The sequence below is a fragment of the Robertkochia sediminum genome (assembly GCF_016786255.1).
Classification (GTDB): Bacteria; Bacteroidota; Bacteroidia; order Flavobacteriales; family Flavobacteriaceae; genus Robertkochia; species Robertkochia sediminum.
In genome coordinates, this window is the sequence record NZ_JADMKT010000079.1 from 1 (window position 1) to 57,671 (window position 57,671).

Here is a 57,671-nt window from a genome sequence, read left to right on the forward strand (position 1 = left end):
ACTGACTCCGCCTGATATAGGTTGCCTTTTTTCACAACCTTTTTAAACGATGAAAAAAGTAGCAACTAAGAGGACTTTTGATCTGGATCTGAAATTGGATCTGGTCAAGCAAATTGAATCTGGAAAAGTAGGCGTAAGTCAAGTGTCCAGGATTTATCAGGTAAGCCCTGCGGCCATTTATAAATGGTTACGGAAATATTCCGATCTTTATAAAAATCAAACCCGAGTCGTGGTGGAAAAGAAGAGTATTTCTCAAAAGAACAAAGAGCTTCAGCAGCGCATAGCGGAGTTGGAGCGTGCTTTAGGGCAAAAACAAATGCGGATCGACTACCTGGAGCAGGTGGTTGATGTGGCCTCTTCTGAACTAGGAGTGGATATTGAAAAAAAGTCCAAACGACGGTCATAGCGCGTTTTCGTGAGGACAAATCGTCGCATAGCTACAAGATGAACGATCTGTATGCTATGATAGGGATCACCAAACAGGCATTTTATAAGCGGTTAGCCCGTTCAAAAGCTCAGGAGGCTACCAAACGGTATGTCATAGCAATGGCTTCGGAGCTTCGAAAGGATCACACTAAAATGGGCTGTAGAAAGCTCTACGATGAGATCCGCCCCAAGGGAATGGGTAGAGATCGTGTGGAAGCATTGTTGCTTAATGAAGGCTTCAGGGTGCCCAGAAAACGCAGTTATCGCCGTACGACCTATGCTGGAGGATATCGATATGAAAATCTGTTATCGGGAAAGATGCTGAACGACAGACATCAGCTCTGGGTAAGCGATATCACTTATATCCCGGTAGGATATAAACAGTTTTACTATCTGACATTGATCCAGGATGTGTATTCAAAAGTGATCAAAGGCTGGTCCTTGTCCAAGACCATGGAGACGGAAGAAACGGTGCTTCCCAGCTTGAAAGATGCTTTAAAAGGTTTAAGTGAAAACGAGCGAAAGCAACTTGTTTTTCATTCTGATCGAGGCTCACAGTATGGAAGTAAGGAAATGAGAAGGCTATATGACATCTTTAAGATTAATCCGAGTATGGGAGGAAAAGCCTGGGAGAATGCTCATGCAGAATCTTTAAATGGTGTCTTAAAGAACGAGTACATCAACTTTGATAACATCAATATCAGTTTAACCCAGGCACGTTCATTAATGGATAAATGGATCTATCTTTACAATTATGAGCGCCCCCATGGTTCATTAAAAAACATGAAACCTATGGAATTTGAAAAACACCTTAAAAGCTTATCTGTAAAGCAAAGGGAAACATTAGAGATAAAATATTAACCCGAAATAGGGCAACCTTATTCAGGCATGCTCATACTCATTACTTGTTACTAGTTACTAGTTACCAGATACCTGTTACTTACACAATTTTCATCAAACACAAAGACCTTTCTCCGGTATGAACGGAATCAAAACAAACGATATCGCCTTTACGGTTCATCCTGGGGTGCAGGTCACAGGCCCAATGGGAATAAGGCACCGACTGAAATCTCTTGGGTGAATTCAGCGCGGCCAGTTTCGTGACGGTTCCCTTCTTCATATCCACCTTATAAAGGTTGGCAACCCTGAATTTATCGGGATAGGTATCTGTAATGAATTCATGGTCTGAGATAAAACTTTGATGCCCATCAGAATTCAGATCGGGGTAACCAACACGCCGGTAATTCTTAAAGGAAGGATCTTCAAACAAAACATGACTGTCAATATTCCCCAAACGGCAATATGCCACGATCTGATTCTTGTTATTCCATACATAGTGAGAAACCATTCCATTGGTAGGGGCTACATGGCATTCATCGGTTTTAAGGTTGAGTACGATCAAACTGGACCACCTTTTAGCGGTGTATTCGGGATCTACAGATCTGAACAAGAATGCCAGATAGGTCCCATTCGGAGAGAAAAGGGAATGCGTCACAAAAAAGGATTGCTCCCTGACACTTTCCGGCACGTGAGGTAGCTCGCTTAACGCTTTAATTGATCGATGCATACACACGGCTCCACTTTGAAGGTTCATGGTAAAGATGCCCGTCTTTTCAGGAGCATTTTCGTCAACATAAGCATAATGGTCCCGATACCGATAACCGTAACCCGGCATTAAGGCTTCGAGTCGGTCATAACTGAAAAAGGAAGCCAATGGGCCATCCGACATTACCGAATCTATGGGAAATGGAAAGCTTTTTTGTTCTAAAGAACGCGGACAATACATCCTGGAGACCACCCGCCCATCTTCCGCATCATTAAAAATGATCTTCTGATCTGAAGTCCACTGCGACCTGCATCCTTTATGATAATTCCATGCATAACTTTCGCCTATAACGTTAAATTCAGAAAAATCATTATCGCCATCAAAGAACCCTACCTGCAACGGGTCGTCGATCTCCGGCATACGCAGGGGGATCGTAAGTTTATTTGCTAAAAGCAACCGATCGTCTGGCGAAAAAGGAGACACATCATGGAAGCCGAAAAAGAATCCGGGTTTAACAGCTATTGAAGACCTTGACCAGTTACGCTTTCTGGGAAAAAGATCGAATAAGGATTGATATTGATTGCGGATAAAGATCTTTAGCCTTGGATCACTCTTTACAGCATCATAAACTACCTGTTCTAAAACATTCATGACACTAAAATTGGTTCTCGTTTTACGATCGAATTCCCTCCGTAATATTGAAATAATCGGTCTGACACTACTTCCCAGTCAAAAGATTCGATAAAATGTTTGCTAATACACATATCATCATAGCGTTTTACGAGCTCCAGTACCGCATGGCATAAGGCTTCAACATCAGGAGACGTTACGGATATACCTACCTGTTGATCCTTTACAAAACTGGCTATACCACAATCTGAAGCATAGATAATGGGCAACCCTTGAGACAAGGCTTCCAGGTAAGCGATCCCAAACAATTCGGCCTTGGATGGCAGTATAAAAGCATCGGCATTCCGATAGATATCAAGAAGCAGGTCCTTATCGTTTATTTGATCGAGGTAAGCTATGCACCTGTCCCCTTCGATCTTTCGCAAAAATCTTTTGTAATAGCTTTCATAGCCCACATTCATGCCACCAACGATCGTTAGATGCACATTAAGCAATCCTTTAGCCCTTAAGGTTTTGACCGCATCGATCACCAGGTTGATATTCTTTATGGGGACGATGCGCCCCACTAAGAGTAGACGGAAAGTAGCCCTTTTATTCAGGGTGCGTTTAGGCGTAATGCGGTGAATCCAATAATCATCCAGTCCGTTAGGAAGAATAATGCTCTTATCCCTTATTTGTTGGGCGATACGTTCCGGCAACATCGCAAACAAAGCATTCCTGCTTTGATGAGAAATAAAGATGACCTTCGTTGCCCGAAGTAGCACTTTGTGAATAAATGCCCTGCGCTGGATCATAAAACGATACTGTAAAGCGAAGTCGGTATGCCTCACAGAGACCACATAATCTACCCCGTATTTCTCATTGACCATATAGGCTAAAGCACCATCGCAAAACAAATTGTGTGCATGAATAAAATCTGTATTTTCCATGAGCTTCAGCCCTTCCAATTCCTTGAAACAACGTTGAAGCTTCTTCCGGTAATGGTATTTATGAAACCGGGAAATGATCTTTCTAAAATACAACGCCCCGCGCTGTAACAGCACCTCATTGCCGGGCTCCCGGTTATATTTTATGGGGATAAACACCGATTGATCGCATCGCTTATCCAATTTTTTGTAAAGCACACCATACAGCTTATTATCTATATAGTAGGAGTTCAGGTGAAGGATCTTCATATCATCCAATTATTATTTAGTTAGCGTTCAGGCCTGCAAAGCGATCAGGACAAGCTATGGAAACGCTGTTAACATGAAGAGTGTCAAAGCGTATGATCGCAAAAGGCCATGATGATTCAATTGCCAAAATTCAATAAAAGGGGGTTTAAAGCCTGTATGTAAAACGCCGGGGTTACGGCGTGGGGGAATAAAGGTGTTCATCAGCCCGGGGCGCACACCAAGAAACGAAACTCCCATCGATCATGAACATTGCCTTTTCGCCTTGGTTACATCAAAAATCCGCTTTCCGGAGATGATCTCATACACAACACCGGCCCATTTCTGTTTTGCTCCTGATCTATAAATAAATGGCTTATTTATATGATTTCTCTTATATAATAAGCTATTATTTATCTACTAATCAAGAAATTAAATCCTTACACGTACAGGAATATGCCAGTGTTTGTATGAATTTATAGCAAATAACGAATATTAATTAGTATGAGTAGCAGGTTATAGACCAAATCAACACCTAATTCGCTGATTTGCAATTTAGTAGTTTGACGCGGTGTTGTAACAAAAAAACCACCCTCCCGTTGCCGGAAGGATGGTTTCTATATATTAAGTTATAGTCTGTCTTACAGGTGGATCACCTCATCGTAAGCAGCAGCAACGGCTTCCATTACCGCCTCACTCATGGTTGGGTGAGGGTGAACCGCTTTCAGGATCTCATGTCCGGTAGTTTCCAGTTTTCTGGCCACTACGGCCTCAGCGATCATGTCGGTAACACCGGCACCGATCATATGACATCCGAGCCACTCACCGTATTTAGCGTCAAAGATCACTTTCACGAATCCATCAGCATTACCACCGGCTTTCGCCTTACCACTGGCAGAGAACGGGAACTTACCGATCTTAAGCTCATATCCGGCTTCTCTTGCCGCTTTCTCGGTATACCCTACAGAAGCGATCTCAGGCAAGGCATAGGTACATCCGGGGATGTTGTTATAGTCGATAGGCTCTACGTGCATACCTGCGATCTTCTCCACACAAAGGATCCCTTCGGCAGAAGCAACGTGCGCCAGCGCCTGACCAGGAGTTACATCACCGATAGCGTAGTATCCCGGGATGTTTGTCTGATAGTAATCGTTTACCAGGATCTTATCTCTGTCGGTAGCAATACCCACATCTTCGAGTCCGATACCTTCGATATTGGTCTTAATACCTACAGCACTAAGAACGATATCGGCTTCCAGTTCCTTTTCACCTTTAGGAGTTTTAACGGTAGCTTTTACTCCTGCTCCGGAGGTATCTACCTTAGTCACCTCAGAAGAGGTCATTACTTTGATCCCTGATTTCTTGAAGGAACGCTCCATTTGCTTAGAGATCTCCTCATCTTCAACAGGCACCACATTAGGCATGAATTCTACTACGGTTACTTCAGTCCCCATAGAGTTATAGAAGTAAGCGAACTCCATTCCGATGGCTCCACTACCTACTACGATCATTTTCTTTGGTTGCTCCGGAAGGGTCATCGCCTCTCGGTATCCGATCACCTTCTTACCATCTTGTGGAAGGCTTGGAAGTACGCGTGAACGTGCTCCGGTAGCGATCACGATATGATCGGCGCTGTACTCGGTAGTCTTTCCGTCTGCACCTTTTACGTCGATCTTCTTACCAGGCTTCAGTTTCCCGAATCCTTCAAGAACGTCGATCTTATTCTTTTTCATAAGGAATTTCACCCCGTTGCTCATGCCTTCAGCAACACCACGGCTACGCTTAACTACCTTACCGAAATCCTTATCATATTCCTTAACGCTAAGCCCGTAATCGTCGGCATGCTTAAGGTATTCAAATACCTGGGCCGATTTTAGCAGTGCTTTAGTGGGAATACATCCCCAGTTTAAACAAACGCCTCCGAGGCTTTCTTTCTCTACCACAGCGGTCTTGAATCCCAGTTGTGACGCCCTGATGGCAGTTACATATCCTCCGGGTCCACTTCCTAAAACGATTACGTCATATTTACTCATATCGCGAAATTTAATATCGGTTTTTTTGCGGGTACGAATTTAGTGATTATTTGGGGAAGATACTAAGGGAGGGGATTATGAATTGTGGATTGTGGATTGTGAATTGTGATTTATGAATTGTGAATTGTGAATTGTGGATTGTGGATTGTGGATTGTGGATTGTGAATTGTGGATTGTGAATTATGAATTGTGAATTGTGAATTGTGAATGGTTAATGCTGAATTGGGGATTGCATTTTCAGGGTGAAAGACTGAAGATGATGAAAGGGGATCATTCTCTGGCTAAAAATTCTTTTGATGTTAAAACAGGGATCATTGAACCTTTAAAATCCTTTTTATTTCGGGTTATGATCACTTCAATATCATTTTCTATGGCTGAATAGTATTGCAGGCCATCTTCGAAATCTTTAAAATTAGCATCACTTAAGGCCAGTTCAATTATTTTGTCATTAAGATCTAAGATCTCCACAAGAACTTTGAATTTCCTTAAGATCTGGCGTGATGACTTAACTGAAGTTAGTTTGGTCAGAATGTAATTCGTATTCGCAAAGGTCAAAGAAGAAATGGTGAGGGTTATCCTGTTTTCATCTGCCAGCGTAAATAAGGTTGCAGCATCTTTATAGTAAGGCTCTCTTTTTGCTAATAAGTCGATAATAATATTAGTATCGATCAGGATACGACTCATTTATATTTTTCTATTAGGTAATCAGTATACGCTTCATTCTCGTCAAAATCTTTATCCATGGTAATAACTCCACTCAAACTTTTAACCAAGGGCGATATCTCATCTTTGGGCGAAGATGGTTTGGTGAGCGATGCTAAATATGATTCGATCAGCTTAGAAAGACTTATGTTATTCGCTTTAGCATAAGACTTAGCCTTTTCTATTATTGATCTATCCAGACTTAATGTGAGTTTCTTATCCATATGTATTTTATACGTGTAAATATAAAATAATTATACGTAAAATAAAAGGGAGAGTTCTGGTATACTTCCTTTAAACTTTTTTCTTATTAATTATTATTCAACATCCCTATACCCCACAATATCGCGGCAGCATTCACATTTGGTGCATTCACATACGTCACACGGACAATCATATTTGCTGCAATCGCCACAGTTACACTTGGTGCAATCACAATCGGTACACATACACTGACTCATAATAACGGATTTTAAACAAAGCAGAACGCATGGCAGGGAAGATTAATAAAGATACGGATCTTGGAAAGATTAAGCAACGGAGGATGAATCAATTATAGATTATAAATGATAGATTATAGATGATAGATTATAAATGAGCTGGGAATGATGAATGATGAATGATGAATGATGAATGATGAATGATGAATGATGAATGATGAATGATGAATGATGAATGGTGAATGATGAATCGTAAAATCGTAAAATCGTAAAGTCGTAAAGTCGCGATATTGGGAAAAGCTAACCCACTTACAGGTCAAATTGCCTACCCGTTTACCGGGCTACCGGCCTACCTAATCCCCACAAAAACCTAGGGCACAAAGTCTTAGATGAAATTTTTCCTACAGAAATTCTTGTTTAATGTAGAATATATACTATTTTTAGTAGCTCGTTTAACCAATAATCCATCATATGGCAAACTTCAACAACTACAAAGAACTCCCCCTTTGGACTTCAAGTCTTGACCTGATGCAATCGGTTTACAGACTATTAGCCATACTCCCCTCCCCCGAAGAATTCCACCTGGCAGATCTCATCAAAAAAACGGTGGTAGAAGTCCCGGCACACATTGCCAAAGGCGCTAAAAAAGCTAAAAACGAAGCCGAATTCGCCGAATACCTCGATCAGGCCAATTCCTACCTCTTCGCGCTCAAAGCCCAACTCAACATCCTTTCTGACCTCGGACTCGAAACTCCTAAGAACATTATCAAAAACCAGATCAAACCACTGCGGCTCGAGCTGCTCCTCACCAAGCGTATGTTGGAGAAGACGAGGTTTAATGATATCAGTTAAGGTAATAGGTGACATGTAATATGTAACAAGGATGATTCATACAGAACTTAGGGTCTGGAATAGAAGTGTTGACCTGGTAGAGGTGATCTATCAGGTTAGCAATTCTTTTCCTAAATCAGAAGAATATGGATTAACCGCTCAGATGAGAAGGTGTGCAATATCAATTCCTTCAAACATTGCGGAAGGTGCAGGTCGAAACAGTACCAAAGAATTTATCAGGTTTTTAAATATCTCAAATGGATCTTTAAACGAACTGGAGACACAATTGGTAATTGCAAAAAGACTAAAACTTATCGATAGCGATACGATCCTAAAAGATCATATCAATCCTATAAGAGGTATGCTTTTTAGGCTAAAAGCGACACTGCAACAAAAGAGTTCCAACTCTTAATTTATCCATTATCACCTATCACCTATTACTCATTACATGTTACCTTAAAAACAAAACCGCCCCCAAAATGGGAGCGACTTAATATTATTTACAGGTTTCTAAAGAAATCCTAGATATGCAACGCTCTATCATCCGTGGCTGCCAATGCTGCTTCCTTCACGGCTTCGGCATAGGTAGGGTGGGCGTGACTCATTCTTGAGATATCCTCGGCACTTGCGCGGAACTCCATAGCGGTTACCGCTTCAGCGATCAGGTCGGCCGTACGGGCACCGATCATGTGCACTCCTAGTACCTCATCGGTCTCGGCATCGGCGAGGATCTTAACGAATCCGTCGGTATCCATAGAGGCTCTTGAACGTCCAAGGGCACGCATCGGGAATTGTCCGCTCTTGTACTTCACTCCTGCTTCCTTCAGCTCTTCTTCAGTCTTCCCAACAGAAGCAACCTCCGGCCAGGTATATACCACTCCGGGAATCAGGTTATAATCGATATGCGGCTTTTGACCGGCCATGATCTCAGCAACCATAGTACCTTCCTCTTCCGCCTTATGGGCCAGCATGGCACCTTTAACCACGTCTCCGATAGCATAGATATTTTCTACGTTGGTCTGTAGGTGGTCATTCGTCTCTACTTGTCCGCGATCATTCACCTTCACTCCTGCAGCCTCGAGGTTGAGTCCGTCGGTATACGGACGACGCCCAACAGAAACGAGAACATAGTCTCCTTCGAGCACTACTTCTTTCCCTTTCTTATCATCGGCTTTCACGGTAACGGTATTTCCGTTGCGGGTTACTTCTTTCACCTTGTGAGAGGTATAGAACTTCATTCCGGCCTTCTTGAATACTTTGGTAAGCTCTTTAGAAAGGGCAGCATCCATGGTTGGAATAATGCGGTCCATATATTCAACGACAGACACCTTAGCACCCAGGCGACTGTATACCTGCCCGAGTTCGAGTCCGATAACCCCACCGCCGATCACGATCATATGCTCAGGGATCTCTTTCAGGGAAAGGGCTTCGGTAGACGTAATCACACGCTCCTTATCCAGTTCGATGAATGGAAGAGTCGACGGCTTGGAACCGGTTGCGATAATGGTTTTCTTCGCTTCGATCTGTTCTTTTTCTCCGTCCTCCTTGGTGATATCGATATGAGTAGCATCGGCGAAGGATCCGAGTCCGTGATACACATCAATCTTATTCTTATCCATGAGGAAGTTGATCCCTTTAGTGGTTTGTTCTACCACCCCATTCTTACGGGCGATCATCTTTTCAAGATTCACCTTCACCTCTCCGGGAATTTCGATCCCGTGCTCTTCGAAGTGTTTGATGGCATCTTCGTAATGGTGCGAAGAGTCTAATAAAGCTTTAGAAGGTATACACCCTACATTGAGGCAGGTACCTCCAAGGGTGTTGTATTTTTCGATAATGGCAGTCTTCATGCCCAGCTGTGCACAGCGAATGGCTGCAACATATCCACCGGGTCCGGAGCCTATAACGGCTACATCGTAGGTTTTCATATCAGGTATTTGAATCGATTTTCATTAGTTGATCTCAAAAGTACGAAAAGTTGGGGATTGGGGAAATGGGGAGTAAGGGATTATCAATTATAGATGATAGATTATCAATGGTGAATTATGAATTATGAATTGTGAATTATGAATTATGAATTGTGAATTGCGAATTGTGAATGGGTGAAGCATGCTGAAGGCAATAAGCTATATGCTGAAGGCTGCAGGTTAATAATTGTTAGTGGTGGATGGTGGATGATAAAATCAGCTTTTCTTTTTATCAGGGTCTTGCCAAGTGTTAAAAACAGAATAGACCACTATCCTATTCTCTAATATTTCGTAAATAATGATGAAGGGAAATCGCTTTATAACTGCTTCTCTATAGGGTTTTCGTCTTGAAGGAAAGTGTTCGGGATTTGCCGTGATCCTGGAAAAGTAAGAGTCTAAATCATCCAGAAATTCTTCTCCTAAGCCTTCTCGTTTATTTTCATAATACACGAAGGCCTCAACCACTTCCCGATTCGCCTCTTCTTTGATCTCGAGAAGATAACCCATTACTTTTTAGCATTACGGGCATTCTTCCTGACCTGGTCCCAGGTTAAAGATTCACTCTCGCCGGCCATATGAGAGGCCCTGCGCTCATCCATCATCTGATAATGAACTTCACCTAAAGCGACATCTTTCTCATCCGTCTGATAACTTTCTGCCAAGGCTTTGATCATCCTTAACAGTCTAATATCTGCTGAATTCACATAATCGATAACAATATCTCTTAGATCCATGGTGGCCATTTCAAACATTTACGGGTTCAAGTAAATATACAATTTAAACAGCATACTTGTATATGATGCTAAGAATCGAATGATACAATAAAGGCAACTATTTTATATCCCTCTCTTTTCCCGGTAGCCCATTTACCCTTTACCTTTTTACCTTCTCCCTACTACCCTCCCCACAATACTAACAAACGTGATCGCTTTAAGCATCCTGAAAAACGAAGGCCGTGTTTGAGGGAATATGGATGACGCTAATACGGCAGACACTGCCTGTGAAATAAGTGTAGCCCAGGCAGCCCCCAAAATACCCATGGTAGGGATCAACACCAGGTTAAGGCCCACATTAACCAGCATGCCCAAGGATACGAACACCAGGTGATAGCGTTGTAAGTTTTCATTGATCAGCCACTTACCATTGGCTACCCCCAAAAAGACAAAGAGCCCCGACCAGATATGAATATCGAGCACAGCAGCCGAGGGCAAGAAAGCCTCCCCGTACAAGAATACGATCCCCCATTCACTAAGGGATACTACCGGTAATACCACGGCAAGCCCCATGATCACCATCAGGTCATAGAGACGCTGTAAACGGGAATGGTAGAGGGACTCACTTTTCTCCCGGGCATTGACCAATGCCGGAAACAAGGAAGCACAAACGATCATGGGAATAAAATACCAGGCTTCACTCAAACGTGCCGCAGCGGCATATTGCCCTACCGATGCATTATCCATAAGCTCTTTGATCATCACCTGGTCGACCTTCATATAAATGGAGATCATGATCCCACTAAGGATCACCGGCCATGATTCCTTTACCAGCTCAAGACCGAGGGTACGCGATAATCGCCATTGGGAAACAGCGTAACCGGTTTTATGATAAGCCACGATAAGTCCGATGGTTACCAATACCACCTCAAAGGCAATGGCATAGACAAACCAAAGGAGGGGCGCCTCATAATAAATAAGTAAAAGCTTGATCCCTGAAGAGATCAACAGGGCGACCAGGCTTGATACAGCCACGTATTTGCTTTGTACCCGGCTGACAAAAAAGGAGTTGATCACCCCAAAACTATGCAGAAAGGATACCAGCCCCAGAATAATGATGATCTTATTGGTGATGGCTTCGTTATCGTTCAGGAGGATGGCCACCAGCAAGATGCTCATGATGATCACAGAGCCCAGGGTCTGCAATCCAAAGGCAGTACCGAGCAGGAGGTCGTTCTTATCCTTAGATTTAACCAGCTCCCTTACCAGGATATCCTTAAGGCCAAAAGACGAAAAAGCCACGAAGAGGGCGACAAAACTCTGGGCATAGCTCAGGATCCCAAAATCTTCAGGCCCCAGGTAGCGAGTCACCCAGATCCCCACGAGTAAGGCTACCAGCAGGCGCACGACCTTTTCCCCTGCCAGCCAGGAGGTATTGCTCAGATACCGTATAAATCCGGATTTATTACTTAAAAAGTTCAAATGTCTCAAAGAGGTCTTCATTAGCGTTCATTACAATAGATCGGAGCCGTTAATTGCGATGTAATTCAAAGATCTTCCGTGTTCTGGCTTCAACTACTCTGACCAAATGACCGGGTAATAATTTCTTATAAGCCGGCACCCAACCAAATATGTTTTCGAACAAATTCACATCGTATCTCGAATCAGGCATGGGATTTATGGGATGTGTTAAGGGAAAATCAAGCGCAATTGTCGATATTACTTTTCTATTTTTTCCATCTTTGGTATGAGTGGCATCATTGTCGTAACCCACGTAGTCTATCAGGTTGTATTTCGGCACCACAGAGAGTGCGTTATTCATATACACTTGAAGTGACCAGATATAATCCCAGGCATCCAGCTCATCATTATAAGAAACCGCTGCCTGATTGATCCAGTTAGCCACCAAGGCTTTCTCATTAACGTTCACACGTTTAAGGTATTCTGATTCTTCAAGAAAATAGGGCATTTTGGAGAGATGCATTTTCCATCGGTCTGCCCAGGTAGCCCATCCCCATGTATAGGCAAATTTGGAAAACGTATACGACCTTGGGTCATCTGGTTCCTGGTCCTCACCCAAGTTCGTGCCTCCGATATTCCAAATACGAAGGTCCTTACGGTACTTTGCTAATAATTCTTCAACGAACGGATAAAAACTATCATTGGGCACCGTATCGTCTTCCAGGATAATACCGCTTTCTTCATGCTCAAAAAACCACGTAATAGCCGTTTGCGGCCCATACTTACATCCCAGGTTCTGCTCACTGAAATTGGTATAGACCTCACACTCCCAGTCGATCGCCCCCAGCACATATTCGCGTACCCGTTCTACCTGCCCGATCTCATCTTCATCTCTGCCACCATCAGAAAACAGGTAAAGCTTCTTAGGCCGATAACGGGATACACTTGCTAAAACTTCACGTAATCCTTGTAACCGTTTATAGGTAATTAGTAGTACAGGAGACTTCATGAGAACACAGATTAATCATTACATATGCTTTTCAAGGTATTACAAAACCTAAGAGTCGCACAGAAATAACGACTAAACACCAGATTTTTAGGTGGTGATTTGTAAATGATTAATTATGGATGGTAGATTATGAATGATGTGGGATGTGGGATGTGGGATAACGAATGATAAATAAATTCAGGAGCTTAGATTTTATGTTTTACTAAACTCCCTTTAACCTATCACCTGTTACCTATTACTTGTTACCCTTTACCCCTTTACCCCTTTACCCCTTTACCTATTACTTATTACCTGTTACCTGTTACCCATTACCTGTTACCCATTACCTGTTACCCATTACCCATTACCTGTTACCCATTACCTGTTACCCATTACCTGTTACCTTAATATCATCACCGTTTACCCCCATAAACAGGGTAACAAACTCATTTTTAACTATTTTTAAGGAAATCCCCCAAGGGTTATCTAAAAGAAACGATCTAAAATGAAGGCGATGAAATGGTATGTAAAGATCATGTTGGTAGTGCTTCTGATTGGAGCAACAGCGTGTAGTAAGGAAACTGAAGAGATAACAACAGAACAGGAAACCCCGATCACAAGAGACCTTCCTGCCCCGGTGAGTGAAGAGCAACCTGATGATGATGGCGATGGCGTTCCTAACGATATTGATCAATGCGCAAATACTCCTGCCGGGGAAACTCCCGATGATAACGGATGCGCACCCAGCCAGAAAGATAGTGATGCCGATGGGGTAACCGATGATATTGACCAATGTCCGGAAACCGCCCAGGGAGAAACCTCCGATGAGAACGGTTGCGCTTCTGCTCAGAAAGACAGTGATGCTGACGGCATTAATGACGCCATAGACGTTTGCCCGGAGACTCCCGAGGGGCGCACCGTGAACGACCAGGGGTGCCATACCCCCGATATCGGAGAGTTCTACGAGGGTGGTTATGTGTTCTATATTTTCGTAGAAGGTGATGACCGATATGTGGAAGGAGAAGTCCACGGACTCATAGCGGCACCCGAAGATTTTGAAGACTGGCTACCGTGGCTCCCAGAGGGCGCCGAATACTACCAGGTATTTGACGATGCCTCTGGAACGGCTAACGGACGAGAGAATACCGAAAAGATCGTAGAAACCTATGGGGAAGGGGTCTATGCCGCCAGGGCCTGTTATGACCTAGACCTAAATGGTTATGACGATTGGTACCTGCCCTCCGGACCGGAAGGAGCGGTGCTCTGTGCCAACCTCACCCATGGAGACAATCCTGATATCGCTGCAGAGTACCCCAGGAGTAATCAATACTGGGCCTCTAATGAGGTCGCAGCGTTTAAAATGATGCAACAGGTAATCTACGGTGTTGAATGGGCCAGATACAACGAAAAGCTCGAACAACTCTATATTCAAGGTAAGGTAGACTCCGGTGTCCAGGCACGGGTGATCTCCTTTGATATCTGCCAGGCAGACGACCTCTATTCCAAACAAGCTACCCAACCCGTGGTGGCGATAAGGGAGTTTTGAGTTATTAGTTTTGAGTTTTCGGTTTTCGGTTCTCAGTTAATAGTTGTACACCTTCGCTATAGCTTGGGTGCATGAAATTAGTTGTTAGTTGTATTTTAAAGGCGTGAAATCGAGGAACTGTAAAATCGCTGAATCGCAAAGGTGCGAACTATCTAATAGGTTATAATAATCAACTAATCAGTATCCATTTACAACTTACTACAGAAGTAGATTAAATACAGCTAATTAGTTGATTTTCTGCTTTTAACATCAATGTGTATTTTATAACTTTCCTATCCTCCCCCTCCTAAATTAACAACCAAAACCAATTCACATGAGAACGCTTAAGTGGCTTTTCGTCTTGTGCAGTATGCTTTTGATCACTGCCTGTGGGGGCGATAAGGATATCAATGAAAATGCCGGTGATCCCAGAGATACCCCGGGGCAGAATGACAACTCAAACACCGATACCGATAACGACGGAGTATACGATAGCGACGATCAGTGTCCGGATACCCCCAATGGCGAATCGGTTGATGCTTCAGGATGTAGTGATTCGCAAAAAGACAGCGATGGTGACGGCGTAAATGATAACGACGACCAGTGCCCGGATACCTCGGCCGATGCCACGGTCGACGAAAATGGTTGTGCCGAAGACCAAAAGGATAGTGATGGTGATGGGGTGACCGACGATATAGACCAATGTGCCGACACCCCTGCGGGAGAAGAGGTCGATGAATACGGCTGTTCCGGCAGCCAGACCGATGGCGATGGCGATGGGGTCGCAAATGAAGATGATGCATGCCCCAATACTCCGGAAGGGGAATCCGTTGATGAGAATGGTTGTTCTGACAGCCAGAAAGATACAGATGGCGACGGTGTCAATGATGACGAAGATGAATGCCCGGATACTCCTGAAGGGGAATCGGCAGATGAACAGGGGTGTTCAAATTCCCAAAAAGACAGCGACGGTGATGGTGTGACTGATGATGCAGATGCATGTCCTGACACCCCAGAGGGAGAAGAAGTAAACGAAGAAGGATGTTCTGAGACTCAAAAAGACTCCGACGGCGACGGAGTAAACGATGACCAGGACGAGTGCCCGGATACCCCTGAGGGCGAAGAAGTAGATGAACAAGGGTGTTCAGATTCCCAGAAAGACAGCGACGGTGATGGTGTAAATGACGATGCCGACACCTGTCCCGATACTCCGGAAGGCGAACAGGTAGATGAAAATGGATGTTCTGCGGCTCAATCCGACACTACCCCACCCCAGGTAACCAGCATCACTATTACCGAGATCGCAGAAACCTATTTCAAGGTCGACTGGCGTATTAATGAAGGGAGCAAAGGGTATATACGTTTTGGGACTTCTTCCGGAAGCTATCAGGATTCCACAGCCATTGAGCACCGCTATCTGGACAGACACCGACAAACCGTGGGAGGAGAAAACCCGGCACCCCTCACCCCCGGAACTACCTACTACTGGCAGATCTACACAGAAGATGAACAGGGAAACTCAGGGTATTGGGAAGAGCAAACTACGACGACCAGTCAAGAACAACAAAAAACCTTTATTCCCGATGATGCCTTTGAACAATACCTTATTGACAACGGGTATGATGATGTCCTTGATGATTATGTGATCACCGAACGGATCAAACCATTAACTGAGTTAGATATGGGAAATCAGGGGCCTTCTAATTACAGAATAATAGATTGGACCGGAATTCAAGATTTCCATAATCTAGAAACCATATTTATAGAGACTCCAAATATTGCATTAGACAAAATGGAAACTGCCCCTGCTCTAAGGCAATTAATAATATGGGGGACTGACATTGTTTCATTAACAATCAGGAACTTCCCGCAGTTAGAGGAATTTGCCTTTCTCTCTTTTTCTGATTATGCTAACCGTACAAACACCATTGATATCTCAGACAATCCTAAAATGAAAACAATCAAAATAGCTCATATGTCTTACATTGAAGATAGGAGTATTAGAATAGAGAATAACCCGGCATTGGAAACTGCGGAGGTGATAGGAACTTCGACCGATAATTTCGATGTCATTAATAATTCTGAGTTGCATGAATTAATAATTGGGGGACCGCAGTTTTATGAACCGTGTCAAACCAATAAACTTTCTCTTCAAAACAACAGCAATCTTAGGGAATTAAATATAAGACACCTATTCACTGAAGAGATGGATATTGTAAATAGTACGAATATTAGTGTATTATACGGCGGTGGAGATTCGGCAGATTCCGGTATCAACAGGATTGACTTCACACAAGTACCCAACATAGAAGAATTATACCTGGAGGATATCATTTCATTAGATATTTCACAAATTAAGGCCCTTAAAATTCTTGAAATATTTGACGAATACGAGGATCGATTAACAAAATTGGATGTATCAAATAACTATGATCTAACAATTCTTAAGATCAATAGACATAACCTAAACTGCATTAAAGTAAACCAAGCCCAACTGGACAATATCCCAACAACCTGGGAGGTAAGTCCGCCTGTACCGTATACCCTGGACTGTGAATAAGACTAACGATACCCTATCACCCTCTGGAGCTTTGGCAAAGGAGGGCTTTACCATTTCACCTCTTCACCTATTACTTATTACCTGTTACTTATTACCTCAAAAAAAAAGCCTCCAAAACAGGAAGCTTTTAAAGTAAATCATATCTTTTATTAGAGGAACGGAAAGCCCTTTTATAATCTTACATCCGCCCTATCTCCCAAAACACCCTTCACATCATACACCAGGGTGTTCGAATTCTTGATGGCATCGATATCCATTTCTAAAAATTCCTTATGGGCTACGGTGAGCACGATAGCATCAAAATGCTCCTCGGGGATCTCTGAGACAATATCCAGGCCATATTCTGCCTGTACCTCCTGAATACTTGCCCAGGGGTCGTATACGGTGATCTCAGTCTGGTATTCTTCAAGGGTGTGGATCACATCGATCACTCGGGTATTACGCACGTCCGGACAGTTCTCCTTAAAGGTAATTCCCAGAACGAGGATCTTGGCGCCCTTTACCTTAATATCTCTTAGGATCATATGGCGCACCACTTCCTGCCCTACGTAAGACCCCATGGAGTCATTAAGACGTCGTCCTGCAAGGATGATCTGCGGGTGGTACCCCACCTCCTGGGCCTTGGCTGCAAGGTAGAACGGATCCACCCCGATGCAATGTCCACCAACCAGTCCGGGTTTAAAGGGCAAAAAGTTCCACTTGGTACCTGCCGCTTCCAGTACCGCATGGGTATCGACATTCAGCAAATTAAAGATCTTGGCCAGTTCATTAACGAAAGCGATGTTGATATCCCGCTGACTATTTTCGATCACCTTAGAGGCTTCCGCCACCTTGATCGACGGAGCAAGGTGGGTACCTGCTTTGATCACACTTTTATACAGGTCGTCAACGATCTTGCCTACTTCCGGTGTTGACCCTGAGGTCACTTTTAAGATCTTTTCTACGGTGCGTTCCTTATCCCCCGGATTTATGCGCTCTGGAGAATACCCTGCATAGAAATCCTCATTGAATTTGAGTCCGCTAACGGCTTCCAGGACGGGCACACATTCCTCCTCGGTCACCCCCGGGTTCACAGTACTCTCATAGATGGCGATATTCCCTTTTTTAAGTACCTTCCCTACGGCCTCACTGGCTTTGATGAGTGGAGTAAGTACGGGCTGATTGTGTTTGTCTACCGGCGTGGGAACAGTGACGATATAAATAGTACAATGTTGGATATCACTGAGGTTTGAAGAGCAATAAAGCCCCGGCTTTTCCGGATCAGAAAGATCCTTAAGCAATACCGCTTGCAGAAGGTGATCATCTACCTCCAGCGTATGATCATGCCCGCCATTGAGCTCATCGACCCGCTGCTGATTGATATCGAATCCTACGGTAGGGTATTTGGTCGCAAACAGACGCGCCAGTGGTAAACCAACATAGCCAAGACCAATGATCGCAATCTTAATGTCTTTACTCAGGGGAACAGTATTAGGCATAGGTAACAATTATTTACTTAAAAGTATTAAATACCGAATATATGCACGTTCTTTTTATGGGATAATGGACAAAAAGAAATTCTCCACCGATTAGAAGCTTTTTCTGTCAGGGAAATATTTAAAATAGGACAGCATGAGATAACTCCATCATGATTCTATTAGTCAATAGTTTTCATTTACCCTATTACTTATTACCTATTACTTGTTACCTCAATAAAAAAAGCCTCCACAAGGGAAGCTTCTAAAGTAAGTTGTATGTTTTATTTAAGCAACGGTAAGTCTAATTCACAATTCATAATTCACCATTCACAATTTTTATGACGCTCGTTTCACCTTCGGAATCCAGATCAGCGGCGGTTGCTTACGGTTATTGGTCTTTAAGATCGACTTCAGGCGTTTACGCACCAACATACGCTTCTTAAGGTTTTTAAATCCTCTCGACAAGCGATAGGTAGTAAATAAGAGGACAAGTACCGATACAATAAAGATACCTCCAAGTACCAGGTAATTATCAAAGTTGGCCCCCAGGAACATCATCACTGCCACAAAGAAGCTGGAGAACAGTGCTATGATAAAACTGGCACGACGATGACTCAGATGCAGGTGATCGATAAGGAGGTGATGGATATGGTTACGATCCGGATCAAAAGGCGAACGCCCTTTCATGAGTCGTAATACGAAAACCCTTCCTGTATCGAACAACGGAATAATAAGGATACTCATGGCGATGATGGGAAGGATCTCGGGATTAAATGGTAATTGCAGGTCGTTATTCGTGCGTAGCGCCAACAATTTGATCGTAAAGGCCGCGATCACTAATCCAACGATCATAGATCCCGTATCGCCCATAAAGATCTTACGGGTATTTGAAAGGTTAAAGATCAGGAAGGCTGCCAGGGCACCTGCAAGCGACAAACTCATAAGCGTAAAGAAAGGCTGTCCCGAAATATGAAAGAGCACGGCAAACACGGAAAGGATCACAAAGCCGAGCATTCCGGCGAGTCCGTCGATCCCATCGATCAGATTATAGGCATTGATGATCGCGATCATGATGAATCCGCTCAAAAAATAATGCACAAAGACCGGTAAGGTCTCGATCCCCATAAATCCGTGAAGATCGGTGATCTCAAAGGTGGAATGTGCCAATAAAAAACCTACAGAAAGCACCTGTCCAATGAGTTTGGTCTTTGGAGACACTGCAAGGAGATCATCCTTCAGGCCGATCATAAAAAGCATGGTCAGGGCCGGAACAAAGTGAAAAGCCACATCACTAGCATCGAACTCATGAACAAAGAACAGGGAAAAACTAAGCACCAGGAAAAAGGCAATACCTCCCAATGTTGGAGTTACCTCTTTATGGGAAGAACGATCATTAGGATCGTCAAACAACTTTTTATACTGCACAATCCCGATGATCTTAGGTATAAGCAGGTAGGCCAGAAAAAAGCCTCCGATAAAGCTTAGACAAAGGTAGAGATATAACATAGCAGGTCGTTAGTTTCGAGGGTAAATGTAGTTAAATTATTGTGAAAATCATTTACGGGAATCCGTAAGTTAATGTTTTTTAATCAGACACTTATATAAGTATTAAAACTATAATGGTCGTTAAGAAGGAGATTTAATAATAAAAATAAAACTCATAAGAATATTGCCAATCTAAAACTCCGAATTAATCTGCTTTCTCCGTTCTTCCTCGATCAGTTGTTGGAACTTCTTGCTTTCATAAAGTACGGAATGTAAAATGTTGTAATCCTCACCGTATAGCTTTTGCTGGATGATCACATCCTCATTACTCCAAACATTATACAAAACCACGTCACCCTGGCTTAAGGCGTGACCAATAAATCCGGGATTGTCCTTCCAGTTGGTTACCTTCCATTCTTCTTCACTTTTCTCTGGTCTACCATATTTATCAGTGAGAATAGATTGAATGCGTTCATAATCTTCAACATACTCATTCTGATTTGTATGATCATTATTAAAGATATAGGACGCCTTACAAAGGGTATCCTTTATAAAAAAATAACCAACCATTGCCTCCATATAAGCCACAGTAGTTTTATAAAGCACCAATTGTTCCGTATTCATATCTGGCTCTCCTCCTTCTGCTTGAATAACTTCAGCTCTGCTCATACCCCATGTGGTATTTCGAAAGTCCTGTGCATTTACCAAAGTACTGCATAGTATAGTCATTGTTAAAACGAATATCTTCATGTCAACTGTAATTTATTATTCCTTCATTGTATCAATTTCATAGCCCTGTCTAAAAATGAGATCGAAAGTATTGACGAACATAAATCAAAGAGTACACCATTACTTCTTGTACAAATTATCACTAAAACAGGGTTGCATATTGCTCGGCGATCTTTACCCAGCGATATTGGCTATTTGCGATAGAGCCCATGTGAACTCCGACATCCCGGATATCGGCTATTGATATGGTATCTACCAATTCTTTGAGTTCTGCCGCATCTTTAAAGTATATTGCCTTATTTGAAGTGCTCTCCCGATTATAAGCTACATCAAATGCAATAATGGGCAATTCCAGGTACATGGCTTCAACAAGGCTCGGATTGGTACCACCGGCACTATGTCCGTGAATATAGGCATGGGCGTTCGAGCGAAGTACATCAAGCTTTTCCTGGTCGTAAATGGGATCTAAAAGCGTAATATTGGAAACAGTACCATAGGTAACTTTCAAATTCTTACCGTATTCACTATTATTCCAGTTTCCTACAATAACCAAAGGTTTATCTTCAAGCCCCTTAAATGCTTCTAAAACAATATGTATATTGTTTTCCGGTTCTATGCGGCAAACTTTAAAGAAATAAGGGGCCTGAAGAAAAGGGTATTCTTTCAAAGCCATAGCATTGACCTCCTGTCTTTTTACGTGATCTCCTCCATAGGCGATGAGCGCACTTTTCTTGCCGTATTGTTCCCATACATGGTCCTGGATCACCTTATTATCGGCAATGACCACATCAGAATATTTTACAGCCAGGCGTTCCGAAAATTTCAGGAACTTGCGTGCAAGGTTACCCCATTTGGCTCTTTTCCATTCCAAACCGTCAATATTGGTGACGATTCGTTTGCCTGAAATCATTTTGACCAGGGGTAATACTATACAACCGGAAACCCCCAATACCAACAGCGTGTCCGCAGTTCTGAAAGATCTTAAAAAGGCTATGATATCGTAGGGAATGCTTTGAATACCATTCGCTTTTAGTGGGATATAACTTAAGGCTGCATTATTATAAACATCTAACTGTTCTTGATAATCTACAGAGCTACAAAACACTCTTAAGCTAAACCGGTCGGAAAGATTTCGGGTGAGATGCTCTGTAAGGGTTTCAAAACCGCCATATTTGGCAGGGATTCCCTGGATACCGATAATTGCTATCCTTTTTTCACTCATCAGAGTCCACAATTAGTTTATATGCCTTTAGAGTTTCTCTTGCCGTATCCTTCCAACTATAATTGTTCAGGATCTTATTCCTTAATTCATGGTCGAAATCCTCCATAAATGCCTTTTGAATTGCACTTACCATTCCATCAATGTGATCAGGTTCGCAATAATAAGCGTAGTCTTCAAAGTAATCCCTTGTATCACCTTTTTCAGTTACAACAAGATTATTTTTCATAACACCTGCCTCAAGACTGGATAATCCAGGTGTTTCCATCCATGAAGGCAGAACATGTACTTTTGAAAGTTTATAAAATTGCGGAAGATCTTCATGCGGTATCACTCCTAAAAATGTGCAATTATCACCAGCTTCCTCCTTACACTGCTCGAAATATTTCTTAAAATTGGCTCCGGGCTTTCCTATAAATACGAAATGATAAGGAAGGTTTTTAGATGCTCGAACAAGATTTAGCTGATTTTTCCTTCCCTCAATCCTGGATACACAAAGCACACAGTCCCTGTAAATTTCATTCTTCTCGTCTATCTCTACAGTTTCATAATTGAAAGTGTCCAAATCTACCGCATTGGGTATATCTACAAATTGATATGATTTCAAATTGAAGTCCTTGGCAACACGATTCATTTCTGATACGGAATTCGGTAAGAATACATCGGTATTCGCAATTATTTTTCGTTGTAATCTCTTATGACCATTTAGTAAATAGACCAAGGTTCCTTTACTGACTTCCCTATTAAGTACAACTCTTGCGATCACCTTAAAATATTCAATAGTAGTGATTGGGAAAAACCTATTTAAAACCTGTAAAATTCCTCCTCGCGCCTTTTTTTCATATTCCGTATAAGGACCGTAAATAGTTGAGAGTGCTACTTTTTTTGATTGCTTTTTGGCATTTTGGACTTGTAAATAAATATCCTGAGGTCTCATGAGATTAAACACATGAACAATATCATACCCATTCAGGTCAGGAGTTAGCTCCATGGTAATATCAACCTGAACGCCTAATTTCTCCAGATACTCTTTTGTTTTTAAAAGCTGAGTGGTATCTCCTCCTGGAGCTGAAAATAAAGTCTTTCTAGATTGAAACAGGACTTTCATAAAGTGAGTTTAAAAAATTAAGGATTCGAAGGCATGCTTTTCCATCACCGTATGGATTCTGTAATTTACTCATAGAATCAAAATAATCCTGATCATCTAGCAGTCTTAATGTTTCTCGGACAATTAAGTTGATCTCAGTACCCACAAGTTTAACGGTGCCTGCATCAACAGCTTCAGGACGCTCGGTGGTGTCCCTCATTACTAAAACAGGTTTGCCCAAACTAGGCGCCTCTTCCTGCACACCTCCACTATCTGTAATGATCACTTTTGCCCTATTCATTAACCAAATAAAATCGGGGTATTCCATCGGATCGATCAATAAAATATTGCTTTGATCTTTTAAAATTCTATTTACCGGTCCCTGGACCTTTGGATTTAAATGCACCGGGTAAACAATTTGCACATCAGGCTTTTCGATAGCTATTTGCTTCAGAGCCTGACAGATTCTTTCAAATCCTTCTCCATGATTTTCTCTTCGATGCCCGGTGACAAGAATTACATCTCCAGAACCAATTTGATCCGAAAGTTGTTCAATATATGCGGATGGTTTTGCAGTTACCTTTTTAACGCTTTCCAACAAAGCATCAATAACCGTATTGCCGGTAACTACTATTTGATCTCTTGATATACCTTCTTCTAACAAATTTTCTTTGGAAGTTTCGGTAGGGGCAAAATGCCACTTGGTAATTCTGCCGGTTATCTGTCTGTTTGCCTCTTCTGGGAACGGAGAAGATAGATTTCTAGTCCTTAAACCAGCTTCTATATGACAAATTTGAGCACCAGCATAAAAGGCTGCTATACTACCAGCCATCGTTGTGGTTGTATCACCATGTACGAAAACATAGCTCGGTGCAAATTCCTCCAATACGGGCTTGAGACCGGAAATAATGTCCGCAGTTAGAAAATATAAATTCTGGCCAGGCTTCATCAGATCAAGATCAAAATCGGGTTGTATATCAAAAAAAGTCAACGCCTGATCTAACATCTCACGATGCTGTGCTGTAACGCAAAGTTTGGTAATATATTGACTGTTTTTCTTAAACTCTTTAATTAGAGGTGCCATCTTAATGGCCTCGGGCCTTGTACCTAGAATAAATAGTACGCGTATTTTTTCCATTTACTTGATAAGTTGTGTTTTTATAAGTCTTATTGTGCTATTAAAAATAAATCGAATTTTACGGAGGCTATTTTAAAGTGATACGCTCACTTTGTGCCATCATAGGCAGATAGAAATTCGAATAATTGTAACCATGGTGCTATGATCTCAATGGCCTCCTCCGCACTCAGTACCCTGTCTTCACGATCCAGGTAAAGGCTCATGATATCTAGTAAGTAATATTGATAAAGTCGATCAGGATCGGCAATATACTTTTTAAATGTAATGCGCTGCTTAACATAGCCTTTAAAAACCTTTTCCGGAGACCACTTCTTTACCAGCATGGCCGTTTGGGTATAAAAATGAAAAGCATCCAAATAGGCAGGGTAAGCAGTTTCTGCGTACTCCCAGTCAAAAACGAACAATTTCCCTTTTTCCACAAACATATTCCAGGGCGTGAAGTCGCGATGGTAAACCGACACCGGAAGTTTAGTGGATTCCAGTTCCTTTAAAACCGCCCGCAACCTTTCCTTTAAAATATCGAAATCCTTCAATTGAAAACCGGAGATCAAGTCCTGAAATTTCAGCAAGGAATTGTACAATCCTGACTCCTTACATTCAAAGACCTGGCCGGTCTTTTCCTTAACCGTTGATAAAAAATCCCAATGTAACGGTTTAAGGGTATGATGGGTGAATGATGACTTTGTTTTCCGAGTTGATTGGATGAACAACTGCTCTTCATTTGATAGAGTACCCAGGTACAAACATTGCGGAACATTATGGATTCCTGCCGAATGCAGTTTATTAAGGATTCGGGTTTCCAGATCAAAATTCGCTTTAATTCCCGGAACGGAAGATCGTTTTGCATATCCTAGGATGGAATTCTCCTTAAATATTTGAATCACCTGTTTTTGATGTACAGAAGGCGTTCCGTTAAAAAAAGCGTATTCTAATACCTCAGCATCAAAAACCTGGTGACAGATATCCTGGAAATCCTGAGGTATCGTGTACTCTTGTTTTTCAATATGAAATCGCTCCAAAACCACGTGTAGACCTTTGACATATGGCAGGTATTTTTTGAGGAGTTGACCTTTAAAACTACTTGGCTGGTACAATTGCAGGCCAGTAGCACACCCCTTTTCCGGCATAAACCATTCCTTACCTTCTGCATTTATGAGTTTTAGATATTTCAATGTCCAAAAAAGTTAATTCCTGAGATTTGCAGCTACGGCTCTAGAGATCAAGGCGGCTATCTCTTTACCTTTGTGGTCCCATGAATAATTCAGTCCTGCCTGGTAAGCATTCTCTCCAATTCCACACCTTAATTCCTCATCCAGTAGCTTGATCATGGAACTTGAAAAGTTTTTCACCAATTCATCTCGAGAGGACATGGAGAGAACAATCCCCTCTCCATTCTCAAAGTATCGGGTATACCCACCGGTATCTACACAAATCAGAGGTTTTTTAAAGGCCATGGAGTCAAAAGAAACGGTAACTGCACCTTCCTTCAGCGCAGGATTAAGGATAACATCACTCTCCGCGAGTTTCTGCTTATAAGCTTCCATAGCAACCTGACCAGTGAGTGTAACATGATCCTGAAGTCCATGCTTTGCGATTAAAGCTTCCAACCGCTGTTGGTCGGATCCCTTACCAAGAATTTCCAAATGAACATCAGAAGAATAGGCTACCACTTCCTTAAATGCCTCTATGATCAAATCAAAACCTCTCCAAGGGTCGAGCCTGCCAACCGCCAAATATTTCACCTTTTTATCAAAAGTTACTTTCCCGGATAGTGTGCATGCATCCTGAAGTTCAACTGCAACGTCTGTACAGACTTCAGCCTTACCTTGGTGCTTTGAAGGAATACTTTCTTTCGTGCGTCTTGTTTTACATAGAATAAGATCGGCGTGATGGCACCGATTCTTATATCCCAAGTTGTATTTTAAAGATTTCGCGAGACCTCTTCTGATCCTTTCTATTACTCTCCATTTACGGTCGTATTGGGAAGAAAAGTCCTTAGGTATCTGATCCCCCACCCCGGTCGGGCCCCAAATGAAAAATTGCTTTCTACCATAGGAACTTACCGGCCAAAGGGCATTCCCATAGGTAAGAAGATGATAGATCTCAATATCATTCTCTTTCATTGTTTTCTTAACCAGGGAATTCGTCAATTTTTGCCAAAGTACATAATAAGTGCGGACCCCTCTCAAACCTTTTTTCCAAAAACGTAGTGATTTTGGGAGATCATAATAAATAAATTGCGGCGGATTTTCTAAAGGATTCTCAAACAACCAGGTTTCAATAGTATCCTGATTACTTTTTCTGGTCAGCACCCAAAGATCAAAATACCTTGACATTTGCAACACCCAATTCCATCCCACTCCAATCTCGGATCCTAAGCCGGGTTCACAGGCATAGGCTGATATGAAAATCTTTGTTCGATTATTTTTCATCGGGTTGATAGCCTTTTAATATTTTTATGATGCTGACTTTCGAAAATTTCCTTTAATATTTCAGTCACTGCTTCATTGGCAGTTCCTTCATTAATCGTTAAAAAATATTCAGGTTTTTTCGAAAGAAAGTTCAATTTTGAGTTGATCGAATTAATCCCGGCATTGTCAAGCTCCCTTTTTCTAGCTAAAATGGTATCAGCATTGGCAGTTAACAAAATATTATAATCTAATTTTGGGATAAACAACTTACCAAATCTGTATAGAAATTTTGTTGGAAGATGAATACGACTCCGTCTACTGTCAGCAATAATGTCTGTATAATAACGATCAAAAATAACAATGCTACGATTACTTAAATACGGTCTGATTGTTTTAAAATATCCCAATATGTAATCCAAACTGTAGTATACAAGGCGGAGAAAAGAGTTTAGCCTTCCGGTCCTTTTACCCCTGTGAGGATTATGGTAATTTTTATCTACATCAGAAGTGATTTTTACCTTATGTGCCGCTTCTCCAATATTGGGTAATACCTTTGGACGAAAATGAAAATACCCCATACTAGAATAAACTCTAGATAACTCTTTACTAATTATGTCTATGATTGTTGTCTTTCCGGCTCCATCAGGGCCTGTAAACCCTATACTAAAGCCCCTATAAAAAATACTGTTATATATATAAAAAGATAAAAATTTAACGGTAAGCACTACCTGCTCTAAAGGTTTTTTTCTAAAGGAATTAATAACTATTCCTTTTCGGAATTTATTCAAGGAAAGCTCCTCTATACATGCAATATTTTCAAATCCAGTATTCTCTTTAATTAATTTAGGTAAAAGCACATTATCCTGCATATCAATTTTTAAATTTTCATACTTAATAGGATATGTTCTATTTAAGAATTTCAATTGTAAATATTTATCCAAGAATTCGAATTCTTTAGAAACATGATATATCTTACCATTAAATTGTCTTGAATTTAAAACAGATCTTTCGTTCAATAGTTTAAAACCATATATGGATGTATTAAAAAAGAAATCAAACTGAATTAAATCCACTTTATTACTAGAGGCATACCCTAGAACATATGTATAAATTTTCTCGCTCTTGTATAAGGTGACAATGTTAAAATCAAACTCAATAATTAAATTAATGATTTCAGATTCAAGATTAAGGAAATCCTTACGCTCTATTAAAATATCAATATCTCTACTCGTATTATTCTCAGGAAGCCCATCATAATTTCTTAGGACGGCATATTTCGAATTATTATTTAGAAACTCAAAAATACGAGACAATAGTTTTATCGAATTAATCATACTACTTTATGAATCCTGAATTGTTTTTAATTTTATCTAACAAGTATATGGGATCCGAAACAGAAACATGAAAAAGTGACTTGAGAAAACGAAAGTACTCCCTCTTTTTAAGAGCGTAAAAACTGTTTCTCACTAAATCCGCACTTAAAGCCTTTTTTTGCAGAACTTTTATTTCCTTTTCCTCAATATTCTTGTAAAATTCAATAAAAGTTAATTCAGTTTGTCCGGATCGCCTTCGCCTTAAGTTTGTCTTTATATGTCTCATGCGCAGCAGCATTCCAAAAGAATTTGCCGATAATGCCATTTCATGTTTTCTGTACTTACACAGAACTTGGGGAACAACAAGAATAGCCTTTCCTTCCTCATATAAATCGCTCATCCTAGTCCATAAGTCCAAGTCTTCGCATAGATCCTGATATCGAGGTTTTCCCTCTGGATAACCTTCTATACTTCTACCTCCAACAGAAAGAAGAGCTTCTCGATCGATAATTGCAGTTGGCTGCATGAATATTAACTTCTCTTTCCCAGCTTTTTTATAGAATTCCTCTTTTGTTTTGGCTCCAATGTAAATGCCTCCGGAAATTTCTGCTCCTTTTGAATCAATGAACTCATGATAACACCCAACAGCAATTATATCTTTATCTTCCGATATTTTGTTATATAACTTTTCTACTAAAGTAGGGTAAGGACAGTCATCTGCATCAATGAATAGGATATACTTTGTGTTAACTTTTTGTTCAATATATGCTCTGCCCGCAGCCAGACCCCTATTAATTTTAAAATTTACTAATTCATAATTAAAATTCTTTTCAGACAAAAAGTTGCGAATAACCTCTACAGAATTATCTGTGGAGCAATCATTTATAATTAACAAGTTAAACTTCTTATAAGTTTGATTAATCAAACAACTTAATGTCTCTTTTATATAGTTTTCACAATTATACGCGCAAATAGCTATGGTTAATTCGTTTTCCATTATGCATAAAATATTTTGAAGTAGTTAATAACATAAGTATGCCCCATACGTAAGCAAAGTTTCCAATTGTAGCACTCAATAGCACTAAAAATATAAGTTGTTCAATAGTCAAAATACCAGGTGCACAAAATGATATAAAAAAACCAACGAAAAGTAAAAATACTAATAGTCCATAATCATTAATTCCTCCTATCAGCTGATCTTCACCCAAATACTCCGAATTTATAGAGCTGTCAATCCCCTTACCTAACCAAGTGTCCATGTCATCTATATCCAAATCATTAATTGAATTTACCAAAGGAACAACCCTTGCTGCAGCACTATGGTCTGCCTCAATTACTGCCTGCCTATCTAAGGTAAGCGCGGCTTCAAAAGTATTTTTCAATCTTATTACAGGCTCATACTTTATACTTGGTGCTAATAAATAAATAGCTCCGACCATTATGAAGAAAAAAACTATATATTTTCTTTTTACAAAATAGATTAACAGAATTGCTAACCCTACAAAAGCAGTACCACTCCCCATACTTAACATAGACCAAAGGAAGGCAATTATGATCCATTTATTTTCCTTAAAGAACCGGCTTAAATTAAGTTGATTTTTACCCCATTTAACTTCAAACATACGCAACAAAACCAACATTACAACCGTTAGAATACGAGCAGTATGTGATGGTTCTAATGAAAGTGAATTACTACCTATACCTCTATCAATAAATTCAACAAAGTTAAATAATGGCACGTAGCGAAATCCAGTCAAGATTAATATTTGCTGAATAATCAAAACCATCGTGAACCATATGATTAGCCTTTTTAAAAACCTGATAAATACTTCTAAGTGTAAACTATGATGATAATAAACTAAGTCATAATACATAACAAACATAAAAACAAAAGAAAGTTTGTAAATAACTGTTGACAAGCGAAAGCTTTCACTATTGTAACCTATCGATATTAAAATAGCAAAAGCACAAAGTAAACCCCATTTGAATGCCTTACTAAAGCCTTTAAAATTATGCAACCAAATTAATGGAGTTAATAGCATACCTGCCACCTTAATAAAACTGACTCCATTACCTTCAATTGGAATGTATTGAATGCACATCAATACTAAAATGCTTAGAATTGTTCTTTCCAAAAGCCTCTTTGAGCTTTTCATTTATTATTTTTCTGCTTAATCAGTTGCAAAATCTTTTAACAGATCTTTGGTGAATAATTGTAATTATTTAATCATTTCAAGAATGGTAATGTTACAATTCCAGTAAACCTTTTCGCGAAATAGACTTTTAAAATATTTTCTAAAAAAAACACAATTGAAGTCGCTATAGCAGCACCTAAGGCTCCGTAATTGGAAATAAGAAAGTAATTAATCGACAAATTCAGCAAAATTGAACTAAAAGAAAGTTTAGCCTGAATTTTTTCATAACCGCACATTACAAGCATTAGTCCCGAAGTATTACCTAATACCTGGAACATTTGCCCTAATGCTAAAGTAACTAGAATCCAATATGCGGATCTAAAACCATCTCCCCAAAATTCTAAAATACCTTCACCCATTAAGATGAAAATTAATAGAGGACCTACAGAGGTTATTACAAGACCAATACTTATTTTTTTAATTAAACTATTCAATTCTGAATACTTCTCCTCATAATAAAATGCAGCAAATCTAGGGGCTAATGTAGTATTTACTATTTGCAACAATATTGTAGATACTAAAGCAACCCTCACACAAACTGAGTATAAACCAACTTGCGTCGAGGTGCTTAAAATACCTACCATTAAAGCATCTATATTTGCTCCAACAAACCCAGTTGCAGATACTAAAAGAAATGGAAAAGACGATTTAAAAAGAGATTTAAATTTAATACGACTTGAATTGAACCTAAAAGGAAAAACCTTTTTCCATACGAACCATGAGCTCAACATCGCTATAAGTCTACTGAAAAGGTAAAAAATACTAACATTTACAATCGTAAGATCTAATTGAAAAAATACAAAGCAACTTATAATACATAAGACCAAGAAGGTTGTAATAAGTTCATTGAAAAATGATGATTGCCATATCTTATCAAAACCATTAAGAGCTGATGAATAGATTCTGTTTACAACTTGAAACACCACTGACAAAGAAGCAATACACAATGGTATTTGCATTTTGTTTTCATCAAATAGTCCTGTAGCGATATACTCTGAACCTATTAAAAGGCATAAAGCACAAATCAATGAACCAATAAATAAATAGAGTAATGATGAATGCAAAATATTATATATTTTTTGCCATTGTTTTTTACCTTTTGCTATTGCAACTTCTTTGATTAAATATTGAGAAGACCCAAATAGAACAATTATAATTGCTAAAGATATAATTCGCTCAACTAGGTTTATTACTCCCAAACCACTAGGACCTAAATACCTACCAAGCATGATACTTACTACAAAGCTAAAAATCAGCAATAGTACCCTTACAACAAGCAGCTTGTATGACTTCCCTAGAAAATCTAAGGTATTTGGATCTATTAATTTATGAAGTGTGGTTCGCACTACGGACTAGATTAAGAGCATTTATAATGATTTAAAGAAACTAATCTTCGTCTACAGTCGAAGGTTTATTACCTTTTAAAAATTCACTTAGTCTTCTATCCTTTTCAGAAAGTATGAGCTCCTCCTCTATCAATTTCCAATCTATATTCAAGTGTCTATCATTCCAAATTATCCCATCATCATAATCCGGCGCATATTCATTATCCACCTTGTAGCTAAATACCGCTTCCTCACTGAGTACAACAAATCCATGCGCAAAGCCTTTAGGAATCAAAAACTGCTTTTTATTCTCCCCTGACAGGATCACCGAAACATGCTCACCATAGGTAGGAGAATCCTTTCTAAGATCAACTGCTACATCCAAAACCTCACCTTGAATAACCCGAACTAGTTTGGTCTGGGCAAAGGGTGGTTTCTGGTAATGCAGCCCCCTTAATACTCCATAGGATGAGCGGGATTCATTGTCTTGTATAAAATGAATATCCGGGAAATGCTCCTTAAACCAGGATTCTTTAAAACTCTCCATAAAGTATCCGCGGTCATCTCCGAACACCTTGGGCTCTATAATATACAAGTCTTTGATCTTAGTTTCTGTCAGTTTCATTTTTTGATCCTTTTCATTAGATATTGTCCATAGCCGGTTTTAAGCAAAGGCTCTGCCAATTGCTTCACACGTTCTGCATCAATAAACTTCTGTTCATAGGCGATCTCCTCCAGGCAGGCTACCTTGAGGCCCTGCCGCTTTTCAATGGCATGGATAAAACTTCCGGCCTCCAGCAAAGATTCATGGGTGCCGGTGTCCAACCAGGCATACCCTCGTCCCATAAGCTCCACCTTCAACTGGTTTCTATCGAGGTATTCCTGGTTCACTGAAGTGATCTCCAACTCTCCCCTATGGCTGGGTTTTACATTCTTGGCAATCTCCACCACTTCATTGGTATAGAAATACAAACCTACTACCGCGTAATTTGACTTTGGTTGTTCCGGTTTCTCTTCAATTGAGATCACATTACCCTCCTTATCAAATTCCGCCACGCCATAGCGCTCAGGATCATTGACATAATATCCAAACACCGTAGACTGTCCTTCAACCTCCACGTTCTTCCTGGCCTGCTTCAACAATTCTGTCAGCCCGTGTCCGTAAAATATATTATCTCCCAGGACCAGGGCTACATCCGAATCACCTATAAATTCTTCTCCTATAATAAATGCCTGGGCAAGTCCGTCGGGAGAAGGTTGCTCCTTGTAATGCAGTTCCATTCCCAACTCCGACCCGTCTCCCAATAGGTTCTGAAAACTTGGAAGGTCCTCAGGAGTTGAGATTATCAGAACCTCACGGATGCCTGCCAGCATCAATACCGACAAAGGGTAATAGATCATGGGTTTGTCGTATACCGCAAGTAGCTGTTTGGAAACGCCACGGGTAATGGGATATAATCGGGTGCCGGAACCTCCAGCGAGAATGATGCCCTTCATATTGATTATAGATTGTAAATGAATAAATTATAGATTCAAGTGCGTACTTCCGAACGTGATCAACTAAGCATTTTGGTATTGCTTATCATAGTATTCTTGGTAGGTTCCTGTGGTGACATTATGGAGCCATTCCTTGTTATCAAAATACCAGTCGATGGTCTTTGCAAGGCCTTCCTCAAAGGTCACAGAAGGCTTCCATCCAAGTTCTCTATTGATCTTGGAGGCATCTATGGCATAGCGCAGGTCATGACCCGGGCGGTCTTTTACATAGGTGATCAGCTTTTCCGAAGCCCCTTCTTCCCTGCCTAATTTGGCATCCATCAATTTGCAAAGCAACTTGACCAGGTCGATATTCTTCCATTCGTTAAATCCGCCGATATTGTAGGTCTCCCTGTTTTCACCCTTATGGAAAACCAGGTCGATAGCGCGGGCGTGATCGATCACATAGAGCCAGTCGCGGGTGTAGTTCCCGTCTCCATAAACCGGAAGCGGTTTTTCGTTAATGATGTTATTGATGAATAACGGGATCAGTTTTTCCGGGAAATGATTGGGCCCGTAGTTGTTCGAACAATTGGAGATCACGATGGGCATTCCATAGGTCTCCGCATAAGCCCTTACAAAATGGTCAGAGCTGGCCTTGGACGCCGAATATGGCGAGTTTGGGTCATACGACGTTTCCTCGGTAAACAATCCGGTCTCCCCGAGAGTACCATACACCTCGTCGGTACTTACATGGTAAAAGCGTTTGCCCTCCCAGTTGTCCTGCCATAGCTCTTTAAAAGCGTTAAGCAGGCTCATGGTGCCCAAAATATTGGTCTTAGCAAAGGCCAACGGATCGGTGATCGAACGATCGACATGCGACTCTGCAGCAAGATGGATCACCCCATCGAAACGATGTTCACAAAACAGGTTTTTGATAAAATCAATATCAGTAATATCCCCGTGCACAAAGGTGTAATTCGGTTTCTCCTGAATATCTTTTAGATTCTCCAGGTTTCCCGCATAGGTAAGGGCGTCCAAATTAAAAATACGGTATTCAGGGTAGGTATTTACAAATAGGCGTACTACATGGCTTCCAATAAAACCTGCTCCGCCGGTTATTAAAATATTCTTGCTATCCATAATTTGAATTTAAGGATGATAATTGTTGAAGAAATAAGTTTTTAGTCCTGACCGATCTTTAGTTGTACTAACATGGTTCGCAGGCTCTCCTTCCAGTCAGGGATGATTACACCGTAATCATTTTCGAGATCTTCCGTCGCCATAACGGAATAAGAAGGTCTGGGTGCCGGGGTGGGATATTCACTGGAAGGAACAGGTTGTACATCCACGTTCATTTCTTCCAGTTCAAAAATAGCCTTGGCAAAACCATACCAGCTTGTTATTCCTTTATTCGCATAGTGATACAAACGCACCCCTTCATGATTGAGTTTAGGCAGAATATCTAATATGACTTTTGCCAGGTCGGCTGCATTGGTTGGACTGCCGATCTGGTCATCCACTACCTTTAGCGCTTTACCGCTCCCACCAACTCGGAGCATGGTCTTTACAAAATTATGCCCATATACCGAATACAACCAGGACGTACGAATAATTACCGAATGGTCCGGAGCCGCGTTGATCATGGCCATTTCCCCATGACGCTTTGTGATCCCGTACATACTCTTCGGATAACAAAGAGCGTCAGTATGATAGGGTTCCTTCCCCTCCCCATCAAAAACATAATCGGTAGAGATATTCACCAGTTTTATGCCCCTTTTAGCAGCTTCCTCAGCAAGGGTTTTTACCGCCCCATGATTAATGGCCGTAGCCATATCAACCTCAGTTTCCGCCCTATCCACAGCGGTGTAGGCCGCAGCATTGATGATCACATCAGGTTGATGTTTTTCAAGGAAAGAAGTTATGGCATTAGAATTGGTTATATCCAGTACTTCGCGATCCGTAAAGAACCAAACATAAGGATAGCTTTTAGAAAGCACCCTTAATTCGCTACCCAGTTGTCCATTTCCACCGGTAACCAATACTTTTAATTTCAATTCTGACATCAGGTATGATAGTTGTAGGTAATTCTAGAATTTCTACGGCTCCGCCGCACTAACTCCCAATTCAGTTCTCGGTTATAGGTTTTCAGTTCGCAGTTAAATGCGTCATGATACCGGTGCGAGTTCACTGGCTTGGGGCAAGTGTGGCGGCGTAAACACCGCGTATTGATTATAGATTGTGAATTATAGATTATAAATTGTTAGTTCCAGAATCTAACTTCACGATTTCATGGTGATAAGAGCAGGTAAACTAAAGCTCGTTTAGTGTAGATCTAAAATCCTTAAACGCCTGTAAATACATGTTTTTAAGAGATCCCGGATCCCTGCACCAATCAGCCGACAAATATAGCAGAATATCTAGGTTTAGCCTTGTCTAAAAGAGGTAAGTTTTCCACGAAATAGATGATAACCGTTAATATGTAATGTCATTACGGAATTCCGTAAATGTGTAGGGAAATTGCGAAAACGTTGGAGGAGATTAAGCCACGTATAAATTTGACTTAGGTGGGCTTTAAGCTTTACGCTATACGCTGTAGGCTGTAGGCTGTAGGCTAGATATAGTTTAGGTTATTTTCTATAACTTTGTACCACAATACAAGAAGATGAGAAATTTCAGGAAATATGAAGTTTGGAAAAGGAGTCATGCATTGACGCTAAAAATATACCAACTCACTTCACTCCTGCCCAATTCCGAGAAATATCAACTTATATCCCAAATGCAACGTGCTGCCTATTCGATCCCTTCTAATTTTAGTGAAGGTTGTGGAAGGGCAAGCGACAAAGATTTTAATCGTTTCATCCATATAGCTCTGGGATCAGCGCACGAATTAGAATACTTCCTAATATTAACTACGGATCTAAAGTTCCTTGAATCCGCCCAGACTAATATCCTCTTAGATGAAGTTAACCACATCAAGAGTCAGCTATACAACCTAAGTAAAAAGCTTTAAAAACAAATAAAATAGGTGGAACACTATACTTTATTGCATATAGCGTACCGCCTAAAGCTTATTGCCTTTGATCTTTTTAAAACACTCTCTTCACCTTCACCCCAAACGCTGCATTCCTGTTCTCCTGGCTATAATCTCCGGCGGCGAATAGGGTGAATGGTAATACGTTGTTGTTGATGTATACTTCGAGTAATCCCGAAAGCACTACTTTAGGACCTGTATAAGGCACGTCTTTGAGTCCGTAGTTACGGCGGTAGCTGAGTTTACCTTTGTAAGGCACCGTGCCTACCATACCTTCGAGTCCGAAGTGGTGCACCAGGAAGCGGTTGGAGATGATCCCGTTCTCACCTTCAATAAAGAAAGGCACCCCGATCACACGGTTGTGGTAGGTCCATCCGGATTGGTATACGCCGTGATTGAAGTAGTTTTCATTCTCCCCCTTCCAGTCGCTTTGGTTGCGGGTGTAATAGAACTCATAGAGGAAGTTATCCCACATGGGCTCTTCCCGCTTGTTCTGCACATAGAACCCCCATTTCCCATCTGGGAAGTTGGCCATGCGCATCCCCGGGCCGAGTTCTGCCAGGTGATCCCAGAACAACTCAATATCAAAGGTCTTGTTGATACGGCGATATTTAAAACGGTAGGTAGCCATCTGATTCCAGTCGCCACCTACACCATTTACGGTACTCTTGCTCTTCTCGCGATCCATTGCCCCAAAGAAAATGGAAGCGTAATCGGTGATCCCGTCAACAAACACGCCCTTTACCGGCCAGGCTCCATCCCATAGAGCTACATGCTGGAATCCGGCCTGCACCTGGTTGCGTTCGTCGTGGTTGTAAATGAAGTTCACACTTTTGGTATGCACGCGGGCATTACCAATAGTGCGGTCGTCGTCGAGCACGTACTCCGCCCAATCGGCTTCCAGCTGCCATTTCTCTTTATTATCCAATAATAAAGGTCTTGGGGTATAGATACGCACCCCGGGCAGTGGTCTTGCATTGTTCGAGAATAAAAAGGAAGGATCGGAAGCTGAGAGTCCGTTGTATTTTAATTCAGGTTGTTCCTTTCCGGCAACCACCCCAAACCAGTAGTTTTCCCATTTCACATAATAGTGATCGGCACGAAGGTCAGGACTACCACCATTATTCAGGAGTACTCCGGCTCCGGCCTCGATAAAACCCCAACGTGCCAGGTCCTTTCGGGCAGCTGCCGTACCGAGCATATAAAAGTTACTCTCCTTTTCTACACGCCCAAAGGTATTGGAATAGGCCCAGAAAGGAAGTTCTTCATCGGTTCCGAAAACGCCGAGGCCTTCAAGGCTTCCCGACCAAAGGGTTTCTTGTGCATGTAGTAATGATCCGGCGAAGAGGCATACCGCCAGGATTCCGTAGAATTTTTTCATAGGTTAAGCAGGTCGCTGTTAATATCAATTTAAATGGTTACATTCACCGCAGTAAACGTCGAAATATGGGGTATATTTCACGCGTGAAGATATAATTTTAAGAAGAATTTACCTATGCTCTCTTTCTTTTCCTCTAAAATTTTATTTAAAGAACTCACGAACAATGCAGTAGACATCCATTGTCACCTGCTACCGGGGCTGGATGACGGCGCAAAAGACCTTGGTACTGCGCTTGACATGCTTAAAAACTACCGGCAACTGGGCTATCGCAAGGTGATCTGCACCCCGCACATTATGGAAGACTACTACAAGGTAGACGCCGAAAAGATCGCCACCACCCTGACCCAACTAAGAACTGCTGCTAAAAATGCGAATATCAATATCATCCTCGAAGCCGCAGCCGAGCATATGACCGACGGACAGTTTGAACGATTACTGCAGGAGAAGGCCCTACTTCCCCTATTTAATAATTTAGTCCTCATCGAAACCGGATTCCTGGCAGCCCCGCTTAACCTTCCAGACCTCATTTTTGAAATGACCAATGTAGGGTATACCCCGGTGATCGCCCATCCGGAGCGTTATGGATACCTTAAAAAACCGAAACATTTTCAACGCCTGAGAGATCAGGGGTGTTTATTGCAAGTCAATGCGCTTTCCCTTACCGGGTACTACGGGAAATCGATTCAGCAAAAAGCGGAGATGCTTCTTGAGAATGATCTTGTTGATGTTATTGGGACGGATGCACATCATGCACGTCACCTTCAACGATTGCTGGAGTTTAAGGTGAGTAAGAAAATGGCTGGGCAGTTGGAAGTTATCTTTGAGAGGACTAATCAATTGTTTGGATAGGGGCTAATAGGTAAATAGGCGAATAAGCTAACAAGTCCCTAATTTGAAGTTTCCAATCTAGCTATTAAAGCTGAGAGTTGCCTGGCGATTGATTCTGCCTCTTTTCTTAACCCTTCATAATTATTGTTATTCAAATAGCCCAGATCATTGCTTATTATTAAATGACTTATCGTTTCCCACAGAGAACTATAGGCCATGTTTATAAATCGAGCTTTTTCTTTATCTGTCTTTCTTGAAAAGCCTTCAGAAATATTCGCACATATACTTACCGATGACCTCCTAACCTGCGAAACCAAGCCATACTTTTCTTTGTCAGGAAAAGAATCTGAAACCTCATAGACCAATTTTATCAACTTCCTGGAATGCTGCCATACATCCAATCGTTCAAAATAAAAACTATACATGCAAACACTTTTTACAAATATAGATTATTTTCTATAAATATGATCAAGTGATAAGCCATAAACCTATTTGCCTATTAGCTTATTCGCTTATTTTTTAACCAAAAAAAGCCTCCCAAAAATGGAAGGCTTTTCAAAATATCTGAATATTTAATTAGCATCTCGTCTTATATGCCGAAAGCTTCTTTCTTACCTTGGTAAAGAACGTCTCCTTCTCCCCACCATAGTTATATCCATATTTATTACCATAACCAAAGTTGGCCATGCTTACATCGTTAAGAACGATGGCTACGTTGTTAAGCTTTTTGCGTTTTACGGCATCGGCGATAAATTCTGTAAAGCGCTCTTCGGTATATCCTGAACGGGTGAGGTAAAGGGTAACGTCGGCATATTTATTGATGAGGAGGGTATCGGTCACCAGGAGTAATGGCGCCGTATCGATCACTAAATAATCGTAACGGGCTTTCACCTCATTAAAGAAAGCTTCCACTCCTTTACTCATCAGCAGCTCTGCCGGGTTTGGCGGAATGGCTCCCGAAGACACCAGGTCAAGGTTATTATGCACCCCGGAGTTGTGAATAATGCTATCCACATTCACCTTATCGTCATACAGGTAGTTTGAAAGTCCCGCGCGATGTTTATTATGCTCCAGGTAAGCCGCTAATTGTGGATTTCTAAGATCCGCCCCAACAAGCAACACTTTACGGTCGGTACCCGCGAGGGAAATAGCGAGGTTCGCTGCCGTTAGCGACTTCCCTTCTCCCTTGGTGGTCGATGTCACCAAAATGGTCTTGGCGCCTTCCTCTTTACGATCCACGAACATATACTGTAAGTTGGTACGCATGATCCTAAAGGCTTCAGCCATCACCGAACGGTCGTCAAGGGCGATCAGTTTTTCTTCCTTATCTCCAATACGAGGCAACTCACCAACAATAGGCAGTTCCGGAAGACGGCGTTCGATATCCTTACGGCTAAGGATCTTATTATTCAATACTTCTCCAACGTAAATGAATAAGAAAGGGATGAGCAACCCTAAAAGGAATGCACCTCCTAATACGATATTCTTCTTTGGAGCCACTGGCAGATTAGAACTGCTTGCAAAGTCAACGATCTTCGCCTTGGGCGCTGTTACCGCCATAGAGATCGAAGCCTCTTCTCTTTTTTGCAAGAGGAATAAATAAAGGGCCTCCTTGATATTCTGCTGTCTTTCGATCCCGCGGAATTCCTTCTCTTTGGTAGGCACCTTAGCGATCTGCCTGTCCATCACCACCTCTCTTCGGCTCAGATCTTTAAAAGCGATCTCCAACGCTGTTCTCTGGGTTTCCAGACTTTTCAGCACCGTTTCACGAAGCCCGTCGATCTGACTATCAAGATTACGAACTACCGGGTTCTTTTCCGTAGAGTTCTTCAGCATATGCGAACGCTCGATCACCAGGGTATTGTATGTACCTACCAGGGTTGCGAGACCTTCACTTTCTGTTCCCAGATTGGTGGGTAACAGTTTACTATTGTCATTCTGACCGAGATACTCGATCATGGTTTTGGTGAGTTCCAACTGGGTAGCCAGGTCCAGCTGACGCTTACTGAACTCGTTTGCATTCTCCAGGAACAACTGAGCCTCAGAGGTAATATCGGTTAGTTTGTTTGCTGTTTTAAAGGTGACCTTATCGGTTTCCACCGAATCCAGCTCCCCACTAATGATCTCCAAACGCTCATCGATAAATTCAGCCGTATTTTTAGAGATCAGGTTGTTGTCGTTGATCGCATCCTTGTTATACTGATGTACCAGCTCATTGAGAATATCCTGGGCCTTGCTCTTGAGCGGATGCTCCAAGGCCAGGTTGATCACGGTAGCATTCTTATTGGAAAGATTCACCTGGATGGCACTCTTCAATCCTCCGGCAACACCTTCTACCCTATGAAAATACACTTCAACAGGTGTATTGGAAGTCATTTGCTGTACATCGGTTCGCGTATTGGGCAGCACCATGATCTCTGCAAAAGGCAGGGTGATCGTCTCCCCTAATTTATAGACCTGAGATTTTCCAAGATGTTGAATTCTTACCTGGTCTTCGCCGGTTAATTGAAATTCCAGGGATTCTTCCGGCATTCCTGCAAAGGGAACATAATTAAGAACCTTCACCACAAACGGACTGGCGGTATACACTTCATTCTGCTTCACCTCTCCCGCAACAAAGTAACTCACATTGATGCCCAACTCCTTAACGACTTTCTCCAGCAATCGTTTAGAACGAAGGATCTCGATCTCGTTCTCTACGCTATTGGAATTGAAAGACCCCAAAACTCCAAGATCCTGCAAGGCACTAAGTTCTGACGCTCCTCCACCATTCTTATCATCCTTAATGATGATGCTCGCCTGTGTTTTATATACATTGGTCGCATAGCGCAGGTAGATAAAAGCACCTGCCAAACAAACCACAGCACCCAAAACAAACCACCTCCAATGACGGAGGTATTTTTCCAACAACTCTCTTAAATGCAGCTCCTCTTCGTGCTGCTCTTCAATAAATACGTTCTCGTTCATGGGACTAATTGGTTATAACAACAATTACAGAAAGGATTATAGAAGCCACTGATACAAATAGCGGTATATTCCTATTATATGCAGCTGCCTGGGTTTGTGCCTTATTAGGCTCTATATAGATCACATCATTCTGCTGGAGGTAGTAAAAAGGAGAATCAATGAGATCGGCCTTGGTAAGGTCTACTGATCCGTAGGATTTAATTCCGTTTTGCTCACGGATCACCATCACATTATCACGACGGCCGTAGATCGTCATATCTCCCGCCATGGCCAAAGCTTCCGGTAACGTAATGCGCTCGTCCTGTATATTGTAGGTCCCCGGACGAGTTACCTCGCCGATCACAGACACCTTATAATTCACAATACGGATATTAATGATAGGATCTACTACATACTCACCAATCCTGTTTTCCAGGTCCTTGATCAATTCCTGCCGGGTCATTCCTGCCACCTTGAGTTCTCCAAGTACAGGGAATTGAATATTTCCATCACTATCTACCAAGTATGCCTGAAGCTGATTCTGCATACCCCCTCCCATGCCGGTAATACCCTGAGAATTCACCAAAGGTAAATTAAACGGCTGAACAGCTTTCAGGTCATAGGAAGAAACCGTGATCTGCAGCATGTCGTTGGCCTGGATCTGCGGGGTGTAGTTCACCTGCTTTGCAGCAGCCATAGCCTGATCAATATTCTGGAAATAAGCTACTTTCTTGCGGGAAACGCAGGAAGAAAGCATAAGGATAACGGCCATAGCTATGAAGGCCAGAGAAGATCCGGAGCGATGCATCATTGGTAAAATTTTGCTGCAAATATAATTAATGAGGGGGAGATTGTTTTAGGGTTGACCGTAATTAAATGGGGAGGTGGGGAAACAGGGAAAGCGGGAATGACACTTTATGCTGATTTACAGCAATTTAGATCTCATACCAAGGAGTGTTAAATTATGAAACTGAGTTATTAGTTGTTCGTTTTTAGTTAGGCTGTAAGCTGTATGCTATACACTGTAGGCTGTAGGCTGTAGGCTGTAGGCTGTAGGCTTTAAGCTATAAGCTATAAGCTATAAGCTGTAGGTACTGAATACAGGAATAGATTCAATAGCTTGAGTTATTAGTTGTTCACCTACGCCAAGGCTTCGGTGAATGAATTGAGTTGACTGTTGGTTAGCGGTTCACGGTGTTCGATAAATTGGCAGTATTGCTGAATTGCTAAGGTGCTAAACCAAAAAAAAGCCTTTCAGACATATGACATCCGGAAGGCCTTTTATCTATTATAAAATATATGTGCTACAACCCCCATAGGGAGTGCTCAAATCGCATTAAAGCTTTACCTCTTTAAATTGATCGATATTCTTCAAAAACCACTCGTAAGTAGATGCTACACCCTCATCTAATGCAATTGAAGCTTTCCAGCCCTGGGCGCTCATTTTGGATACATCCATCAACTTTCTGGGGGTACCATCCGGCTTTTCAGCATCCCAAATGATCTCTCCCTGGTGACCGGTTACTTTTTGGATCATCTCTGCAAGTGCCTTGATGGTCAGGTCGGTTCCCGTTCCCACATTGTACAAATGCTCTTCCAAAGTATGCTCCAAAGCGAAAACCACCGCCTGAGCCATATCTTCTACATGCAAGAATTCGCGCATCGGGCTACCTGACCCCCAAAGGGTTACAGGAGCATTCCCATTTTCCTTGGCCTCGTGAAACTTGCGGATCATCGCCGGAAGCACGTGAGATGTCTTCAGATCGAAATTATCGTAAGGGCCATAAAGGTTGGTAGGCATCAAACTCACATAATCCAAGCCAAACTGCTTGCGAATACTCTCACAAGCCTTAACTCCTGAGATCTTAGCAATAGCATACCATTCGTTGGTAGGCTCCAAAGGGCCGGTAAGTAAACAATCCTCAGTTAAGGGTTGTTTTGCCAGTTTTGGGTAGATACAACTACTCCCCAGAAAAACAAACTTCTCTACCCCGGCCTTTTTGGCCTCATCGATGAGGTTGTTCTGGATCTGCATGTTCTCCATTAAGAACTGATACGGATAATCCCTGTTGGCAAGGATACCTCCTACCCTTGCGGCTGCGTCGATAACAGCATCAGGTTTTTCTTCTGCGAAGAAGGATCTCACGGAATGTTGATCTCTAAGATCTAATTCACTACTAGACTTGTGAATTATATTCTCGTATCCTTTTGCCTTTAGTGCACGGATTATCGCGGATCCGACCATTCCGTTACCGCCGGCTACGTATATTTTTGAGTCTTTGTTTATTTCTACTTTTTTGATTTCCATTTTAGTTGATTTTTGGATTTCATGGATTGATCATGAATTTCGCGGATTCTCTAGTGATTTCGCGGATATAAGCGGATTACGCAGAGGTCTTCTAATTTACTGAATTGATAAATCTCTTCCATTTGAGGGAAGACTCCCCAAAATTAATCAATAATCCTACCTCGTGGTTGGTGGCCTTAAGGTAGTTGACTAACTGGTCAGAACCGGATTTATGGAGAAAATTAGAACTTTTGAGCTCAACAATGATCTTATCATAACATAAAAGATCAGCGACGAAATACTTACGGAGTTTTTTGCCTTTATACATGATCGGTAACCGAACCTGGGCTTCAAACGGGATGTTCTGTTCTTCGAGCTCCATCTCCAGGGCTTCCTGGTAGGCGCCCTCTGTAAAACCACTCCCAATTTCCTTATGAACGGTCATGCACGCCCCGATTATTTTATAGGTCTCCTTTTCGTACTTTAAACTCATCCCTATCCGTGTAATCCTCCTTTATCCGTGCAATCCTTTTTAAATCCGTGTAATCCGTGATTTACTCGTAGTAATTAAAGGTTTGATACCCTCCGTCTTTAAGGAATTGCTGCTTTTGCATGAGCTTAACGTCACTCTGCATCATATCTTTCACTAACGCAGGAAGGTCATACTCCGGTACCCATCCTAGTTTTTCTTTTGCTTTAGTGGCATCACCGATCAAAAGATCTACCTCTGTAGGACGGAAGTAACGTGGATCTACGTTCAATACCTCTTTACCAACAGGCAATTGGAAACGCTCGTCGTTGCATTTTACCACATAGGCTTTTTCATCAACACCTTCTCCTTTAAACTCTAACTCGATTCCTACCTCGTTAAAAGCCATTCGCACGAAGTCACGCACAGGGGTGGTCTTTCCGGTAGCGATCACCCAGTCTTCCGCTTCGTCGTGCTGAAGGATCATCCACATCATACGAACGTAGTCCTTGGCATGCCCCCAGTCTCTTTGTGCGTCCAGGTTTCCTAGATAGAACTTATCCTGAAGCCCCAAGGCAATTCTTGAAACCGCACGGGTGATCTTTCTGGTTACGAAAGTCTCCCCTCTGATCGGTGATTCGTGATTAAAGAGGATTCCGTTACACGCATAGATCCCGTAAGCCTCACGATAGTTTACCGTGATCCAGTAGGCATACATCTTAGCAACCGCATATGGTGATCTTGGGTAGAAAGGCGTGGTCTCGGTCTGAGGCACTTCCTGTACTTTACCATAGAGCTCTGAAGTAGAAGCCTGGTAAATACGTGTTTTCTTTTCTAAACCTAAAAGACGAACAGCATCAAGGATCCTAAGGGTACCGATACCATCAGCATTGGCGGTATATTCAGGGGTTTCAAAAGAAACCGCTACGTGACTCATGGCTGCCAGGTTATAGATCTCATCCGGCTGGATCTCCTGGATCAAACGAATAAGGTTGGTCGAATCGGTCATATCCCCGTAATGAAGGAAGAACTTGGCATCTTCCTCATGAGGATCCTGGTACAGGTGATCGATACGATCGGTATTAAAAAGGGAAGAACGACGCTTGAGTCCGTGTACTTCATACCCTTTTTTCAACAAAAATTCCGATAAATAGGCGCCATCTTGTCCGGTTACCCCGGTGATCAATGCTACTTTGCTCATGGTACTTTAGGTTTATTTTTTATTCGTTAGCCCTTAAAAAGCGCTACAAAGTTAATTTATTTTTAAAGATCGCTGCTCCCATTCTACTCCCGGAAGCAGACAAAACTCTATTTAAATTCCTGATATAATTCTTTTACTCGTTGCCCCTCTCCTTTAGGAAGCACGAGAATGGTGTCTTCGGTTTCAATGATGTTCATATCTTCAAGCCCCACCCCGAGTACCCGCTTCTTGCTAAAAGCATGGGTATTTTTTACTCCCGGCCCTGAAACGCTGGAAACACCGCTGGATTGCACCTGATCTTCCAGGTACCCGATAAGGGCATCATAACTCCCCAAGTCGGTCCACTCAAATTGCGCCGGTACAGTTCTGATCTTATCACTGCGCTCAAATACTGCATAATCCACACTGTCCGATGGAATAGCCCCCATGGTCTCTTCCGTGATGCCTTTCTCATGAGCCTCCACACATTTTTGATAGATCTGCGGACTCAACTTTGCGATCTCCTCCAGAAAAACGCCGGCCTTAAAACAGAACATCCCACTGTTCCAGTAAAAGTTCCCTGCCTCCAAAAATCGTTTTGCAGTGGCTTCATCAGGCTTTTCACGAAAACTCTTTACTTCCTCACCTGCAAATTCGATATATCCAAATCCGGTCTCCGGATACACAGGTTTTATTCCAAAGGTCACCAAAAACCCGTTTTCAGCCAGTTCAATAGCCCTGTTTACACTCTCACCATAACCGTCTTCTCCGATCATATGATCGCTCGGGGTAACAAAAAGAATATCCTCCTTATCTACGGCTAATGCTGCCAAACAGATCGCAGGAGCGGTATTTCGTGCCACGGGCTCCAATATCACGTGACCGAATTGCTCACCGAGCTCCTCCATCTGCGCATTCGCCTGGGTGATATGCCCTTCATTGGTGATGATCATTGTTGATCGCACCAATCGGCTGTTTCTCAATACCGTATGCTGAAATAGCGACTTATCGTTAAAGAGTTGCAAAAACTGCTTTGGCTTTTCCGGGGTGCTTAGCGGCCAGAGCCGGGTCCCGAATCCACCGGAGAGAATGGCGTTAATTACATTTCCTGAAGTCGTATCTGAATGTGAAGGCATTATCGGTTTATTTGTCATAAAACTAACCATTGACACCCGTTTTTATGGTCAAAAACAGATATGCAACAATTAAATTCTTCTACCGGCATGTTCTACATGTAAAAAAGGCATAAAGCCTATTGAATTTGTTCCCAGACCTTTACGCAAGGCCGCTGTTAGAACACTAAATCCCAGGCTACCGGATAGCATGATTTGAGGGCGCAAATATAATTAATGAGGGGGAGTTTATTTAAGGGATAACCGTAATAAAATGGGGGGTTAGGGAAGTGGGGGAAGAGGGAGTGGGGCTCGGTGTTGATTTACAGTGCTTTACGTGTACAGCCATGGTGTGTTAAAAATATCATTGTCGGGGATTGTGGATTGTGGATTGTGGATTGTGGATTGTGGATTGTTATTATGTAGTAAATAATCTATAAATTTACACTCAAATAATTACTTATGAATCTGATAAAAGACAAAAGTTTCAGTTTTGCCCTAGACATCATTAAGTGCTATAAGAGCCTCTTGACTGAGAAAAAAGAATATGTAATGAGCAAGCAACTATTAAGATCTGGGACAGCAATAGGAGCCCTTTACAGAGAAGCTGAACATGCAGAATCTAAAGCAGACTTCATACATAAAATGGCAATGGCTCAGAAAGAAAGTAATGAAACCCTTTATTGGATAGATCTCTTAAAAGCATCTGAATATATAGACAAGGATGTGTATTGCGCACTAAAAACAAAAAATGATTCGATAAATAAGATAATTTCAAGCATCATCTTAACCACCAAGTCCAGAAAAGGCTAACCATGAAATCCATAATTCATAATCCACAATTCATAATTGATCTGGTTATTCGGAATTCAGTAGATCGTTCGATTCTATTGAAGTTCAGACGGATGTAAGACCACCATACAATTAAGCTTCGGCAACCTGATCTTGACCTTATTGCTACCGGTTTCTTCTACGATGGCTTCCTGTCCTTTAAAAGTTCCGGAATTTACTTTGACTTCCTGCCCGGGAGTGAGTTCCACAAGCCTCGCTTCATCATAGACCTTGCCGTCCAGCCATTCTTTTAAAGCCAGTACTTCCTGCTCCTGGACCACGGCAGGTTTACCTAGCCAAAACAAAAAGCGCACTACCCCATCGGCTTCAAAGGCCAGATCGCGTTTATTCTCTTCCATCTTCACGAAAACATAGCCATTGAACAGCGGACGCTTGACCTTCTTCTTTCGGTCGCTCCATTGCCGTACTTCAGTAACTATCGGACAATACACCTCGATACCGAGCTCCTCCAATCGCTTGGCGACCTTTTTTTCCCATTTCGGGCGGGTGCAGATGACCATCCATTGCATTGATTGTCGGGTTTTTGGTTAGGGGGCAAAGATAATTAATTTAGAGGTACGTAGGTACGGAGGTACGGAGGTACGGAGGTACGGAGGTACGGAGGTACGGAGGTACGGAGGTACGGAGGTACGGAGGTACGGAGGTACGGAGGTACGGAGGTACGGAGGTACGGAGGTACGGAGGTTTAAGATTTTTTACTTTTTGAATTCCGCAAAATACTTTTCTGGAGATTTGTCAACATCACACGAATTATTTTAAGCTCATTTTCTACCAAAGATTCAGTATCACATTTATAAAGTTCTTTCATAATGATCAACTGGGTTTCCAATTCACTTAATGACCCCTTAGCAATATCCAGAAATCGAACATACTCTCCTGGTGTACTTCTCCCAGCGCCTTCTGCTATGTTAGAGGGGATTGAAATAGCTGATCTATTGGTCTGAGAAACTAAACCATATTTCTCAGAATCGGGAAGTTTCCTGGTTAATCGGTAAACATAGAGCACGAGGTCCATGCTCTTTTGCCATACTTTTAAATCTCTATGAGTCATGATTGATGTATTTAACGACTCATAAATATATAGAATATTTTCTATATCGTGATTAATCTAAGATCAACTTCGTAATTTCGTAACTACGTACCCTCGTAACTAATAAACGTCTTCTACCTTTTTAACATCCTCCGTTAAGTTCCCCAAAATACGTTTAGCACGGAAATAACGGTTACGATTAAACTCATCGTAGTTGGATGCTTCAGGATCCATGCTGGAAATATGCACATCTCCGGAAGAGTGAATGAACTCATTATTGCCGATCCACATACCTACGTGGGTGACTTTCTCTGATCCATCTTCCCTGTAGCGACCGAAGAACAAAAGATCTCCGGGTTGGAGTTTAGAGAAATCCCCTTCTTCGTCTACCAGCATCCCGCTATGTACCTGCTGAGACGCATCCCGCGGCAGGATGAGTCCGTTGAGGAAGTAAACAGTCTTGGTAAATCCGCTGCAATCCACCCCCTTGAATGAAGTCCCTCCCCACAAATACGGGAGACCCATCATCTCCTTCGCCATAGCAACCAGGCTCTCACCATCGGTTTCCAATAGTTCGATCCACAAGTCGTATGGAAAGGCGTCGTCTTTGGACACATAACCTTGCCTTCCGTCGGGATATTCGATCTTTAAAAAGTCACCTTCCTCTCCTATATAGGCAAAGATATCTCCGGCCACGAGGTCTGAAACGATCCCTGCCTTTTCAGAAGGCTCGGTTCTCGCATGGCCATAGGGCATGCTAAACACCAGCTTCTGCTTTTCCTGCCATCCTTTGAGTTCTTCAGCATTCATCAGGGTAATGGCCCCATCATCGGCCCAGGCGATGTATCCGTCCGGCGTTTGTACCAAATGCCAGTTCCCTTCTGCTGCTGCCAATACCTTGACCACGGTTCCCATGGTAGCCTGTGAGGCTAGCTCCTCCGACTGCCCTTTGTTTGAGCGTAAATTGGCAACGGAAAGGCGTACCACCGCCAGGGTATCGGCTCCAAGTCCGCTCTCCGGCAGTTGCTGTACGCTGTCTATGTACTTCAACCTTAAACCACTCAAACTATCCTTTAAGGCCGCATATGCCTCCTTTTGATCACTTTGGCCCTTAAGCACCCATTGTGCTCCCTGCTTTTCCAGGTCCAGGTGAAAACGGGCCACCCGCTTATCGGGAGCATAGGTCTTTTGCATGTTTTCCAGTAATTGATCGACTTCTGCATTAGAAGCGCTTTCGGGCTGACAAGACGTGAAGAATATCGTTAATGAAAGTACAAGAACAAGTGAAGGTACGGAGGTACGGAGGTACGAGGGTACGGAGAATGTATGAGACCCAAAGATGAGGGTGCGTTTAGAGCGATTTAATCTTATCATATCAGGATTAAGCTTTTTCGTAATAACTATTCAGGTGTTCGGCGAGCTGCAAGATATCATTTTCCTCGTGAAAAGCCGAGATCACGATCTTACACATCAGAGGTGAATCGGCATTGGGGTAATGGAAATTGGTGACCACCATACTTCTTTCTTCCAGAAAATCTGATAGGTGATCATCGGTCACCGTAAAGCAGGGATAGCCTTCACTCCAGGCAAAGCGATGCAGGGTATTGCAATGGGTGGTAAACAGTTTGATATTGCGATGCAGCTTTTTGCGCTGCGCTTTCAGTAAGGCTTCAGCGCCTATAAGCGTTTGCAGTCCAGCCATAGTTCCGGGGCCACTGCCTCCAAACCAAGGGTCGCCTCCTATGGCTTTCAGCACACTCTTTTCTCCCAGGAGGAATCCGCCGGTGATCGCAAATCCTTTACCCATAGATCCGCACACCAATAATCCTTCAGGATCCATAGCTTTCAGGATGTTAAAACTCCCCCCGCCTTGTTCTCCGGTGATCCCTATGGCATGGGAATCATCGGCCACCAGGATCAGGTCCTGCAATGGCAGGGTCTTTAACCATTCGAAATCCAAAGGAGCTCCTCCAGTAAAATCAACAGTATCAAAGATGAGTACCGGCGGTAGGGACGGATGTGAATCCAGGTAGGCTAAAATATCGCGTCTTAGGGCTTCCAGCGAAGCGTAATTGCGGTCACCGGGAAATAACAAGGCCGCATGGGTATGGGGTGCAAAGAAGAGTTTATGTCCGCTACAGGCTAGGTATTTGCGCACCAGCTGACAGGCAGCAAAGCCTGATGAAACATAAAGTGCATCTTCCGCCCCGGTAAGGTTCGCCAACCAGCGCTCGCCTTCATGAAAAGGCCGCAGTTGCACATTGGCATTTCGGGATGCCGCATAGGTGGTTCCTGCAGTAGCCAGGTACTCCCGAAAGCGGTCTAAGAATTCAGGGTGGGTTTGCAATCCAAGGTAGGCCGTACCCCCAAAATAGGTATACTCCCCATTTTCTGTGCACAGGGTTCGTCCCGGAAAGTGATCTATGGTGATAGCCATGGTCTATAAAAGGGTTACTCCGCTTCCGGCTAGTTCGGGAAAAACTACAGATGCATCGGGGTTGATATGTACGCCCTTGGCTATATCCTTCTTGAGCAATAAGGCACCGTCCATATCCACATAATCCAGTTGGGGTAATAGCTGCGCAATGGCCGAGATCCCCACGGTAGATTCGGTCATACAACCTACCATCACCTTCATGCCTAAGGCCTTCGCTTTTTTTATCATTCGCCTCGCCGGGGTGAGTCCGCCACACTTGGTGAGCTTAATATTGATCCCGTGAAAATGGCCGGCACATTTTTCTACGTCGCTCTCTACGATACAACTCTCATCGGCGATCACGGGAAGCACACTGTGCTCCATCAACTTCTTATAGCCTTCCAGGTCGTCGGCCTTTAAAGGTTGTTCGAGAAATTCCACACCCAGCGCTTTTAACTGAGGCGCATATGCAATAGCCTGGTCGGCCGTCCACGCACAATTGGCATCGATACGAAAAATTGCATCGGTATGTTTTCTCAGCTCGCGAACGATCTCTACATCCTTATCGGTTCCCAGCTTGATCTTGTAGAGCGGCCAAGGTTTACTTTTCATCTTCGCCACCATCTTTTCAACGGTATCGATCCCAATGGTGTAATTGGTCTTTGGATAGGCGTCATTCGTTGTCCCCCATAGCTCATACAGGGGTTTCCCCTGTAGTTTACCCCACAGATCATTGGCGGCCAGGTCAAGGGCACAGATCGCAAAATTAGAGAGTCCGCTATCGGTCAAAAAAGCGTGAAAAGCTTCAGGAGTGGTGAGTTCCATCCCTTCGATCTGCGGACGAATACCTTCGATCTCGGCTATCATGCTTTCTACCGTGATGTTGTAATACGGATTGGAAGTAGATTCCCCATATCCCGTTATGCCGCCCTGTGAAAGGCTTACGATCAGGGAGTCCTGAAAGTCATGAGATTCCCTGGAAATGCTGAAGGTGAATTCGAGCTCCAGCACGTGTTTGGTTAAGGTTAGGTGCATAGGTTGGTTTTATAAGGGTGAAAATAATGATAAATTATAGATTATAGGTTATTGATTTTTTGGATTTCTAAGAGTTATTAGTTGTTAGTTTTCTGTGGTTAGTTGTGAGTTCGGTTTTCTGTTTTCAGTTCTCAGTTTACTGTTTCTCATGATGGCGTACCCTTCGCTTACCTACCTACCTTTTCCCTCCCCTCTCGATACAATTGCTTCGCAATCACTCGAGGTGACAAATCCCGCCTACCTGTATACCCGATTACCTACCTTTTCCCACCCCTCTCGATACAATTGCTTCGCAATCACTCGAGGTGACAAATCCCGCCTACCTGTATACCCGATTACCTACCTACCTTTTCCCACCCCTCTCGATACAATTGCTTCGCAATCACTCGAGGTGACAAATCCTGCCTACCTGTATACCCAATTACCTACCTTTTCCCACCCCTCTCGATACAATTGCTTCGCAATCACTCGAGGTGACAAATCCTACCTACCTGTATACCCGATTACCTACCTTTTCCCACCCCTCTCGATACAATTGCTTCGCAATCACTCGAGGTGACAAATCCCGCCTACCTGTATACCCGATTACCTACCTTTTCCCATCCCTCTCGATACAATTGCTTCGCAATCACTCGAGGTGACAAATCCCGCCTACCTGTATACCCGATTACCTACCTTTTCCCACCCCTCTCGATACAATTGCTTCGCAATCACTCGAGGTGACAAATCCCGCCTACCTACCTACCTACCTACCTACCTACCTACCTACCTACCTACCTATCTCCCCATTTCCCCATTTCCCATTTCCCATTTCCCATTTCCCTCCTTCCCTTAATTTATAATTCACCATTCATAATTTATAATTACAAAAAACTATATTTGCGCCCGTTCTAAAACGTTTTCGCAAATGGAATGTATCAGTGTTTTCGACATGCTGAAGATCGGGATCGGCCCCAGTAGTTCTCATACCCTCGGGCCATGGCGCGCTGCCGAAAGATGGATCGCCGAACTGAAGGAAGAAAAGGTATTTGCAGATCTTATCGATGTTAAGGTGCATGTGTACGGATCCTTGTCCCTTACCGGAAAAGGGCACGCTACCGATCTGGCTATTCTCCTCGGACTCTCCGGGTGTGACCCGGAATTCTTTCCCGTGGAAGATATCGCTCCCCTGATCGATAAGGTGAAAACCACCCATCAGCTAACCCTGAACGGAGAGCTCATTCTCCCCTTTCAATTCAGCGAAAACATCGTATTCCACAGAACCTTTCTGCCTTTTCATGCCAACGGACTCACCTTTGAAGGGACGCTGGCCGATGGTCGTGTGGTCAGTGAAACCTACTATTCTATAGGAGGCGGATTCGTTGTAAAAGAAGAACGGGAACACGCCAAGGAGAACAAGGAGATCTTCAGAACCTTCCCCTTCCCGATCCAGAAGGGTGATGAGCTTTTGGCCTGCTGTCAGAAAACCGGAAAGAGCATTTCAGAGATCGTACTGGAAAACGAGCAGTCACTGCGCAGCGATGAGGAGATCGATAAGGAATTGGAACGCATCTGGAACACCATGCTGGAATCCATGTATACCGGGTGTCATACCCAGGGGATCCTTCCCGGCGGACTCAATGTGCGCCGACGTGCCTTTGAAATGCACCAACGCCTCAAAGGTGACGTGATCTATAGCAATCCGCATGACTGGATCGCTGCTATCAGAAAAACCGAAGTGAAGTTCCGCCAGATCCTCAAATGGGTATCCTGCTTTGCGTTAAGTGTGAATGAGGTGAACGCCTCCCTGGGACGCGTCGTTACCGCACCTACCAACGGAAGCGCCGGAGTGATCCCGGCCGTACTCATGTACTACCTCGTTATTGAGAACCACGAGGCCGGAAGGGAAGAGATCAAGAAATTCCTCCTGGTGGCCAGTGAGATCGGAAGTATCTTCAAGAAAGGAGCTACCATCTCTGCGGCTATGGGCGGATGCCAGGCAGAGATCGGCGTTTCATCGGCTATGGCAGCCGGTGCCCTTTGTGAGCTGCTAGGCGGCACCCCGGAACAAGCACTTATGGCTGCCGAGATCGCCATGGAGCACCACCTCGGACTCACCTGCGACCCGATCGGCGGACTCGTACAGATCCCTTGTATCGAACGAAATTCCATGGGAGCCATCAAGGCTATCAATGCCGCAGAACTTGCATTAGAATCAGATCCTAAAGATGCTAAGGTACCACTGGATAAAGTAGTGAATACCATGTGGGAAACTGCTAAGGATATGAATTCGAAGTATAAAGAGACTTCGGAAGGCGGATTGGCTGTGGGGGTTTATTTATCAGATTGCTAATCTGATAAATAATTGTGAATTGTAAATGGTGAATTATGAATGAATAGGCTTATCTCCTTTTAGCTTTTGAGGTAATGATGATGCTTGAGATCAATTTATTTAATTCAATATTCCTACTGGATAGCTCTGTGTGGAGTTCATTATCAATATAATTTGAGGAAGCTAACAGATCGATCCAATACAAGGTCTCGCTACTTTCCTTTTGTGCTATCGCCATCTTATGTATAAAGTCTGCTCTGGACTCCGCATGTTCTGCTTCGCGATAAATAGCACCAATTGCAGTCCCCGATCTAAGCAACTGCTTACTCATTACATATTCATTCCTTTCTGAAGTTAAATATTTATAGCAACTGATGATCTTCAACGCGAATGAAAAACTTTTTTCTTTAATGGGATTCATGATGATGTAATTGAAGTTTAAATGTATGGAATATTTTCTATATAAACTTCTAACACCCCATTCACAATTCATCATTCACAATTCATCATTCACAATTCATCATTCACAATTTTTACGTCTTGTATCGACAACAAAGAAAATTTTCCAGGAACCATTATGTTTCATGAGCTGAAACGAATTCACCCCGCAATGGGAAACCTCGCCGTTTACCCAAAAGGTGTAAGGCGTCCAGGCATTGGCCATAGCGCCATCTATGCGGATATCATACCCCTTGATCTCCTCTTTGAACTCCAGGTCGGTTGGCATGGTAGCCATACGCTCTAAAAAGGTGTCATAGGTGCTTTTGACCAAAACGTCCTGCCCTTCCTTATTCTTTGTAATGGTCTGCATGGGGGTTTCAGGCAATGCCATGGTTCGTAAGGCCGCGGTGTCCTTTTGGTGAAAGGCGTCAAAGAAATCAATAATCACTTGTTTTACGGCAGCTTCTTCGGATGTTTGGGCGTTGGCGTTCATAGCGGAAAGAAGTACTAGCGTTAAAAGAATTGCTTTTTTCATGTTTGCGGTTACGGGTTATGAGTTGTGAGTTGTGAGTTACGGGTAATAAAAAACTAATTTATCATTTATAATCTATAATTCAATATTCCCTTTACCCTTTCACCTTTTTACGCTCCGAAGCTCTAGCGCTGGAGGGCTTTACCTTCTTTCATGAGATTGCCGCGTCGCTACACTCCTCGCAAAGACAGGGAGCCACTTATTCTTTCCTCATACCCCCTTACCTGTTACCTTTTACTTATTCCCTGTTACCGCTTTCCCCTTCCACCTTTTTCCCTCCTTGTTATGCATTTAACGGGGAAAGCTTTACTTTTACATTCCTAAAAATTCAACGCATGTCTGTTGCTAAAAAAGAATACAAAAGAGTGACCGTAAAATCGGTTCAGGAAATGAAGGAAAACGGAGAGAAGATCTCCATGCTCACCGCCTATGATTACACCATGGCCCGCATTGTTGACGGTGCCGGGGTCGATGTGATCCTCGTCGGGGATTCGGCCAGTAATGTGATGGCCGGACACGAAACGACCCTGCCTATTACCCTGGACCAGATGATCTATCACGCCTCTTCTGTGGTTCGCGGAATCGACCGCGCCCTGGTGGTGGTAGACCTTCCTTTTGGTAGCTACCAGAGTGACCCCAAGGAAGCGTTGCGCTCTGCGATCCGTATCATGAAAGAAAGCGGCGGCCATGCGGTAAAGCTTGAAGGCGGAAAGGAGATCAAAGACTCCATCAAACGTATTCTCAATGCGGGTATTCCTGTGATGGGACACCTCGGACTCACCCCGCAGGCCATTTACAAGTTCGGAACCTATACCGTTCGCGCCAAAGAAGAAGCCGAGGCTGAAAAACTAAAAGCCGATGCCAAGATGCTCGAGAAATGCGGATGTTTTGCCATTGTTCTCGAAAAGATCCCTGCCCACCTGGCGAAAGAAGTTGCCGAAAGCGTGAGCATTCCCGTGATCGGGATCGGTGCCGGAAGCGGGGTCGACGGACAAGTACTCGTGCTGCATGATCTACTAGGAATGACCCATGAATTCAATCCGCGGTTCCTGCGCAGGTATATGCACCTCTATGAAGATATGACCAAAGCCATCGGACAATATGTTGACGATGTGAAATCGGTTGATTTCCCTAATGCCGAGGAATCGTATTAAATCAGCATTTTGAAAAAGGAGGTTTCTACCAAGGATAATCTGGATGTGCTCTATGAGGACAACCATATTATTGTGGTGAACAAGCGTCCCGGAGATATCGTTCAGGGGGATAAGACCGGCGATAAGCCCCTCTCTGAGGTGGTCAAGGAATACATCAAGGAGAAATACAACAAACCCGGGAACGTCTATTTGGGAGTCGTACATCGCCTGGACCGCCCTACAAGCGGAGTGGTACTCTTTGCGAAAACCTCCAAGGCCCTGCCTCGCCTCAATAAACTCTTTAAGGAAAAGGAAACCCAAAAAACCTATTGGGCCGTGGTACAAGAAGCTCCTCCCAAGGAAGCCGACCGCCTCGTGCACTGGATGAAGCGGAATCCCAAGCAGAATAAGTCGTACGCCCATATCAAGGAGGTGCCCGATAGTAAGAAGGCTATCCTCAACTATAAGCTCATTAAGAAGCTGGATCGCTATTACCTTCTGGAGATCGACCTGGAAACGGGACGCCATCACCAGATCCGCTCCCAACTATCATCTATAGGATGTGTTATCAAAGGCGACCTGAAATACGGCGCCTCCCGAAGCAATAAGGACGGAAGCATTCACCTCCACGCCCGCAAGCTGGAATTCGTTCATCCAGTGAAAAAGAGCCCGATAAGTATTGTGGCCCCTGTACCGGAAAATGATTCCATATGGAAGGCATGTGATCAATTGTAAATTTTGGATTATAGATTATAGATTGGGGTTTTCGGTTCTCAGTTTTCAGGTTTCAGTTGTTAGTGTTTAGTTGTGGAAATGCGGAATTGCTGAATTGCGAAAAGGCAGTAGGCTATATGCTGTAAGCGATACGCAGGTGGTGATTCAACCATAGCTATTAGTTTTAGTGTTGTGAGTTTTTAGTTAGCTTTTCGGTGTAGTCGTGATAGCGTGATGTCGTTTTTTACTCCCTACTCCCCATTAACCATTCACAATTCACCATTCACAATTCACTATTCACAATTCACCATTCATAATTCACCATTCATAATTCACCATTCATAATTCACCATTCACAATTCACAATTTTTCACCTCCCTAATCCCCTATTTCCCCATCTAAGAATTCAACCTCGAATCGAAATGAAAATCCCTGTGGTCGAGCAGCTTGACGGTGTCATAATCTTTATGCCTGCAGTTGAGGATGTAGTTATTGGCACTGTGAATAATACAACTGGGGACTTTCAGAGCTATGGTCTCTCCCTTTCTTATCCAGTCTTCCCCAATTTGAGCCAGGATGGAAGGTGCCGGATAGTCTATCCAATTTTTGGGGAGTTCATGTATGCTTATTTCTGTTATGGATTGGTCCGGGATCTCCAGAGTTAGAATATCCAGGTCCGGCACCAACATGGGCGGCGTATGTACAATGGTTTCAAGAAGTGCAATCTCCTTAGATTCGCCGGTATAGATCACTGCAGATCCCTTTTTGTTCCAACGACCACCGTGAATGGCAGCCCCTGTTCCTGACAGATCTGCGGCATGCTTCTTTCCTGTGATTCTGTAAACGATCATCTAGCTGTATACCCCGTGTTCAATTCGACCCAGAATATCTCTGACCTTAGACACACCCTCAGGGATCTCAATGAGTTCACTGGGCTGCATACCTCCTAATGCGGTATTGGGAAGATTAAGCCATTTGAAGAAGTTCTCCTTACTGCCGAAGATCTCAGTTCCTGTCAGAAAGAGTTCGGATATCTCAAAGAGTTTGATCGATACATTTCTTTCCAGTTTTTTATTCGCCTTAGTCCATCGGTATATGGAGGGTTCAGAAACATTAAGCATATGGGCTGTAGCCCCCAATGAGAGATCAAAGTATTCACGGA

55 protein-coding genes (1 of these 55 running past the window's edge) are annotated in these 57,671 nt (G+C 42.7%); 12 read left to right on the forward strand and 43 right to left on the reverse strand.

The window, feature by feature from the left end; translation table 11 throughout:
* Window positions 1-49: 49 nt before the first annotated feature.
* A complete protein-coding gene (locus tag IS446_RS12980; RefSeq protein WP_203057171.1) occupies window positions 50-406 on the forward strand; it encodes a transposase in 357 nt (118 codons plus the stop codon).
* Entirely contained in the window at window positions 403-1,287 is an 885-nt protein-coding gene (locus tag IS446_RS12985; protein ID WP_317192146.1) for an IS3 family transposase, read from the forward strand. The genes IS446_RS12980 and IS446_RS12985 overlap by 4 nt, the downstream gene beginning before the upstream one ends.
* 79 nt (window positions 1,288-1,366) lie before the next feature.
* On the opposite strand, the gene IS446_RS12990 is transcribed toward IS446_RS12985, so the two are convergent.
* From IS446_RS12990 to IS446_RS13010, 5 genes are all read right to left on the reverse strand, one after another.
* Complete coding sequence (locus IS446_RS12990; protein WP_203061187.1) at window positions 1,367-2,623, reverse strand: hypothetical protein; 1,257 nt, start codon at window positions 2,621-2,623, stop codon at window positions 1,367-1,369.
* Window positions 2,620-3,777, reverse strand: a complete 1,158-nt coding sequence (locus IS446_RS12995) for a glycosyltransferase (RefSeq protein ID WP_203061188.1) — start codon at window positions 3,775-3,777, stop codon at window positions 2,620-2,622. Before IS446_RS12995 ends, IS446_RS12990 begins: the two co-directional genes overlap by 4 nt.
* Window positions 3,778-4,394: 617 nt before the next feature.
* A complete protein-coding gene (gene lpdA, locus IS446_RS13000) occupies window positions 4,395-5,786 on the reverse strand; it encodes a dihydrolipoyl dehydrogenase (RefSeq protein WP_203061189.1) in 1,392 nt (463 codons plus the stop codon).
* A 270-nt stretch (window positions 5,787-6,056) separates the two neighbouring features.
* Complete coding sequence (locus IS446_RS13005) at window positions 6,057-6,470, reverse strand: type II toxin-antitoxin system VapC family toxin (RefSeq protein ID WP_203061190.1); 414 nt, start codon at window positions 6,468-6,470, stop codon at window positions 6,057-6,059.
* Entirely contained in the window at window positions 6,467-6,712 is a 246-nt protein-coding gene (locus IS446_RS13010; protein ID WP_203061191.1) for a DUF6364 family protein, read from the reverse strand. Before IS446_RS13010 ends, IS446_RS13005 begins: the two co-directional genes overlap by 4 nt.
* Before the next feature lie 687 nt (window positions 6,713-7,399).
* Here IS446_RS13010 and IS446_RS13015 point away from each other — a divergent pair.
* Together IS446_RS13015 and IS446_RS13020 are read left to right on the forward strand one after the other, a co-directional pair.
* Window positions 7,400-7,780 (forward strand): four helix bundle protein, encoded by a 381-nt coding sequence (locus IS446_RS13015; RefSeq protein WP_203061192.1) that lies wholly within the window; start codon window positions 7,400-7,402, stop codon window positions 7,778-7,780.
* A 31-nt stretch (window positions 7,781-7,811) separates the two neighbouring features.
* Window positions 7,812-8,171: a four helix bundle protein gene (locus IS446_RS13020; protein WP_203061193.1), complete on the forward strand. Its 360-nt coding sequence runs from the start codon at window positions 7,812-7,814 to the stop codon at window positions 8,169-8,171.
* A gap of 109 nt (window positions 8,172-8,280) precedes the next feature.
* On the opposite strand, the gene lpdA (IS446_RS13025) is transcribed toward IS446_RS13020, so the two are convergent.
* The 5 genes from lpdA (IS446_RS13025) to IS446_RS13045 all read right to left on the reverse strand — a co-directional run bounded on the left by lpdA (IS446_RS13025) (window position 8,281) and on the right by IS446_RS13045 (window position 12,909).
* A complete protein-coding gene (gene lpdA / locus IS446_RS13025) occupies window positions 8,281-9,687 on the reverse strand; it encodes a dihydrolipoyl dehydrogenase (protein ID WP_203061194.1) in 1,407 nt (468 codons plus the stop codon).
* Between the two features lie 255 nt (window positions 9,688-9,942).
* Window positions 9,943-10,233, reverse strand: coding sequence for a type II toxin-antitoxin system RelE/ParE family toxin (locus IS446_RS13030; protein WP_203061195.1), 291 nt, complete (start codon window positions 10,231-10,233; stop codon window positions 9,943-9,945).
* Window positions 10,233-10,469: a hypothetical protein gene (locus IS446_RS13035; RefSeq protein WP_235996502.1), complete on the reverse strand. Its 237-nt coding sequence runs from the start codon at window positions 10,467-10,469 to the stop codon at window positions 10,233-10,235. The genes IS446_RS13030 and IS446_RS13035 overlap by 1 nt, the downstream gene beginning before the upstream one ends.
* A gap of 138 nt (window positions 10,470-10,607) precedes the next feature.
* Window positions 10,608-11,942 carry a flippase gene (locus IS446_RS13040; protein ID WP_203061197.1) on the reverse strand — a complete coding sequence of 445 codons (1,335 nt, stop codon included), beginning with the start codon at window positions 11,940-11,942 and terminating at the stop codon, window positions 10,608-10,610.
* A gap of 28 nt (window positions 11,943-11,970) precedes the next feature.
* Window positions 11,971-12,909 (reverse strand): nucleotide-diphospho-sugar transferase, encoded by a 939-nt coding sequence (locus IS446_RS13045; RefSeq protein WP_203061198.1) that lies wholly within the window; start codon window positions 12,907-12,909, stop codon window positions 11,971-11,973.
* Between the two features lie 493 nt (window positions 12,910-13,402).
* Here IS446_RS13045 and IS446_RS13050 point away from each other — a divergent pair, with 493 nt between their 5' ends.
* Entirely contained in the window at window positions 13,403-14,434 is a 1,032-nt protein-coding gene (locus IS446_RS13050) for a thrombospondin type 3 repeat-containing protein (RefSeq protein WP_203061199.1), read from the forward strand.
* Between the two features lie 313 nt (window positions 14,435-14,747).
* Entirely contained in the window at window positions 14,748-16,973 is a 2,226-nt protein-coding gene (locus IS446_RS13055; RefSeq protein ID WP_203061200.1) for a thrombospondin type 3 repeat-containing protein, read from the forward strand.
* A gap of 170 nt (window positions 16,974-17,143) precedes the next feature.
* Here the strand turns inward: IS446_RS13055 and IS446_RS13060 are convergent, their stop codons facing one another.
* The 16 genes from IS446_RS13060 to rfbD form a co-directional block, all read right to left on the reverse strand.
* Entirely contained in the window at window positions 17,144-18,451 is a 1,308-nt protein-coding gene (locus tag IS446_RS13060) for a nucleotide sugar dehydrogenase (RefSeq protein WP_203061201.1), read from the reverse strand.
* A 315-nt stretch (window positions 18,452-18,766) separates the two neighbouring features.
* Window positions 18,767-19,936, reverse strand: a complete 1,170-nt coding sequence (locus IS446_RS13065) for a glycosyltransferase family 4 protein (protein ID WP_203061202.1) — start codon at window positions 19,934-19,936, stop codon at window positions 18,767-18,769.
* A 171-nt stretch (window positions 19,937-20,107) separates the two neighbouring features.
* Window positions 20,108-20,665: a hypothetical protein gene (locus tag IS446_RS13070; protein ID WP_203061203.1), complete on the reverse strand. Its 558-nt coding sequence runs from the start codon at window positions 20,663-20,665 to the stop codon at window positions 20,108-20,110.
* A 121-nt stretch (window positions 20,666-20,786) separates the two neighbouring features.
* A complete protein-coding gene (locus IS446_RS13075; RefSeq protein WP_235996503.1) occupies window positions 20,787-21,866 on the reverse strand; it encodes a DUF1972 domain-containing protein in 1,080 nt (359 codons plus the stop codon).
* On the reverse strand, window positions 21,859-22,971 hold the full coding sequence (locus IS446_RS13080) for a glycosyltransferase family 4 protein (RefSeq protein WP_203061204.1): 1,113 nt from the start codon (window positions 22,969-22,971) through the stop codon (window positions 21,859-21,861). Before IS446_RS13080 ends, IS446_RS13075 begins: the two co-directional genes overlap by 8 nt.
* A complete protein-coding gene (gene wecB, locus IS446_RS13085; RefSeq protein ID WP_203061205.1) occupies window positions 22,949-24,088 on the reverse strand; it encodes a non-hydrolyzing UDP-N-acetylglucosamine 2-epimerase in 1,140 nt (379 codons plus the stop codon). The genes IS446_RS13080 and wecB overlap by 23 nt, the downstream gene beginning before the upstream one ends.
* A gap of 86 nt (window positions 24,089-24,174) precedes the next feature.
* Window positions 24,175-25,260 carry a phosphotransferase gene (locus IS446_RS13090; protein ID WP_203061206.1) on the reverse strand — a complete coding sequence of 362 codons (1,086 nt, stop codon included), beginning with the start codon at window positions 25,258-25,260 and terminating at the stop codon, window positions 24,175-24,177.
* Window positions 25,261-25,272: 12 nt separating this feature from the next.
* Window positions 25,273-26,520 (reverse strand): glycosyltransferase family 4 protein, encoded by a 1,248-nt coding sequence (locus tag IS446_RS13095; protein ID WP_203061207.1) that lies wholly within the window; start codon window positions 26,518-26,520, stop codon window positions 25,273-25,275.
* Window positions 26,517-27,812 (reverse strand): hypothetical protein, encoded by a 1,296-nt coding sequence (locus IS446_RS13100; RefSeq protein WP_203061208.1) that lies wholly within the window; start codon window positions 27,810-27,812, stop codon window positions 26,517-26,519. The genes IS446_RS13095 and IS446_RS13100 overlap by 4 nt, the downstream gene beginning before the upstream one ends.
* 22 nt (window positions 27,813-27,834) lie before the next feature.
* Window positions 27,835-28,809, reverse strand: a complete 975-nt coding sequence (locus IS446_RS13105) for a glycosyltransferase family 2 protein (RefSeq protein WP_203061209.1) — start codon at window positions 28,807-28,809, stop codon at window positions 27,835-27,837.
* Window positions 28,772-29,968, reverse strand: a complete 1,197-nt coding sequence (locus IS446_RS13110) for a hypothetical protein (protein WP_203061210.1) — start codon at window positions 29,966-29,968, stop codon at window positions 28,772-28,774. The genes IS446_RS13105 and IS446_RS13110 overlap by 38 nt, the downstream gene beginning before the upstream one ends.
* 71 nt (window positions 29,969-30,039) lie before the next feature.
* Entirely contained in the window at window positions 30,040-31,353 is a 1,314-nt protein-coding gene (locus tag IS446_RS13115) for a flippase (protein WP_203061211.1), read from the reverse strand.
* Window positions 31,354-31,393: 40 nt separating this feature from the next.
* Window positions 31,394-31,957, reverse strand: a complete 564-nt coding sequence (gene rfbC, locus IS446_RS13120) for a dTDP-4-dehydrorhamnose 3,5-epimerase (protein WP_203061212.1) — start codon at window positions 31,955-31,957, stop codon at window positions 31,394-31,396.
* On the reverse strand, window positions 31,954-32,829 hold the full coding sequence (rfbA, locus tag IS446_RS13125; protein WP_203061213.1) for a glucose-1-phosphate thymidylyltransferase RfbA: 876 nt from the start codon (window positions 32,827-32,829) through the stop codon (window positions 31,954-31,956). The genes rfbC and rfbA overlap by 4 nt, the downstream gene beginning before the upstream one ends.
* Window positions 32,830-32,892: 63 nt before the next feature.
* The gene (rfbB, locus tag IS446_RS13130) at window positions 32,893-33,951 is read right to left on the reverse strand and encodes a dTDP-glucose 4,6-dehydratase (RefSeq protein WP_203061214.1); all 1,059 of its coding nucleotides are present in this window, start codon (window positions 33,949-33,951) and stop codon (window positions 32,893-32,895) included.
* A gap of 41 nt (window positions 33,952-33,992) precedes the next feature.
* A complete protein-coding gene (gene rfbD, locus IS446_RS13135; RefSeq protein WP_235996504.1) occupies window positions 33,993-34,874 on the reverse strand; it encodes a dTDP-4-dehydrorhamnose reductase in 882 nt (293 codons plus the stop codon).
* A gap of 599 nt (window positions 34,875-35,473) precedes the next feature.
* Here rfbD and IS446_RS13140 point away from each other — a divergent pair.
* Window positions 35,474-35,821, forward strand: coding sequence for a four helix bundle protein (locus IS446_RS13140; protein WP_203061215.1), 348 nt, complete (start codon window positions 35,474-35,476; stop codon window positions 35,819-35,821).
* 76 nt (window positions 35,822-35,897) lie between these two features.
* Here the strand turns inward: IS446_RS13140 and IS446_RS13145 are convergent, their stop codons facing one another.
* Window positions 35,898-37,223 carry a capsule assembly Wzi family protein gene (locus IS446_RS13145; RefSeq protein WP_203061216.1) on the reverse strand — a complete coding sequence of 442 codons (1,326 nt, stop codon included), beginning with the start codon at window positions 37,221-37,223 and terminating at the stop codon, window positions 35,898-35,900.
* Window positions 37,224-37,337: 114 nt separating this feature from the next.
* On the opposite strand from IS446_RS13145, the gene IS446_RS13150 reads away from it, so the two are divergent.
* The gene (locus IS446_RS13150) at window positions 37,338-38,072 is read left to right on the forward strand and encodes a tyrosine-protein phosphatase (RefSeq protein ID WP_203061217.1); all 735 of its coding nucleotides are present in this window, start codon (window positions 37,338-37,340) and stop codon (window positions 38,070-38,072) included.
* A 38-nt stretch (window positions 38,073-38,110) separates the two neighbouring features.
* Here IS446_RS13150 and IS446_RS13155 read toward each other — a convergent pair whose 3' ends face one another.
* From IS446_RS13155 to IS446_RS13185, 7 genes are all read right to left on the reverse strand, one after another.
* A complete protein-coding gene (locus tag IS446_RS13155; protein ID WP_203061218.1) occupies window positions 38,111-38,476 on the reverse strand; it encodes a four helix bundle protein in 366 nt (121 codons plus the stop codon).
* A 151-nt stretch (window positions 38,477-38,627) separates the two neighbouring features.
* Entirely contained in the window at window positions 38,628-41,018 is a 2,391-nt protein-coding gene (locus tag IS446_RS13160; RefSeq protein WP_203061219.1) for a GumC family protein, read from the reverse strand.
* A gap of 4 nt (window positions 41,019-41,022) precedes the next feature.
* Window positions 41,023-41,808 (reverse strand): polysaccharide biosynthesis/export family protein, encoded by a 786-nt coding sequence (locus tag IS446_RS13165; RefSeq protein WP_235996505.1) that lies wholly within the window; start codon window positions 41,806-41,808, stop codon window positions 41,023-41,025.
* 525 nt (window positions 41,809-42,333) lie between these two features.
* Entirely contained in the window at window positions 42,334-43,284 is a 951-nt protein-coding gene (locus IS446_RS13170; protein ID WP_317192216.1) for a GDP-L-fucose synthase family protein, read from the reverse strand.
* 112 nt (window positions 43,285-43,396) lie between these two features.
* A complete protein-coding gene (locus tag IS446_RS13175; protein ID WP_203061221.1) occupies window positions 43,397-43,777 on the reverse strand; it encodes a GxxExxY protein in 381 nt (126 codons plus the stop codon).
* Between the two features lie 61 nt (window positions 43,778-43,838).
* The gene (gmd, locus tag IS446_RS13180) at window positions 43,839-44,954 is read right to left on the reverse strand and encodes a GDP-mannose 4,6-dehydratase (RefSeq protein WP_203061222.1); all 1,116 of its coding nucleotides are present in this window, start codon (window positions 44,952-44,954) and stop codon (window positions 43,839-43,841) included.
* A gap of 107 nt (window positions 44,955-45,061) precedes the next feature.
* A complete protein-coding gene (locus IS446_RS13185) occupies window positions 45,062-46,069 on the reverse strand; it encodes a mannose-1-phosphate guanylyltransferase (RefSeq protein ID WP_203061223.1) in 1,008 nt (335 codons plus the stop codon).
* 438 nt (window positions 46,070-46,507) lie between these two features.
* Here IS446_RS13185 and IS446_RS13190 point away from each other — a divergent pair, with 438 nt between their 5' ends.
* Window positions 46,508-46,858: a four helix bundle protein gene (locus tag IS446_RS13190; protein ID WP_203061224.1), complete on the forward strand. Its 351-nt coding sequence runs from the start codon at window positions 46,508-46,510 to the stop codon at window positions 46,856-46,858.
* Window positions 46,859-46,932: 74 nt separating this feature from the next.
* Here the strand turns inward: IS446_RS13190 and IS446_RS13195 are convergent, their stop codons facing one another.
* The 5 genes from IS446_RS13195 to IS446_RS13215 all read right to left on the reverse strand — a co-directional run bounded on the left by IS446_RS13195 (window position 46,933) and on the right by IS446_RS13215 (window position 51,378).
* Complete coding sequence (locus IS446_RS13195; protein WP_203061225.1) at window positions 46,933-47,406, reverse strand: UpxY family transcription antiterminator; 474 nt, start codon at window positions 47,404-47,406, stop codon at window positions 46,933-46,935.
* Between the two features lie 176 nt (window positions 47,407-47,582).
* Window positions 47,583-47,948 carry a four helix bundle protein gene (locus tag IS446_RS13200; RefSeq protein WP_235996506.1) on the reverse strand — a complete coding sequence of 122 codons (366 nt, stop codon included), beginning with the start codon at window positions 47,946-47,948 and terminating at the stop codon, window positions 47,583-47,585.
* Window positions 47,949-48,047: 99 nt separating this feature from the next.
* Window positions 48,048-49,301, reverse strand: coding sequence for a C40 family peptidase (locus IS446_RS13205; protein WP_203061226.1), 1,254 nt, complete (start codon window positions 49,299-49,301; stop codon window positions 48,048-48,050).
* A gap of 7 nt (window positions 49,302-49,308) precedes the next feature.
* Window positions 49,309-50,364 (reverse strand): aminotransferase class I/II-fold pyridoxal phosphate-dependent enzyme, encoded by a 1,056-nt coding sequence (locus IS446_RS13210; protein WP_203061227.1) that lies wholly within the window; start codon window positions 50,362-50,364, stop codon window positions 49,309-49,311.
* A 3-nt stretch (window positions 50,365-50,367) separates the two neighbouring features.
* Window positions 50,368-51,378: a dipeptide epimerase gene (locus IS446_RS13215; RefSeq protein ID WP_203061228.1), complete on the reverse strand. Its 1,011-nt coding sequence runs from the start codon at window positions 51,376-51,378 to the stop codon at window positions 50,368-50,370.
* A gap of 907 nt (window positions 51,379-52,285) precedes the next feature.
* Between IS446_RS13215 and IS446_RS13220 the strand changes: the two genes are divergently transcribed.
* Entirely contained in the window at window positions 52,286-53,710 is a 1,425-nt protein-coding gene (locus tag IS446_RS13220) for an L-serine ammonia-lyase (protein WP_203061229.1), read from the forward strand.
* A gap of 49 nt (window positions 53,711-53,759) precedes the next feature.
* On the opposite strand, the gene IS446_RS13225 is transcribed toward IS446_RS13220, so the two are convergent.
* Together IS446_RS13225 and IS446_RS13230 are read right to left on the reverse strand one after the other, a co-directional pair.
* A complete protein-coding gene (locus IS446_RS13225) occupies window positions 53,760-54,110 on the reverse strand; it encodes a four helix bundle protein (RefSeq protein WP_235996507.1) in 351 nt (116 codons plus the stop codon).
* 99 nt (window positions 54,111-54,209) lie between these two features.
* Window positions 54,210-54,665: a nuclear transport factor 2 family protein gene (locus tag IS446_RS13230; protein WP_235996508.1), complete on the reverse strand. Its 456-nt coding sequence runs from the start codon at window positions 54,663-54,665 to the stop codon at window positions 54,210-54,212.
* A gap of 332 nt (window positions 54,666-54,997) precedes the next feature.
* Between IS446_RS13230 and panB the strand changes: the two genes are divergently transcribed.
* A complete protein-coding gene (gene panB, locus IS446_RS13235) occupies window positions 54,998-55,816 on the forward strand; it encodes a 3-methyl-2-oxobutanoate hydroxymethyltransferase (RefSeq protein ID WP_203061230.1) in 819 nt (272 codons plus the stop codon).
* A gap of 6 nt (window positions 55,817-55,822) precedes the next feature.
* Complete coding sequence (locus IS446_RS13240) at window positions 55,823-56,530, forward strand: RluA family pseudouridine synthase (protein ID WP_203061248.1); 708 nt, start codon at window positions 55,823-55,825, stop codon at window positions 56,528-56,530.
* A gap of 377 nt (window positions 56,531-56,907) precedes the next feature.
* Here IS446_RS13240 and IS446_RS13245 read toward each other — a convergent pair whose 3' ends face one another.
* Together IS446_RS13245 and parS are read right to left on the reverse strand one after the other, a co-directional pair.
* On the reverse strand, window positions 56,908-57,360 hold the full coding sequence (locus IS446_RS13245) for an RES family NAD+ phosphorylase (RefSeq protein ID WP_203061231.1): 453 nt from the start codon (window positions 57,358-57,360) through the stop codon (window positions 56,908-56,910).
* A protein-coding gene (gene parS / locus IS446_RS13250) for a type II RES/Xre toxin-antitoxin system antitoxin (RefSeq protein ID WP_203061232.1) crosses the window boundary here: on the reverse strand, window positions 57,361-57,671 show its 3' portion. 148 nt of this gene lie beyond the right edge of the window; only the last 311 of its 459 coding nucleotides appear in the window; the start codon falls outside the window, past its right edge; the stop codon is at window positions 57,361-57,363.

Bases quoted from the DNA above. Each gene is read 5' to 3' on its own strand.
- gmd (WP_203061222.1), bottom strand. From the start codon at position 44,954: ATGAGCAAAGTAGCATTGATCACCGGGGTAACCGGACAAGATGGCGCC.
- IS446_RS13055 (WP_203061200.1), top strand. From the start codon at position 14,748: ATGAGAACGCTTAAGTGGCTTTTCGTCTTGTGCAGTATGCTTTTGATC.
- IS446_RS13145 (WP_203061216.1), bottom strand. From the start codon at position 37,223: ATGAAAAAATTCTACGGAATCCTGGCGGTATGCCTCTTCGCCGGATCA.
- IS446_RS13220 (WP_203061229.1), top strand. From the start codon at position 52,286: ATGGAATGTATCAGTGTTTTCGACATGCTGAAGATCGGGATCGGCCCC.
- IS446_RS13095 (WP_203061207.1), bottom strand. From the start codon at position 26,520: ATGAAAAATAATCGAACAAAGATTTTCATATCAGCCTATGCCTGTGAA.
- IS446_RS13215 (WP_203061228.1), bottom strand. From the start codon at position 51,378: ATGCACCTAACCTTAACCAAACACGTGCTGGAGCTCGAATTCACCTTC.
- IS446_RS13230 (WP_235996508.1), bottom strand. From the start codon at position 54,665: ATGAAAAAAGCAATTCTTTTAACGCTAGTACTTCTTTCCGCTATGAAC.
- rfbA (WP_203061213.1), bottom strand. From the start codon at position 32,829: ATGAAGGGCATCATTCTCGCTGGAGGTTCCGGCACCCGATTATATCCC.
- IS446_RS13195 (WP_203061225.1), bottom strand. From the start codon at position 47,406: ATGCAATGGATGGTCATCTGCACCCGCCCGAAATGGGAAAAAAAGGTC.
- panB (WP_203061230.1), top strand. From the start codon at position 54,998: ATGTCTGTTGCTAAAAAAGAATACAAAAGAGTGACCGTAAAATCGGTT.
- IS446_RS13160 (WP_203061219.1), bottom strand. From the start codon at position 41,018: ATGAACGAGAACGTATTTATTGAAGAGCAGCACGAAGAGGAGCTGCAT.
- rfbB (WP_203061214.1), bottom strand. From the start codon at position 33,951: ATGGATAGCAAGAATATTTTAATAACCGGCGGAGCAGGTTTTATTGGA.
- IS446_RS13065 (WP_203061202.1), bottom strand. From the start codon at position 19,936: ATGTTATATCTCTACCTTTGTCTAAGCTTTATCGGAGGCTTTTTTCTG.
- IS446_RS13225 (WP_235996507.1), bottom strand. From the start codon at position 54,110: ATGAATCCCATTAAAGAAAAAAGTTTTTCATTCGCGTTGAAGATCATC.
- IS446_RS12990 (WP_203061187.1), bottom strand. From the start codon at position 2,623: ATGAATGTTTTAGAACAGGTAGTTTATGATGCTGTAAAGAGTGATCCA.
- IS446_RS13175 (WP_203061221.1), bottom strand. From the start codon at position 43,777: ATGAGTTTAAAGTACGAAAAGGAGACCTATAAAATAATCGGGGCGTGC.
- IS446_RS13185 (WP_203061223.1), bottom strand. From the start codon at position 46,069: ATGCCTTCACATTCAGATACGACTTCAGGAAATGTAATTAACGCCATT.
- IS446_RS12980 (WP_203057171.1), top strand. From the start codon at position 50: ATGAAAAAAGTAGCAACTAAGAGGACTTTTGATCTGGATCTGAAATTG.
- IS446_RS13080 (WP_203061204.1), bottom strand. From the start codon at position 22,971: ATGAAAGTCCTGTTTCAATCTAGAAAGACTTTATTTTCAGCTCCAGGA.
- IS446_RS13105 (WP_203061209.1), bottom strand. From the start codon at position 28,809: ATGGAAAACGAATTAACCATAGCTATTTGCGCGTATAATTGTGAAAAC.
- IS446_RS13045 (WP_203061198.1), bottom strand. From the start codon at position 12,909: ATGAAGTCTCCTGTACTACTAATTACCTATAAACGGTTACAAGGATTA.
- rfbC (WP_203061212.1), bottom strand. From the start codon at position 31,957: ATGAAACTGACAGAAACTAAGATCAAAGACTTGTATATTATAGAGCCC.
- IS446_RS13200 (WP_235996506.1), bottom strand. From the start codon at position 47,948: ATGACTCATAGAGATTTAAAAGTATGGCAAAAGAGCATGGACCTCGTG.
- lpdA (WP_203061194.1), bottom strand. From the start codon at position 9,687: ATGAAAACCTACGATGTAGCCGTTATAGGCTCCGGACCCGGTGGATAT.
- lpdA (WP_203061189.1), bottom strand. From the start codon at position 5,786: ATGAGTAAATATGACGTAATCGTTTTAGGAAGTGGACCCGGAGGATAT.
- IS446_RS13050 (WP_203061199.1), top strand. From the start codon at position 13,403: ATGAAATGGTATGTAAAGATCATGTTGGTAGTGCTTCTGATTGGAGCA.
- wecB (WP_203061205.1), bottom strand. From the start codon at position 24,088: ATGGAAAAAATACGCGTACTATTTATTCTAGGTACAAGGCCCGAGGCC.
- IS446_RS13140 (WP_203061215.1), top strand. From the start codon at position 35,474: ATGAGAAATTTCAGGAAATATGAAGTTTGGAAAAGGAGTCATGCATTG.
- IS446_RS13205 (WP_203061226.1), bottom strand. From the start codon at position 49,301: ATGATAAGATTAAATCGCTCTAAACGCACCCTCATCTTTGGGTCTCAT.
- IS446_RS13075 (WP_235996503.1), bottom strand. From the start codon at position 21,866: ATGAGTGAAAAAAGGATAGCAATTATCGGTATCCAGGGAATCCCTGCC.
- IS446_RS13150 (WP_203061217.1), top strand. From the start codon at position 37,338: ATGCTCTCTTTCTTTTCCTCTAAAATTTTATTTAAAGAACTCACGAAC.
- rfbD (WP_235996504.1), bottom strand. From the start codon at position 34,874: ATGTCAGAATTGAAATTAAAAGTATTGGTTACCGGTGGAAATGGACAA.
- IS446_RS13245 (WP_203061231.1), bottom strand. From the start codon at position 57,360: ATGATCGTTTACAGAATCACAGGAAAGAAGCATGCCGCAGATCTGTCA.
- IS446_RS13190 (WP_203061224.1), top strand. From the start codon at position 46,508: ATGAATCTGATAAAAGACAAAAGTTTCAGTTTTGCCCTAGACATCATT.
- IS446_RS13110 (WP_203061210.1), bottom strand. From the start codon at position 29,968: ATGAAAAGCTCAAAGAGGCTTTTGGAAAGAACAATTCTAAGCATTTTA.
- IS446_RS13060 (WP_203061201.1), bottom strand. From the start codon at position 18,451: ATGCCTAATACTGTTCCCCTGAGTAAAGACATTAAGATTGCGATCATT.
- IS446_RS12995 (WP_203061188.1), bottom strand. From the start codon at position 3,777: ATGAAGATCCTTCACCTGAACTCCTACTATATAGATAATAAGCTGTAT.
- IS446_RS13165 (WP_235996505.1), bottom strand. From the start codon at position 41,808: ATGATGCATCGCTCCGGATCTTCTCTGGCCTTCATAGCTATGGCCGTT.
- IS446_RS13020 (WP_203061193.1), top strand. From the start codon at position 7,812: ATGATTCATACAGAACTTAGGGTCTGGAATAGAAGTGTTGACCTGGTA.
- IS446_RS13070 (WP_203061203.1), bottom strand. From the start codon at position 20,665: ATGAAGATATTCGTTTTAACAATGACTATACTATGCAGTACTTTGGTA.
- IS446_RS13035 (WP_235996502.1), bottom strand. From the start codon at position 10,469: ATGGCCACCATGGATCTAAGAGATATTGTTATCGATTATGTGAATTCA.
- IS446_RS13005 (WP_203061190.1), bottom strand. From the start codon at position 6,470: ATGAGTCGTATCCTGATCGATACTAATATTATTATCGACTTATTAGCA.
- IS446_RS13030 (WP_203061195.1), bottom strand. From the start codon at position 10,233: ATGGGTTATCTTCTCGAGATCAAAGAAGAGGCGAATCGGGAAGTGGTT.
- IS446_RS13015 (WP_203061192.1), top strand. From the start codon at position 7,400: ATGGCAAACTTCAACAACTACAAAGAACTCCCCCTTTGGACTTCAAGT.
- IS446_RS13155 (WP_203061218.1), bottom strand. From the start codon at position 38,476: ATGTATAGTTTTTATTTTGAACGATTGGATGTATGGCAGCATTCCAGG.
- IS446_RS13210 (WP_203061227.1), bottom strand. From the start codon at position 50,364: ATGGCTATCACCATAGATCACTTTCCGGGACGAACCCTGTGCACAGAA.
- IS446_RS13040 (WP_203061197.1), bottom strand. From the start codon at position 11,942: ATGAAGACCTCTTTGAGACATTTGAACTTTTTAAGTAATAAATCCGGA.
- IS446_RS13010 (WP_203061191.1), bottom strand. From the start codon at position 6,712: ATGGATAAGAAACTCACATTAAGTCTGGATAGATCAATAATAGAAAAG.